Below are 54,244 nucleotides of genomic sequence, written 5' to 3'. Positions count from 1 at the left end.
CTTCTCCACCCACGAGAAGCACAACATCATCCAGATCTGCGACAAGATGGGCGCCCTGCGCATGTCCGACCGGATCGAGCGCGGCCCCGGCCGGCACGGCGTCTCCAACGCCTTCTACCTGTACATCCTGGACCCGGACGGCCACCGCGTGGAGATCTACACCCAGGACTACTACACCGGCGACCCGGACAACCCCGTCATCACCTGGGACGTCCACGACAACCAGCGCCGCGACTGGTGGGGCAACCCCGTCGTCCCCTCCTGGTACACCGAGGCATCCCTGGTCCTCGACCTGGACGGCAACCCGCAGGAAGTCCTCAAGCGCGAAGACACCTCCGAAATGGACGTGACCATCGGCGCCGACGGGTTCTCCTACACCCGCGCGGACGATGAGTCCGGCTCCTACCGCGGCGAGGCGGCCAAGGGCTTCAAGCTCGGCAACCTGGTCTAAAACCCGGCCCGGGGCCGGGGCCCGGCGCTCCAGGCAACCCGGACCCAAACGGTGACAAGTACGGCGGCGGCACCCACCGCCGTCGTACTTGTCACCTTCCGTGTTAACGGCCACGCGTGACACCTTCCGGGCCGGGGCGGACCGGTGTGCCGGGAACGGGCGGGACGACGGACCCGGAAGGCCCCACGCGGCGGCGCTCAGACGTGTCCGGCGCGGATACGTGCCCGCTGGTCCTTGACCGCGATGGCCAGCGTCGCGAGTACGATCACGGCGATCGCCGAGAATCCGATGGTGATCGCCACGGTCCAGTTGGTCTGCGCCAGGGTGGCGAAGGAAATGGCGGTGATGAGGGCAATGCCGACGGCCGTCCCGATCCGCTGGCCGGTCTGCTGGACGCCGCCGGCGCTGCCCGCATAGTCGATCGGAATCTCGGCGAGCGTCAGCGTCTGATTCGGACTGACGACCAGCCCCTGTGCGGCGCCGACGAAGGACAGGCTCAGCATCAGCCACCAGATGCTGGTCCCGTTCAGCTGGTTCAGGTGGACCACCAGCACGCTGGAGGCCAGGCCGATCAGGGCGCTGGCGATCCCCCAGATGACGACCTTGCGGCCGTATTCCGTGACCTTGCCACCCGCCCAGTGCGACCCGAAGGCCACCAGGACCGCCGCGGGCAGCCCCACGAGGCCGGCCTCGAGCGCCGTGCGGCCGAGCCCGTCCTGCAGGTACAGGGCGATCAGCACCCATACGCTGGTCATGCCCATCATGTAGAGCCCGGAGATCGCGGTCCCGTTGGCGAAGCTGGAGAGCCGGAAGAGCGCCAGGTCCACCATCGGGCTGCGGCCGATCCGCTTGTACCGGTTCTCCCACCACACCCAGGCCACGAGTCCGGCCAGCCCCACGGGCAGCAGCGCCCACACCCAGGCGGCTTCCCGCGCCTCGACGAACGGCAGCAGCACGACCAGCACCACGGCCCCCAGCAGCATGGAGCCCACCGGATCGAGGTCTCGCGGCTCGCGGCCGCCGGGAGCGCCGCGTGGGTCGGCAGAGGGGGCTGTCCTGGTCCGCATGGGCTTGGGGAACCAGAGGAAAGCCAGGAAGGTGGCCAGAACTCCGACCGGGACGTTGACCAGGAAGGTCCAGCGCCAGCCGTTCTCCTCGCCGGCCATCTCGACGAGGAGGCCACCGATGAGCGGACCGATGGCGGCCGAAACACCGATGACGCTGCCCAGCAGTCCGAAGGCCCGGGCCCGTTCCTCGCCGCGGAAGTACTGCTGGATCATCCCGATGGCCTGCGGGTTCAGGAGGCCCGCGCCAATGCCCTGGATGAAGCGGATGAAGTTGAGGCTGGCCGGGTCCTGGGCCAGCCCCGCAGCCACGGACGAGAGCGTGAACGTGATGAGGCCGGCGATGAAGATCGGCCCGCGGCCGAAGACGTCGCCGGCGCGTCCGGCCGCCACCAGCACCACGCCGAAAGTCAGCGCGTAGCCCGAGAGCACCCATTGGATGTCGGACTGGGTGGCCCCGAGGCCGATCTCGATCGAGGGCAGTACGACGTTGACGATGCTCACGCCCAGCAGGGCCATGAACACCGTCACGAGGAGGACCGTGAGGATGCGCCAGCGGCCGGGGTCCGGCACGAAATCCGGATCCGCCGGCGGGTGGTTCGGTGACGCGCTCACCCTCCATTCATACGCCGCGTGGCGGAAGCCACAAAACTTGCCGGGCCGTGTCCTGCGAAGCAGACTGCGAACCTATCAATCCAGGCCCGCGGGAGCTATAGTTGTGCGGCTGATCTCCTGATCCAGGTGGCAGCGGCCATCGCCCCCGCCAGTTCCAGGAAGATGACGGCCAGCATCGGACCGGCGCTGCCCGCTCCCCCGCCTGCCCCGGAGGACGCCTGCGCCGCGGCGGCCACCGCGCTGTGGTGCATGTGCGCTGGGTGTCCCCCGCCGGCCAGCGGCTGCACGACGAGCAGCAGGTGGAAACCAGCCATCGCCAGGGCCATGCCCATGAAGCTTCGGGCCGCTCCGGCGCATCCGGACCGCCAGAGCTGCACGACGCAGGACAGGCAGGCCGCGGCCATCAGGACCATGAGGCCGGACTCCCACCAGCTCCCGCGATGCAGCCACGCCATCCAGCCGTGGGCCGCGGCCGATGCCACTGCCGCCCCGGCGCAGAGCCTGGGGTGCAGCGGCACCGGCCGGCGGACCACCGCGTTGGCGCGTGCCGTCGCGGCGGGACCCGCCGTGGCAGTGCCAGCGACGGCGGGACCCGCCGTGGCAGGACCCGCCGTGGCAGCGCCGGCCACGGCCGGGTCCGTCATAGCCACGTCGGCCACGGCCGTGTCAGCCATGGCAGTGCCCGCCGGCGGGCTTGGTCGGCGGCACGTCCAGGACGGGGCTGCGGTCGAAGAAGCCTTCCGGCCGCAGCTTGAAGCCGGCGGTGTCCACCGGCATGATCGGCCAGTCCTCCACCCGCGGGTAATGCGTCAGGCCGAAGGTATGCCAGAGCACGATGTCCTCGCCGTCGATCCCCCGGTCCTGCGCCATGTAGGCCGGCAGACCGGCATCCCCGGCGTGCTGGTTGACGAAATCGCCCGTCGGGTAGCGCTCCTCTTCGGCGTGGCGGGTGACCCAGAGGTCCTTCGTGGCGAAGGCTGCGCGCCGCGCCACCGATGACGCGGGATCCGCGAGCAGCGTGGGCTGACCCTGCGGATGCAGCTTGTACCCGACCGGCTCGCCCAGGCGGTTCAGCGACTCCGGATTGGAAATGATCCAGGTGCGCCCGGCCGCCATGTCGGCTTCCCTGGCGCCCTCGGCCTCCGTCCGCAGCAGCGTACGACGACGGGTGAACGCGTTTCCGCGCTCGTTGCCTTCGCCGAGGGGGACCCGGACCGCTTCTTCCTCTTCCACCCGGTTCGTCAAACCGTCCAGCGCCATGTCCAGCCGGGCGCTGAACAGGTGCTGATGGAACGGGGCACCCAGTCCGGGAGCCATCTCGGAAGCGTAGGGGTAGCCCTTGCCGGGGTGGGCGCTGGTGAACACGATGCCGGTGGCCTTCGCCTCGAACTCGATCGTGCCGTCCAGGTAGAGGTACCAGTAGAAGCCGTAGTCGTAATTGCCGATGGTGGTGAAGAACGAAACGACCATCCGGCGGTTGCGCCTGGTGTAGTTGATGCCGGTCCACAGGTCGGAGTGCTTGGCCAGGATGGACCAGTCCTCCTCATGCATGCAGATGCCGTTGCGGATCTCGCGCGGGTTGCCGAAGCCGTCGGCGATCACCGGCGACAGGTAGGTGATGTCACCGAGGCAGTCGCAGCCCAGCTCCAAGGAGTTGGCATATTGGCCCACCAGGTACTCGCCGGTGTCGAAGTAGTTCTGCCAGGACCGCACGGGCGAGGGATCACCATAGGGCACCACCATTTCGGCGATCGATGCGCGCCGGACGATCGAGCGCTTCCGGTCCCCGTCCTGGAAGGCGATGTTGTGCAGGACCACGCCCTCGCGGACGTCGAAGCCGACGTCGAAGCTCCACTTCTCCCACTCGATGTGGTTGCCGCCGGACACGGTGAAGCTCGGGCCCTCCGGCTGCGTGATGCTGATCGGCTTCTGGGTCTCACGGAGAGGCCCCGTCAGCTCAGGATCGGTGTAGTTGCCGTGCTCGGCCGGGACCGCGACCGGTCCGAAGTCCAGCACCTGGTCCACCGTCTTGCTGACGATGTCGACGTAGGCGACCAGTCCGTCCACCGGATGCGCCCAGGCGCTGTCCTCGGGGAAATTCTGGTAGAAGGCGAGACCGCGCAGGATGCGCCGGCCCTTCTCCTCGGGGTACTCGAAGACACCTGCGGAGAGCGGGGCCACCCGCACCTTATCGACGTCGAGGTTGCGGTCGGCGAGCGCCTTCAGCCAGCGCTCATCCCCGGCGAGGATTTCCTCGACGACGGCGAACTCCTCCTCGAGTACCGGCAGCTCGCCGGTGACGGAGGTGTCCAGTTCGGTTGCCGATTCCACCGCGTTCCGGGTCACCGACACCACCACGTCCTTCGGCGCCGCCCCCGAGACATCGTGCAGGAAGGCGCGGAACCTCCGGTCCGCCCCGCGCGCGGCGCCGCGCGGCGGGTCGAGCAGGCCGAGGTAGGCGAAGCGGATGTTCTCTCCGGCGAGGCCTGCATCGGCCAGGATCCGGCGGACCTGCGTGATTTCGTCGGCGGACGCCAGCGCGTAGGCGGAGGAAAGTTCCGTAGAGGAGATGGTCATGGCTGCCCTTCCAGCGGTTTCGCGACGCCGATTGCGTCGTTTTTCTATGACTGTAGATAATAGTCGTCCGTAAGATAGCTCACAAGGGTTTTTCTACAATTGATGCAAAACAAGGAGCACCATGCCCAAGATCGTCGACCACGACCAGCGCCGGGTCGAGCTGGTCAACGCGACCTGGCGCATCATCGCGCGCCACGGCATGGAAGGCGCGACCATGCGGGAGATCGCCACCGAAGCGGGATTCGCCAACGGTGCACTGAAGCCGTACTTTCCCACCAAGGACGACCTGCTGACCTTCGCCTTCGGACACGTCTTCAACCAGACGAACCTTCGGATGGAGGCGAAGACGGCGCACCTGGCGGGCCTCGAAGCCCTGCGCGCGTTCTGCCACGAGATCCTCCCCCTCGACGAGGAAAGAATCAGCGAGGCGCGCATCGTCATTCCGTTCTGGCAGAAGGCCCTGACCGATCCCGCAAAAACGCGCCTACACGAGGAATCCATGGCGCAGTGGCAGGGATTTCTCCGCAAGTACCTCGGCCAGGCGCACAAGGCAGGGGAAGTTGCAGCCGGAACCCAGGACGACCAGGTCGCCGGATTCCTCATGAGCTTCGTCCTGGGCGCACAGATCACCGCAGCCCTCACCCCGGCGACACACTCACCGGAGCAGCTCATCGCGCAACTGGACGCCTATCTGGCGCTGCTCGCCGGAGCCTGACGAGTTTTTCGCCCGACGTCGAAAAAAGGTGACAATACTGCCCCTACCGGCTAAATTGGATGCATTGTGATTCACGCCACGCCGTTATTGCAGCCACCGTCCGCCGCGGAACACCCCGCGGCGGAAAGCGCCGCCGCCCTGGCACCTCAGTCAGAAGCAGCCCGCCCCGCACCCGCCCCGGAGCCCGAGTCAGCCGCGGTAACCGAAGCCGAGGCCGCCCGCGCCGCGCCGGCTCCGGGTGTCGAGACGGCTGACGCCGCCAGCTTTGCCGAATGGCGCAACCTGGTCAACCAGTCCTTCGTCCCGCTGGATGTGCAGACGGACACGACGGAGGGGTTCCGCGGGCGGATCCGCTCCCGCGTGCTGGACGAGCTCTCCATCGTCGAAGTCAGCGCCAACGGCCACCGGGTCCTGCGCACGCCGTCGCTGATCTCTTCCGCCGACCGCCTCTACTACAAGCTCAACCTCCAGCTCTCGGGCCACGGCCTGCTCATCCAGGACAACCGCGAAGCCAGCCTCCGTCCGGGGGACCTGGCTGTCTACGACACGCACAGGCCCTACACCCTGGGCTTCGAATCCGACTTCCGCACCCTCGTCCTGATGTTCCCGCACGAGGCGCTCGACCTGCCCGCCGACGCCGTTGGCCAGCTCACCGCCGTCCGGCTTCCCGGCGACGCCGGCCTGGGACGAATGATCAGTCCGTTCATGGCGCAGCTCGCCGAGAACCTGGACGCCCTCTCGGGCAACAGCGGCCAGCGGCTTGCCAACAACGCGGTGGACCTGATCGCGACCATGTTCGAGAGCGAACTCGACGCCCGGCGCGAAACGGATGCGGGGAGCCATCCCGAACTCCTTGCCAGGATCCGCCGCTACATCGAAGCCAACCTGGGCAATCCGGAGCTCTCCCCCGCCGAGATTGCCGCGGCCCACTACGTCTCGACCCGCCACCTGCACAATATTTTCGCCGCATCGGGCACGACGGTGGCGAGCTGGATCCGCGCCCGCAGGCTGGATCACTGCCGGAGGGACCTGCGCGATCCAATCCTGGCGGACAGGCCCGTCGGCAGCATCGCCGCCCGCTGGGGGTTTTTGGACGCCGCGCACTTCAGCCGCATTTTCCGCAGCAGCTTCGGCGTGCCGCCCAGCAGCTACCGCCGCCAGGACATCTGACCGGAGGCCGCGACGAGGCCCGCCGGGACGGATATCGATGTCCGGCCTGAGCGAGCACACGAGAGCGCCGTCGCCCGGCCTCCACGAGGACTCCGCCGTTGCGTCCCCGCCCCGTCGGTCCTGCCGCGTCTGCTGCTGCACTGCCCTATCCAAGCTAGCCCGAAGCAGCGCCCGCCTCCGGGGTTCCGTCTGGCACCGGCCGCCGTCGCCCACGGCCCGCACCCCTCACGCCGCCCCAAGCGCACAAGCCACCGGCCCCCGCCGTCCGTCCGGCTGCAGATTCGCACCTCGCCAAGCTGTGCACGATTCGACAAGTGCCGTACCGCCAAGGGCAAGCCCCGACCGGGCCGCCGTTGCCACAATCGAAGCATCTTTTTTATTCTCCCGTTGGAGGTTTTCATGTCACAGGAACGAACGGTGCCACAGCTCGAAGGCGGTTCGGGAACCGGCCTCGGCAAGCGCACGCTGGGTGTTCCGGCACTGGTCTTTATGATCATCGCCGCCTCCGCGCCGCTCACCGTCGTGGCCGGCGGCACGACGAGCAACTTCGCCGTGACAGAAGTACTGGGGATTCCACTCTCGTTCATCGTGCTCGGCGTCTGCCTGGCGCTGTTCACCGTCGGCTACGCCGCGATGAGCGCCCACATCACCAATGCCGGCGCCTTCTACGCCTATATCGCCCAGGGCCTCGGCCGGGCGGCGGGGGTCGGTGCGGCGTGGGTCGCGCTGGTTTCCTACAACGCCATGCAGGTCGGGATCTACGGCCTGTTCGGCTTCGCGTCGGCGTCGTTCGTGAGTGCGAAACTCGGCGTGGATGTGCCTTGGTGGGCCACCGCTCTGGTCGGCTTCCTGGCGGTGGGCTGGCTGGGCGTCAGGAAGGTCGACCTGTCGGCCAAGGTTATCGCGATCCTCGTCGGCCTCGAGTTCGTGGCCGTACTGGTCTTCGACATCATTGCCATCGCCGTCGCGCCGGAGGGGATTTCCGGCGCTTCCATGGATCCGGCCAACCTGTTCACGGCAGGGGTCGGGGCCGCGCTGGCCTTCAGCATCGCGGCCTTCATGGGCTTCGAATCGGCTGCCATTTACAGCGAAGAGGCCAAGGATCCCAAGCGCTCCATCGCCCGGGCCACCTACATCGCCGTCGCCGTCATCTCGCTCTTCTACGCCTTCTCCGGATGGGCCACGGCGACAGCCACCGGCCACAGCCAGATCATCGCGAAGTCCCAGGAGTTAGGCCCCGACCTCATCTTCGTGTTCCTGACCGAGCACGGCGGAATGGTGTTGGCCGACATCGCCCAGGTGCTGTTCGTGACCAGCCTGTTCGCGGCGCTGATGGCGTTCCACAACGCCGTGGCGCGTTACGTCTTCTCGCTGTCCCGGGAGGGCGTCCTCCCCCGCCGCCTGGCCTACGTAAATCCGGAGTCCTTCGCTCCGGTGGCGGGCTCGCTGTCGCAGTCCCTGCTAGCCCTGGTCATGCTCACGGTCTTCGCCATCGCCGGCATCGGATCGGAACTGGGTGCGCTTTATCCGGTCCTCACGTTCTTCACCTGGCTGACCAACACGGGGGCGTTCGGGCTGGTCCTGCTGCTGGTGCTGATCTCGGCCGCAGTGATCGGGTACTTCCGGAAGCACGGCGAGGGCTACTCGCTCTGGGTCAAACTCATTGCGCCGACCATGGCCGTCATCACTCTCGGCGCCGTGTTCATCCTGATCGTGGCCAACTTCAACGTCCTGATCGGGTCCGAAGGCTCGTCTACGCTTTCCTGGCTCCTGCCGGCGATTGCCGTGCTGCCCGGCGTGGCGGGGCTCTGCTGGGGCCTGTACCTGAGGTCGGCCCGCCCCGAGGTCTATGCCGGCATCGGCCATGGCGGAACCGACAGCTGACCGCTCACGCTCCAGCGGCGGCAAGGGCGCACCATCGTAGTCCGGGGCGCGCCGCTCCCGCGGCCGGCCGGTCCTCCCCTCGGGGCGGGCCGGCCGGTCCCGTTAAACAGAAAAGCCGGGGCTGCAGAGGTTGGGGGGCTGTGCAGCGCCGGCTTTTCCGGTTCCGGGCTCTCGTTCAGGACCCGGGCGGAGGGCCGGCTTCTTCCCAAGCACGGCCGTCGGAACCACCCTAGCCTTGCGGCCAGCGCGGGCGCGATGGGGAGAACTACCCATACCTGTAGCTTGACCTCGGCCTCCGCAGGATGCGGTGGCGCGCAAAGAACCTGCCACCGCCGTCGCACCCCGTACGAGGCAACACCGACGACGCGCAGACGCTGCCGGGCACCGCCGTCGCACCTTCACACACGTAACGGTCACGGTGAGGCGCATAGACTCCGCCAGGCGTCCCCCGCACCTTGGCCGGACAAAGCAGAAAGCCGGGCCGCCGCGTTGAGTTCGCGGCAGCCCGGCTGTGAGTATTGGAGGGTGACTGGTCAGCGTGCCTCGGGATGCGAGCGCAGGTATTCCTGGTGCGCCTCTTCCACCCGCAGGTTCTTCCCCTTGGTTTCCTTGACCATCGAGACCGCCACAAGCGAAATGACGCAGAGGACGGCGATGTAGATGCCAATGGAGATCGTTGTTCCAGTTGCGCCCAGCAGCAGCTCGGCGATCATCGGGGCGAAGGCGCCGCCAAGGATGGCACCAATGGCGTAGCCGATGGAAACACCCGAGTAGCGGACGTTCGCCGGGAACATCTCGGCGTAAAGGGCCGACTGCGGGCCGTAGGACAGGCCCAGGCCGATGGTCAGGACGAATGCGGCAACGGTGTACCAGACGATGCTCGCGGTATCGATGAGCAGGAACATCGGGATGGCCCACAGGAGCACCCAGACGTATCCGATCTGGAAAGTGCGGATGCGCCCGATCCGATCGGAGAGGATGCCGCCGTACATCGTGAAAATCAGCCAGCCGAACGCGGCGAGCGTGCTGGCCAGCAGAACCGCGGAGCGGTCCATGCCCAGGCCGCCTTCCTCGGGCGCCTTGGTGGCGTAGGAGGCAAAGAATGCGATGAGCAGGTAACCGGCGGCGTTGTTGGCGATGAAGATCAGCGCGGTGAGGATGACCTCTTTCAAGTTGTGCTTGAACAGCAGGCCCAAGGGGGCGGCCGATTCCTTCTTGCGCTCCTGCATTTCCTTGAAGACCGGGCTCTCATCTACCGAACGGCGGATCATGAAGCCAACGACAATCAGGACGATGGAGAACAGGAAGGGAATGCGCCAGCCCCAGGCGAGGAAGGCTTCGTCGCTCATGAGAGTGCTGAGCAGCCACATCACGCCGGTGGCCAGGATCATGCCGCAAGGGACGCCGATCTGCGGATAGGCGCCGAAGAAGCCCCGCTTGTCGACGGGCGCGTGCTCAACAGACATCAGCGCCGCGCCGCCCCACTCGCCGCCGGCCGAGAAGCCCTGCAGGATTCGCAGCAGCACCAGCAGGATCGGAGCCCAGATGCCGATCTGCGCGTAGGTGGGCAGCACACCGATGAGCGCGGTGGCGAGGCCCATCAGGACCAGGGTGAAGACGAGCATCATTTTGCGGCCGAGCCGGTCCCCCAGGTGTCCCGCCACGATGGCTCCGAGCGGACGGAACAGGAAGCTAATGCCCAGCGAGGCCCAGGAGATAACCTGGGCCAGCCCGGCATTCTCGGCGCCGAGCGGGGCGAAATAGAGCTGGGCCAGGACCAGGCCGGCGGCCTGCGCGTAGATAAAGAAGTCGTACCACTCGATGGTGGTGCCGACCAGCGTTCCGGCGAGCACCTTCCGCTCCTCTTTCCGCGTAGAGGGGCTAAGGTTGCCGGCCAGTTCTTCTGACGTTGACATGGAAACTCCGATACTCCCGGTCGAAGATTACCGACAGAACGGTCGGTATGTGACGGATGCCATATTACACGACGGTGAGGCGTATCTCACAGGAATTCGGGGCTCTTTGCGTGCCGCCGGCCCGCCCAGCGGGCAGCCCCGCCCCGGACCCGGCCCGAACTCGGAGGCCCACCCGCTCGCTGGCGCGGCGCACTGTTCGATAGTTGGACATTTCGTGCCGATATAGAACAATGGTCGTATTGTGAGGGCACACACAATCATCACAATCATAGGTGTGCGTCTCGACATTGACTGAAGGATGAACCGATGAGCCAGCCTGTTCCCCCGGCCGACCTGTCGCCCGCAGGCGTGGAGCGTGCAGCGCCGAAGGGGCCAGCACATTCCCAGACCCTCTCGCGTGGCATCCGGGCGCTGGAGATCCTGGCCGAGGCACGGGCCCCGATGACGATTGCCGAGCTGTCCCAGGCCCTTGGGGTCCATCGGTCCATTGCCTACCGGATCCTGCGCACCCTGGAGGACCATTCGCTGCTGATGCGCGATTCCGCCGGCAGGGTCCAGGCAGGCCCGGGGCTCGCCGCATTGGCGAGGGGCGTCTCCAGGGATCTTCAGTCGGCCGCCCTGCCGGAACTGACCACCCTCGCCAACGACTTGGCCATGACCGCGTTCATTGCCGTCTGGGACCAGCGGGATTGCGTGACTCTGGTGACGGTCGAGCCGCGGCACACCGCCGCGGCCCTCGTCCAGCACCCGGGCATGCGGCATTCATTCGCCAGCGGTGCCCCGGGCATCGCCATCCAGGCCGCCGTTGGACGCGAGCAGTGGGAGCGGCAAGCCCCTGGGCAGCCGTTCCGGCCGGAAGCGGAGCTGGCCCGGAAGGTCGGCTATGCCGTCAGCCACGATGAGGTCATTCCCGGCGTATCCTCCGTGGCGGTACCCGTTATCGTTCCGGGACAGCCGCCGGCGGCCATTTCCGTGGTGTACATCCGGACGACGACGTCCACGGAGGACATCGCCGCTTCGCTGCAGCGGGCAGCCTCCGCGATCGAAGCCGAACTCCGCTGAACTAGGCGTCCCCGTGGCCGCCGGGTGAGGTGCCGCGGGCGACGGCGGCGGCGAGGAAGCCGAGCACAAACAGCGCCGCAGCGGCGGCAATCGGGACAATGAAAGCGTCCGCGTAGCCGCCGCGCTCGGCCACGGCCCCGGCCGCGGCGGACCCGATGGCGCTGCCCAGCACGACGCCGCTGGCCAGTAATGTCATCACGGTACCCAGCCGGTCCTTCGGGGCGACCAGCGTGCCGATGCTGAAAATGGTCACCATGGTCGGGCCGACCGGCAGGCCGACCACGAGCAAGACGACGACCATCGTCCCGATGTCGGCGGGCAGCAGCAGCAAGGCGCTGAAGGCGGCCATCGCCCCGGCGCACACGATCCAGCGTGATGCCGGCTTCCACCGGGCCGGCCAGTAGGCCACGGAGAGGGCGCCGAACGCGGAAGTCAGGCCGAGCAGGGCGTACAGCAGCCCGGCCGCATCGGCCGCGCCGAACGTTCCCCCGAATGCGCTGAGCGCATTCTGGGACCCACCGAAGAAGGTTCCCATGGCTATCATGCCCAGGACAGGCACTGATGTACGCAGCCAGTTGACGGGCTGGCGGCTGCGGAGTGCTTCGGCAGCCGCCTCCGGATGCTGATGCGACAGGCTCCGCCGCACGGGAACGACGGCGAACGAAGTGCGGTGGAGGGCAAACGCGGGAACCAGCGTGGCAGTGATCAGCACTGCCAGGACGAAGGGCAGCCACGGCGCGATCGCAGCAGCCAACAGCCCGACCAGTGCCGGCCCCAGGACGAAGGTCAGTTCGTCCGCAGTGCTCTCGTAAGAGAGCGCGGTGTCCAGAACCTGCTTATCGTCGCGGGTCATGGCCATCCAGCGGACTCGGGCGAGCGGGCTGACCTGCGGAGATGTTGCGCCGACTGCAAAAGATGCCGCGAGGATCGCGCCCATTCCGGGCTCTGCTGCTGCGTAGACCACCAGCAGCAGGATTCCGATCGCCAGGGTGTGCGCCGCGGCGGCGAGGAGCAGAACGGGACGCTGGCCCTGGCGGTCCGCGAAGTATCCCAGGGCAGGGGCGCCGATGGCTGAGCCGATACCGACAGCACCGGCGGCGAACCCGCCCGAGGCGTATGAGCCGGTGCTGGCGGTCACCATGGTCAGCGTGCCGATGGTCAGCATGGCTAGGGGCAGACGGGCGGGGAAGCCGATGGCCAGGAAGGACGGGCCTGCCAGTTGCGACAGCCGCGCATAGCGGCCCCAAAGGTTGCGCTTTTGCCCGGCTACAGGGTCCGAAGGAGCCCGGCGGGTGGTAGGACGGCTAGGAAAGCCCGGCGCGGAGCGGCGATTCATTGATTTTCCGTACGCTAGCGTGGCGCATCGTCCCAACCTCCCGATGCGCAGAACCCGGATACGCGGACCATCATACCTGTCCGCGCATCCGCCCGGGCCGCGTCGAGGGCGCCGTCCGCGGGAGCGGCGGCCCCGGCCGGTGCCCGGCTCTATTGGACGGCGGCCAGCACCGTGCGCGCTGTCGACCCGTGGCGACCCTTCGTGACCCGCAGCTGCGCACCGATCCGCTGTTTCATCTCGGCGACGTGGCTGACCAGGCCGACGACCCGCCCGCCGTCCCGCAAGCCTTCGAGGGCGTCCATCACCTGCTCGAGCGATTGCTCATCCAGGCTGCCGAAACCCTCGTCAACGAACAGCGTTTCGATGTCGATGCCGCCGGATTCGGCCTGCACGACGTCGGCGAGCCCGAGGGCCAGGGCCAGGGATGCCATGAAGGATTCGCCGCCGGACAGCGTGGCCGTATCCCGGCGAAGCCCGGTCCATTCGTCGCTCACGTGCAGCCCCAGCCCGGACTTCTTGTTGCCGGACTTCGAGTCATCGTGCACCAGTGTGTAGCGGCCGTCCGTCATGGTGTTGAGCCGCTCCGATGCTGCCGCGGCAATTTGTTCGAGCCTGGCCGCCAGCACGTAGGTGGCCAGTGTCATCTTGCGGTCGTTGTCCCCCAGGCCGCGCACCGTGTCGGCGACCGACCGGACGAGTTCGAAACGTTCCTCGACCGGCCGTAGGCGGGCGAGTTGCTCCGCGAGCCTGGTTCGATAGCCTGCCAATTGCTCCTGCGCGGCCTTCACCATGCCCAGGCGCACCGCTTCCCGCCGGACCTCCTCTTCCAGGGCGCGCGCCTGGTACCGGGCCGCTTCGAGGTCTTCGGCCCTAGGAAGGCTCACACCGCTTTCGGCCGCCTCCCGGGCCCGGATGACGGCGGCCGATTCAGCAAGCAGCCGCAGCCGCTGGCCGGTTTCGTCGTAATCGTTCCTGCGGCGGGTCAGGTCGGCGAGCGCCGCCTGGTCCAGCAGCGCGACGCGGGCTTCTTCTTCCGTCCCGAACTCCGATCCCGCCACCGCCGCAGCGAGTCCCTCCTCCGCACGATCAAGTGCCTGGCTCGCGTGGTCATGCTGGACCAGCAGCTCCGCGCAAGCGGTGATCAGCCGCTCGAGGCGGACAAGTTCGGCCACCCGGTCCTGGAGCCGACCGCCTTCCGGCAGGACTTCGGTGAGCCGTCGTTCAAGCTCGGCGGTCCGGCTGCGCACGGCGCTCAGTTCGGATTCCGCCGTGGCCCGTTCCACGGCCGTCGCGGAAAGCTGCTGCTGCAGTGCCTGCAGCCGCCGGGCGTTGTCCTGGATCTTTTCCTGGAGGATCTCCAGCCGGCGGCGTTCGGCCAGGGCGGTCTCGAGCTGTTCCTCGGCGGCGCGCACGGCACCCTGCGCTTCGTGCGGGGGCGTCGTCCCGCCGCGCGAAGCCAGGATCGAGAGCTCCTGCTCCAGCGCGGAGCATGCTTGCTGTGCTGCCACATGCCGGGCTTCTGCTTCCGCGTGCCGGCTCCGCGCCTGCCCTTCCTGGTCGCGGGTGACCAGTCCATCGCGACCTGGCTGCGCCGGGGCGGGGTGTTCGGTTCCGCCACACACCGGGCAAGGGCCGCCGGCCGTAAGCGTCTCCGCCAATTCCGCAGCGGCCTGTTCCAGCCGGCGCTCCAACAGCTGCAGCCAGCTCTGTTTCAGATCCAGTTGCTCTGTCTGGGCCAGGTCGCGGCGGCGGCGGGCGTCCTCGGTTTTGCGGCAACAGTCGGCGTACGCCGCCACGGCTTCCCTAATGTTCTTCGCCTGGTCCACCCTTTCGGCGAGCAGGGCGGGATCCTGCGGGAGCCGTTCGACGGAATCAAGCTGCGACTGAAGCAACGCCTGTTCCTGCTCCGCCTCCCGCCGCCGCTTTTCCGCCGTTTCCAGCCCTGCCCGCAGGTCTGCGACGTGCCGGTCCTTGAGCAGCTGCGTTTCCTTGGCTTCTGCCAGCCGCTCCGCCTCGGGGAGCATGGCGCGGGCACGGCCGAGCTCGTCCGAAAGCTGCCGCGAAATACGGTCCAGCAGATCCTTGCCCCCGCGGTCCGGTTCCGGCCGGTCCGCCGCGAAGTGCGGATAGAGCCTGTGCGCCTGCGCGGCGTCCGAGCCCTCGAAGAAGTCCTTAGTGGCCTGCTCCACTGCCCGGGCTGCCTGGTCCCGGTGCCGGATCGGCGCCGCGAGCAGTTCCGCGGCCCGGTGCGCCTCCAGCGTTCCCAATAGCTCGGCGTGGGCCGGGGCCCCGGCCCGGTGCCCGGCAGCCTGCTGCTCCAGGCCGGCCACTTCGGCGGCGTCTGCCAGGGCGCGTTCCTGGACTAAAATGCCGTCCTGCAGCCGTTGGACCCGTTGGCGCCCGTCATCCGCTGCCGACTGGCCAGCTGCGGCCTTGTCCGCCAAGGCGCCTTCCAGGACCCTGAACAGGTCCTCGTCCGGCAGCGACTCCGCGGGCAGCATGTCCTCGGGCAGGTGGCGCTGCGCTTCTTCCAGCGCCCGGGCCCGGAGCTGGCCGATGCCCGCCCCGGCGGCCTCGTAGGCTGTCCGCGCTTTGGCCGCTTCGTCGGCGAGCAACTGCTCTACCGTTTCGAAGCGCTCAGTGTTGAACAGCCGCTGCAGCAGCGGCCGCCGCTCTTTGGCGTCGGCCCGCAGGAAGGCCGCGAAGTCGCCCTGCGGCAGCAGCACGACCTTCGTGAACTGCTCGAGGCTCATGCCGAGGATTGCCAGCAGCTCGGAACCGGCTTCATCATTGCGCCAGGTCTTCGGGATCCACACACCATCCGCCTTTTCGCGGAGCAGGGTCAGCGCCTTCTCCGTCACGGCCCCCTTGCGGGAACGGCTGGAGGGCCGTTCCCACTGTGGGCTGCGCGTCACTTCGAAACGCCGGTTGCGGGCGCTGAATTCGCAGACCACTTCCGGGACGGCGTCCGGGGCCGCGTGGTCGCTGCGCAGCCGCTTGCCCTGCTGGCGTGCGCCGGGCACCGACCCGTACAGCGCGAAACAGACGGCGTCCAGGATGCTGGTCTTTCCGGCCCCGGTGGGGCCGTTCAGCAGGAAGAGCCCTTGGCTGCCGAGCTCATCGAAGTCGATAACCTCGCGTCCGGCGAAAGGGCCGAACGCCTGGATCTCGAGGCGGTGGATCCTCATGCCGACACCTCCGCAGCCGCCGCGCCGGCCAGGGTTTCCCGTAGGAGGGCCCGCTCCGCGTCGCTGGCGTCGCGGGAACGGACATGGTCAAGGAAGCCGCAGCAGAGCTCAAGGTCATTCCGGGCCTCGGCGATCCTCCGGCTATAGCTCATCGCCGCCTTCTCCGGCGGGGACGCGGGCTCGAAGGACAGCACCAGCGTGTCGGCAAAACGCTGGCGGAGGCGTTCCATGGCCTTGGCCGGGCGCTCGTCGTCGGTCAGCGTGATCTGGCAGTAGGCATCCTCGGCCCAGGCATACTCGGGCGAGGCCAGCACCTCCTCCAAGGTTCCCTTCAACACGGCCAGGCGCCGGGCGGCGGGCCAGTTCACCGGCTCGACAGAAGTCAGTCCGTCTCCGGCGAACTCCAGGATGAAACCGCCCTTCTCATGCCCCGCTTCGGAAAACGAGTAGGGCAGCGGCGAACCGGAGTAGCGCACCGTGTCGCTCAATTTCTGGCGTCCGTGCAGATGGCCCAAGGCCACATAGTCCAGGCCGTCGAAGAGGTCGAGGGGAACTGCTCCGACGCCCCCGATGCTGAGGTCCCGTTCGCTGTCCGAGGTCAGTCCTCCGCTGGCGAAGGTGTGGGCCATGACGATGGAGTGCACACGCCCCTTCGAACGCCTGGCCTCCAGGTCTGCCCGCACCCGGTCGAGGGCGGCGCGCGTCACCGCGGCGTGGCTGGGAGCGGAGGCGCCGAGCTCTTCTGCCGTCAGCCGCGGCTCAAGATAGGGAATGCCGTACACCGCCAACGTGGCCGTCCCCAGGTCCAGCTCGACCGGGACGGCCAGCTGGTCCAGCCTGGTACGCAAATGCACGCCACCGTGGGCCAAGATCTCCGATCCGAACCCGAGCCGCGAGGCGGAGTCATGATTACCGCTGCTGAGGATGACGGCCGCGCCCGCCTCCCGGATCCGGGAGAGCGTTTCCGAAAAGAGGGTCACTGCGTCCACCCCGGGCAGCGCACGATCGTAGACATCCCCGGCGATCAGTACGACGTCGATGCCCCGGTTGCTGACCGTTTCGAGCAGCTGGTCAATGAAATGCCGTTGCGCGGCCAGCATGCCGACCCCGTGGAAAGAGCGGCCGAAATGCCAGTCGGAAGTGTGCAGTAACCTCATGCCTTCAACGCTATCCGCGCCCTCCGACAGTTTTGCGCAAGCAGGGGCGGCACGTCCGCATTTGGTCGTGCCGCCCCTGCCGAAGGCTGCCGGGTTACTTCCCCTGGTCCCGCTTGCTGCCTGCCCCGCCGTCGAAGAAGTCGCGCGCCTCTTCGGCTCCGCGGTCATCCTTCGCGGCGGCCGGTGCCTCCGCGGCCGCGGCGGAAGAAGCCCCAGCCGGCCGGCCGGCCTCATGGGTCTCCGCGTCAACCGGGGTTCCGGCGGGGGCCTGCACCTGTACCTCGTCCTCCGGCGCCTCGCCGGCTGCGCCGGCCTCGACCTTGGCCGGCGGGACCGTTTCCGCGCTGCGGTACAGCAGGCCGGCGATCACGGCGCCCAGCAGCGGGGCGACCCAGAAGAGCCACAGCTCGCCCAGCGCGGCCGGCTCGGCGAAGTACACACTGGCCGTGGAGCGGGCCGGGTTCATGCCCGCGTTGGAGATCGGAATGAGGACCGCGGTCAGGACTGCGAACGCCAGGCCGACGGCGTAAGGCGCGCCGCGCAGCCGCTCCTTCGAGGAAGTCGTGCCGAGAAAAACGGCGACGAGGACGGCTGTGGCAATGGTCTCGGCGAGGAACACACCGGCCATGCCGAAGCCCAGCTCGTCGCCGCTGGCATACTTGTTCGCCACCGAGCTGAACACTTGGGCGGCCTGGCTGCCCACGGGATGGCTGAGCATGACAACCCACAGCACCACGGCAGCCAGCGACGTGCCGGCCAGCTGCGCGATGACGTAGGGGAGGACGCTCTTCCAGCGGGTCCGTCCGGCGAGCGCGCTGCCCAGCGTAATGGCCGGATTGAAATGGCCGCCGGAGATGTGCCCGAAGGCCAGCATCCCCGCGACGACAGCGAAGCCGAAGCCGAAGGGAACGGCGAAACCGCCCTGGGGATTGAACATGCCGATGCCCATGGCGCCGAAGAACAACAGGAAAGCCCCGGCGGCCTCGGCTGCAATGCGGGCCGACAGCCCGTAGCCCTCACCTAGGCGGAGCGGGCGCGCAGCCGCCGGTCCTCCCGCCTCCGGTCGCGCGGTCTGGTCTGCCGACATGTAGTACGTACCTCCTCGGACCGGCCCGAGGCCGGCATTTTGAACACAAACGGTTACAGCGTTTCACCGCTGACTGGGAATTTACTGAACGCCCGCTGAATTATAGGCTCCGAAGCTCCCCCATAGACTGATCGGGTGAACGACGCCCAGCACCCCGTGGAATCAGGCCTCCCCCTCCCAAGCACCCCGAATTCGTCCGGCGCGGCCGGTCCCGCCGGTTTCGCGTCGCGCGTGCGCGGCTGCCTGCTTGGCGGGTCGCTCGGCGACCAGCTGGGCTATCCGGTCACCGCGAGCAGCTTGGAAGGCATCAGGATCCGTTTCGGAGCGGACGGCCTGCGCAGCTTCGACCAACTGGCCGAGGGCGCCCGTATTTCCGGCACGACGCAGCTGGCCCTCTACACGATGGATGCGCTCGTAGAAGCCCTCGAGTGGGCGAATTCCGGCACCGCCGCCGACGAGACCGCGTGCCTGTGGCTTTCCTATCTGCGCTGGTACGCCGGACTGGAAGGCCGGTTCCCGGAAACGGCACCGCAGCCCCTCCCTCGCTGGATCGACGAACAGCAGCTTCTGCATGAGCGTCGCTCCCCCAGCGCCGCCTGCCTGGCGGCTTTGGCAACGGGCGAGATGGGCAGCCGCGCCCGGCCGCTTAACACCGCGGCCGAGGGCGCCGAGAGCGTCGCCCGGTCCGCAGCCTTCGGGCTGCTGCCGCACGTGGCGGCGGAATTCACCGCCCGCCTCGCGGTTCACGGCGCCGCGTTGACCCACGGGCATCCCGTAGCGCAGCAGGGCGCGGCGGCCTTCAGCGGCATGATCCGGCTGCTCGCCCACGAGGATGCCTCACCGGCCCAGGCCGCGGCGGCGGTGCTGGCGGACATGGAATCCGACCCGGAGGCCTCGCGCCTGGCCGGCAGGCTGCGGGCCGCCCTGCGGCTGGGCGAGACGGGACAGGTGCCGGCGGAGGAACGCCGGGACGCACTCGGCGCCGGCCTGGCCGCCGACGAGGCCCTCGCCGTCGCACTGTACGCGGTCCTGGCCGGTTCGGACCCGGACCCGCAGGAGCACTTCCGTTCCGCACTTGCCCTGGCCATTAACGACGACGGCGACAGCTCCTCCATCGGCAGCATGGCCGGCAGCCTGCTCGGCGCCTACTACGGCGAGGCGGCGCTGCCGCCGGCATGGCTCGCCAGCGCCGAGGGGACCGAGGAGGTCACCGGAATGGCTGACCTCTTCCTGGCCCAGACCGCCTGAACCCGGGCCACCCGGGCCGCCTAGGAGTATCGCGTGAACGAACAGCACAACCCCGCAGACATTCAGCCGCTGCACGGACGGACCATCGTGGTGACCGGCGGCAATGCCGGACTCGGCTATTTCGCCTCGGAGCAGCTGGCCGCGGCCGGAGCGCATGTGGTCATCGCGGCCCGGGACCCGGCGAAGGCCGCCGCCGCGGCTTCCGCCATCACCGCACGCATTCCCGGCGCGCGGATCAGCTGCGAGCCGCTGGACCTGGCGAGCCTGGACTCGATCCACAAGGCAGTTGCGTCATTGGCCCGCCTCGATCGGATCGATGCGCTGCTGGCCAACGCCGGGGTCATCGGATCACCCACCCGGCGGGACACGGCCGACGGCTTCGAGCTGCAGTTCGGCACCAACCACCTGGGCCACTACGCGCTGATCTGCGGCCTCCTGCCGGAGCTTGAGCGGCACCGCGCGCGGATCGTCCATGTCGGCAGCATCAGCCACCGCTGGGTCCGGCCGGACTTCCGTTCCGCCGCCCATCCGGAGCGCTACTCCAGCTACCGTCAGTATGCGCTGTCCAAGCTCGCCGTGATGAGCTTCGGTTTCGAACTGGCCCGTCTCCTCCAGCTGTCCGGCTCCGGCGTCAGTTCGGTGGTGGCGCATCCCGGCTACGCCCGCAGCATGTTCACGCCGTCCCGGCAGGGAATCGAGGCCCGGCCGCATCCGGGCCGGGTGCAGCAGCTGCTGGCCCGCCCTTTGGCCCAGGGCAAGGACGACGGCGCGAGGCCACTGGTGCACGCGGCCGGCGGACCGGATGTGCGCAGCGGCGAGTACTGGGGGCCCGACGGTTTCTTCCAGCTCACCGGGCGCCCGGCGCCGGTCCGGCCGGGGCCGCACGCGCTCGAGCGCAATGCGGCGTCCCGCCTCATCGATCTTTCGCGCGACCTGACCGGGGCCCGGCTCCCGCTATAGGCCGGGCTGCCCCGGCGGCGTTGCCGGACGGGCGGTTCCCGGCGCCCTCCCGGGGCACGCTGCCTAGGCGCTGGCCGCCGGCCATTCGCCGCCGAGCATCTGAAGGAACTCGCCCTCGGAAAGGACTTCGATCTGCTGGCCCCGGCCGTGCAGCTGGAGGACCTTCTGCGCCTTGGCGGTGATCCGGCCGCGCTTGAGGTCCGCCGCGACGAAGCCGTCCCCCACCACCAGCACGGTGGTCTTCCGGGTGACGCTGCTGGCCGGCTGCGCGCCGAGGGCGGCGGCGCGGCTCTTGGCCTGCTGCCGCTCGATGCCCAGGTTGCCGGTGAAGACAACGGTCTGGCCGTACAGCGGATGCGTCCTGTCCGCGTCCGTGTTCGCGGGCGGGTTGGCCCCCTCCTGCGGCCAGTAGGTCCAGGCCGCCTGCGGCACCGGACCGCCGGCCTGAAGTTCCTGCCGCTCCCGGGCTGCCAGGGTCGGCTTAGAGAGGCCGTCCCGTCCCGGCGTGTACTCCTGCAGCCGGGATGCCGACAGCTTCAGGCCCAGGAGCAGTTCCGCCACGCTCGAGGCCCCGTGGCGTCCGGCGATGTCGATCATGATGCCGGCGCAGGCGCGCGCGTCCTCGACTGCGTCGTGGTGGTTGCGCAGCGGGACTCCGGCGGCCTCGGCCACGAAGGGCAGCGAGTACGACACCAGGGAGTAGCTCCGCCGCGAGAGGATCACCGTGCAGGCATAGTCGTACGCCGGGCCGGCCAGCTCCGATACCTCCAGCGCCGAACGGATGACGCCGAGGTCGAAGGCGGCGTTGTGCGCCACGACCAGGTCGCCGCCGATGAAACCGGCCATCTCGGGGAACACATCACCGAACCGCGGCTTGTACGCGACCATGTCCGCGGTGATGCCGTGGATCTGCACATTCCGGGGGTCGAAGCGGTCGAATCCTTCCGGCGGACGCATCAGCCACGAGGCTTCCTCGACGACCTTGCCGTCCCTGACCTTGCTCAGCCCTACCGAACATGGGGAGCCCCGGAATCCGTTTGCTGTCTCGAAGTCAATGGCCGTGAACTCAATTCCCACGTCGCCAAGACTACCCAACGCCTCCGACAGTCACGGGGAGGCGCGACGGCGGCGACCGGCGCTGAGGGAAACCCTCGGCTCCCAGGCCCGGCCGCCGCCGTCGTACTCTCACCGGGGCATCAGGGTGTGGCCCGGCGCAGCGTCAGGTAGGAACCGCAGGCCAACGCGGCACAGAACACCGTAGCCCAAGCCGAAACACTCAGCGGGGTCTGTGCAACGAACCACGCGCCGACTTCCGGCCACAAGCCCTGCCACGTGGCCAACGCCACAAGCCCCAGCAGCACTACCGCCACCGCGATCCACACCACCAGCATGCCGGTTGCCTGCCAGCGCTTGTAGATCGTGGCGAACCAGAATCCGATCATGAACAGGGCCACCATGGCGATGAAGTAGAAGTAGATCTGCACCAGCGCCGGCTGGTCGGCCAGCCATCCCAGCGCATACAACTGGCCGTTCACTCCCCAGCCGCCCGTGGCCTCCTCGATCAGGCCGAGCACGTAGTAGAGGACGCTGATGGCCAGCGCCACGACCGCGAACAGGCCCACCGTGCCGATGTAGAACGTCCGACGGCTGACGCTCATTGCCTGGGAGAACGGGAACGTCTGCGTCATCGACATGATGCCGAGCGCGAGGAAGTACCACATCACGGACTGCGCGGCCCCCGAATACATGGCCCCGCCGTCGCTGGGAACGAGCGCCCAGATGGCGTAGGTGATGAGGAACGCGCTGGCCAGGATGATCGCCGGGATGCCCAGGTACGTCCACTTGTTGATCAGCTGCATGCGCGCCACATTGACCACGCGGTTCATTTCGTTGCCTCCAGTTCAGCGTCGCTGTCCCGCTCCCCCACGGAGAGGTCCGTTCCGGTCGCGGCCATGGTCTTCCGCACAATCAACTGCTGCAGGGTGACGGGCGCCAGTTCAAGCCCCAGCTCGCCGGCCTCGGCACGTTCCCGCGCACTCAGCCGGGCTTCGATGGTGACGGAGGCCAGCGAGGCGAATGTCTCGCGGTGGAGCACGGAGCGGCCCGCCGTGAACTCCCCGACCAGCGCGGCCGGCCCCACCACGGTGACGGCCGAGCCGCGGATGGATTCGGCGTCCTCGTCAACCAGGATGCGGCCCTTGTCGATCAGGATGACGTGTTCCAGCAGGTTTGCCACCTCGTCGATCAGGTGCGAGGAGAGGACGATGGTCCGCGGGTGCTCGGCGAAATCCTGCACGAGCCGGTCGTAGAAGATCTGCCGGGCGACCGCGTCGAGGCCCAGGTACGGCTCATCGAAGAACGTAATTTCGGCCCGCGATGCCAGTCCGATGATGACTCCGACCGCGGAGAGCTGCCCGCGGGAGAGCTTCTTGATCCGCCGCTTGGCCGGCAGCTGGAACTCCTCGACCATGCGGTCCGCAAAGGCCTGGTCCCAGCCGGCGAAGAACATCGAGGCCGCCTTGAATGCCTGGGCGGCAGTGAAGTCATCCGGGTACTTCTGGGATTCCCGGATGAAGCAGATCCGGCCCAGGACGCGGTCGCTCTCGTAGGGGCGGTGGCCGAAGACCCGCACCTCGCCCGAGGTCTGGAATCCCTGCGCCGTCAGCACGGACATGAGGGTGGTCTTGCCGGCCCCATTGCGGCCCAGCAGTCCGTAGATCTTGCCGCCCTCAAGGGTCAGATCGACGTTGTCCAGCGCGAGCGAGTCCTTGTACTTCTTGCTGACGTTCCGCACGCTGATGACTTCAGGTGTGGCTGTGCCGGTCACTGTGCAACGCTCCCCTCGGGTAGTTGTGTACCGCTATCACTGCGGCCGAGCATCAGCGTCAGCTGCTCGGATGTAATGCCCAGTTTTCGCGCCTCCCGGGTCAGCGGCTGCACGTACTGGCGGAAAAACTCTTCCCGCCGCCGTTCCAGCAGCTTCGCCCGGGCGCCGGCTGCGACGAACATGCCGATCCCCCTCTTCTTGTACAGCAGGCCCTCATCCACCAGCCTGCTCACTCCCTTGGCGGCCGTCGCCGGATTGATCCGGTAGAAGGCAGCGAATTCATTGGTCGACGGGACCTGGCTTTCCTCGGCCAGCACCCCGTCGACGATGTCGTTTTCGATCCGTTCAGCGATCTGCACGAAGATCGGACGCGAGTCGTCAATCAGCACCTCCGTCCTCCTTCCGTCCCCCCCTGCCCCTAGTTCATTGGTTCAGTGGTTCATTACTTGTGTAACTAACCATAGCACCGGGAGGACCTGCGGCGTCAAGAGTGGCGTCCGGCGGGCCTGCCAAGAGCGGGAAAGCACGACGACGGCGGATGGGGTGAAGGGGCCGGATCGCCGCGGCGGTGTGGGCGGGGCGGCCGGGGCGGAATGTCCCGCGCGGGGGGGGGAAAGCTTCACAGAGTGTTTACTCCGGGCCCTGCGCGGCCATGCAGCCCGAGGTCTACGCTGGTCCCATGGACAACCGACCTGACCCTCATTGGTATGTCTTCGACTACGGCATGGTCATCTCGACCGCGCCGGAAGATGCGGATTGGCTGGCGATGGAAGATGCCGCGGGACTGGAACTGCGGCACCAGGCCAGCACCTACTGGCGGCACCGGCGCGACTACGACGAGGGACGCTTGTCCTCGGTTGAGTACTGGAGCCAGGTGCTGGGCGTTCCGGCGTCCTTGGGAAAGGCCGCCGAGCTGGACTCCCTCGACGCGTTCCAGTGGTCCCACTTGAACCTGGACACGCTGGACGTGCTGGAACTGCTTAGCTCGCGTTCCGCAGGCCTGGCCATCCTGTCCAACATGCCTGCGGCGATGGCCGACGAGTTCGACGGCGCCAGCTGGACCAGGTATTTCGCGCAGTCCTTCTACAGCTCCCGGATCGGCATGACCAAGCCTGATCCCGGCGTCTTCCGGCACGTGGCGGCGGAATTGGGCGCCGAGCCCTCGTCGATCGTCTTCATCGATGACAAGGCTGAGAACATCGCCGCCGCGGCGGCGCTGGGCTTCACTACCGTGCACCACGTTCCGGGCACGGACCTGCTGCGCGAACTGCGGCTCTAGGTTAGGCCGCGCGGAGCGCACCCGAACCTCGGCACCAGCTTCCGGACTTCAGGCCCTGGGCGTCTGCCGTTATTCGGGGTGGAGCCTGCCGTCAGGAGGCGGACTTCTTCCGGTTGCGCGTCTTGATGATTTTCGACGTGACCCAGTACGCGGCAAGGAGTACGACGACGGCGATCACGATCTTCTGGAAGATGCCGGCATACTGCTCGACGACGTGCCAGTTCTCGCCCAGGTAGAAGCCGGCCAGGACGAATATCGTGTTCCAGACCAGGCTGCCGGCGGCCGTCAGGCCGAGGAACTTCCAGATCGGCATGCGCTCGATGCCGGCCGGGATCGAGATCAGCGAACGGAAAATCGGGATCATCCGGCCGAAGAAGACCGCGCTGTAACCGTGCCGGCTGAACCACCCTTCCGTCCGCTCCACGTCCTCGACGTCCACCAGCGGCAGCTTGTCGGCGATGGCCAGCATGCGCCGGCGGCCCAGCAACGCGCCGAGGCCGTAGAGCGCCAGGGCGCCGACGACCGAGCCCAAGGTGGTCCACAGGAGGGCCTCAAACAGGCTGAAGTTTCCGCGGCTGGCGGTGAATCCGGCCAGCGGCAGGATGACCTCGCTCGGCAGCGGCGGGAAGAGGTTCTCCAGCGCAATGGCCAGGCCCGCTCCGGGGGCACCGATCGTTTCCATCACGTCGACGGCCCACTGGGCGATCCCGGTCAGGTTGGCGGATTCGGCGGACTGGGCGGCTACAGACGCGACGATACTCATAGTGCCTTCAAGTCTGCACTATGCTTCTGCCCCGCTGCGAACCGGCCCGGGCATTCGGTGACGAAGGCCACTCCGGGTGCGGGTGCCGCCCCGGCGGGACGGCGAACGCGGCCTGCGGTCAGGAGAGGGCCTTGACCAGGTGCGGCAGGAGCGCCCGGAACGCCTGGCCGCGGTGGCTGATGGCGTTCTTCTCCTCGGAGCTGAGTTCGGCGCAGCTGCGCTCCATCCCCGCGGGCTGCAGGATCGGATCGTAGCCGAACCCGTTGGTCCCCCGCGGTTCAGTCAGCAGCGTGCCCGCCAGGCGGCCTTCCTCGACTGCCTCCAGCACCGGGGACACCACGCTGGCCGCGCACACGAACGCCGCCGTGCGATGCGGCTCGGAGATGTCCGAAAGCTGGTCCAGCAGCAGTCGCAGGTTGGCGGCGTCGTCGCCGTGGGCGCCGGCCCAGCGCGCCGAGAAGATCCCGGGGGCGCCCCCGAGGATGTCCACGGCCAAGCCGGAATCGTCCGCCACGGACACCAGGCCGGTGGCCTCGAAGACCGTCCGGGCCTTGAGCAGCGAGTTCTCGGCGAACGTCACGCCGGTCTCGGGCACGTCCGGTACCCCGGCGGCGGCGGCGTCGATGACCTGGGTATCCACATCCAGCCCGGGGACCTGCCCGCGCAGCAGCTCGCGCAGTTCCCGCAGCTTGCCTTGGTTCCGGGTAGCCAGGACCAGCCTGGGTGCCTCAGCCACGGATGACCTCCGTCAGGGTCCCGGTGAGGGTGTCGCGCTGGATCTGTGCCAGCTGCGCCGTACCGGCCAGGGCGAGGTCCAGCAGGGCGTCCAGCTCCGCACGGTCGAACGGTGCGCCTTCAGCGGTGCCCTGGACTTCGACGAACTGCCCGGACCCGGTCACGACGACGTTCATGTCGGTCTCGGCGCGGACATCCTCGACGTACGGCAGGTCCAGCATGGGGACGCCGTCGATGATGCCGACGCTCACCGCGGCGACCGTGTCCGTCAGCGGGGTCGCGCTGCGCGCCACCAGCTTGTTGTCCTTGGCCCAGCGCAGGGCGTCGGCCAAGGCCACGTAGGCGCCGGTGATCGCCGCGGTGCGGGTGCCGCCGTCCGCCTGCAGGACATCGCAGTCGAGCACGATCGTGTTCTCGCCCAGCGCCTTCAGGTCGATGATGGAGCGCAGGGACCGGCCGATCAGCCGTGAGATCTCGTGGGTGCGGCCGCCGATTTTGCCCTTCACGGACTCCCGGTCGGAGCGGGTGTTGGTGGCCCGAGGCAGCATCGCGTACTCGGCAGTGACCCAGCCGCGGCCCTCGCCCTTGAGCCAGCGCGGCACGCCGGCGGTCAGGGAGGCGGTGCAGAGGACCCGGGTGTTGCCGAACTCGATCAGCGCCGAGCCTTCGGCCTGGTTGGACCAGCCGCGGGTGATGCTGATCGGCCGCAGCTGGTCCGGATTGCGTCCGTCGGCACGGACGATGGCGGGCGCGGAAGAGCTGCGTTCTACTGAAGTCATGGCTCTACCTTATCGGCAGACGCTAGATGACGTAGCTGACGCCTGCCACGGCCACCGCGAGGTCGCCCGTATAGCTCTCGCGAGCTTCCTCGACCGTCCGCACCGAATCGTTCCAGGGCGGCAGGTGCGTCAGCAGCAGGCGCTGCACCGCGGCTTCGGTGGCGGTCTCACCGGCGCGTTTGCCGGTGAGGTGGACGCCTTCGATCGCGTCGTCGCGTCCCTCATGGAACGCGGCTTCGCACAGGAACATGTCCGAGCCGCGCGCCGCCTCGACCAGTGCGTCGCATGTATCTGTATCGCCGGAGTAGGTCAGCACGCGGGTCACCGGGCCGTCGGAGCCCGGCTCGGTCGCCTCTATGCGCATGGCGTAGGCCTCATCCACCGGGTGCCGGACGGGGTACGGGGTGATCGCGAACGGACCGAGCTTGACGCTTTCGCGGTCGGCCCAGTGGTGGAACTCGAACTCCTCGGTCATCCCCGGATCGGGGTCGAGCCCGTAGGCGGTGGCCATGCGCAGCGCGGTATCGGCGGGGCCCCACACCGGAATGCGGCCCTTCGTCCAGCCGTCCGGGTTCCAGCGCACCGCAACGTGCAGGCCGCACAGGTCCATGCAGTGGTCCGGGTGCAGGTGGCTCAGGAAGATTGCGTCGATGTCCTCCAGATCCATGTACCGCTGGGCGGTGCCGAGGGCGCCGTTGCCGAGGTCCAGCAGAATCCGCCAGGTCCGCTCGCCGTCGTAGGCTGTGACCAAATAGCATGACGCAGGAGACAGCGGTCCCGGGAAGGAACCGCTGCAGCCGATCACGGTGAGATTCATCCGCGCTCCCCTGCCGGGCCCTCACCGGCCGCTCGGCCGCTGCCGGCGAGGGCTGAGTCGGCGCGGGCGGCGGCGATCATCTCGTCCGTGATGCGCGCGATGGCCCCGGTGGGGTACTGGGCGGAAACGTGGTCCACGTGCTCGACGGTCCGCACCTCGGGCCCGAGGAAGCGGCGGGCGAGCACCTCGAACTGGCCCGCGTCGCCGGTGGCGATGAAGTGGTGCTGCGGCGGGACCCCGTCCTGCTGGAGCAGCCCGTGGCGGACCAGCGCACGGTACACGTCCTTCGCGGTCTCTTCGGCGCTGGAGACGAGCGTGACGTCGTCCCCCATGACGTAGGAGATCACTCCGGTCAATAGCGGGTAGTGCGTGCAGCCGAGGACCAGGGTGTCGACGCCGGCGTCCTGCAGCGGCGCGAGGTATTCCTGTGCCGTGCTCAGCAGCTCGTCCCCGGCGGTCACGCCGGCCTCGACGTACTCGACGAACCGAGGACACGCGACCGAGGTCACGTCGAGGTGCGGCGCCGCGGCGAAGGTGTCTTCGTAGGCCCTCGATCCCACCGTGGCCGAGGTGCCGATGACGCCGATCCGGCCGCTGCGGGTGGAGGCGACGGCGCGCCGGACCGCGGGCTGGATGACCTCAATCACCGGGATGCCGTAGCGGGCGGTGTACCGCTCCCGGGCATCGCGGAGCACGGCGGCCGAGGCCGAGTTGCAGGCGATCACGAGCAGCTTGACGCCGGAATCCACGAGTTCGTCCATCACGCCGAGCGCGTTCGCCCTGACCTCGGCGATGGGCAGGGGTCCGTAGGGGCCGTTCGCGGTGTCCCCGACGTACAGGATCGACTCGTGCGGCAGCTGGTCTATGACCGCGCGGGCAACGGTCAGGCCTCCCACGCCCGAGTCGAAAATGCCGATGGGGGCAGAAGGTTGAATCGTTCGCGAAGCTGCACTGACATCCGGACTCATGATCTATCGAGAATAGTTCCTGCGTCCGGAGTTGCAGAACCCGTAGGCGTTCCGTGTAAGCCAATTCACATGGTTGTTTCCCGGGATAACGGGGATGGCGCTGCCCCGCGGCGGCACAAAGAGCACCTTAGGCCCGCGATCCCGGGTGGTGCAGGCCGGCCAGCAGCGACTGCATCAGCGACTCCTGCAGCCAGGTCAGGAAGTTGTAGACCAGGGCCAGGTAGGTCTGCAGGTCTTCGGCCTGGGACCAGTCGTCGATCTCGTGCAGCGCCTGGGCGTCTTCGTCCGTCTCGATGTCGAGCCGGTCGGCCAGCACCAGGCGGACGTCGTTGATGGCCCGGCCCAGCAGCTGCGCCTGTTCCGGAGTCAGCTGGAGGGGGTTCTGCTCCAGCAGCAGCGAGCCGGCCCGCAGGGCGGCCACCTTGTCCTCGCGCAGCGAGCGCTCGGTGAAGCGGCGGAACTCCAGGGATTCGTCGTCGTTATCCTTGATTCCGTCCGGAAGGAGCCGCAGCAACGCACTGTCCTCGGGCCTCGACGCCGTGGCGTCCAGCCCGACGAGTGCCGCCAGCGGGTCCTCATCGGCCCGGTCCGCGGGCTCGAGCATGCTAATGACGTCGTCGAAGAGCCGCCGGATCAAGTCCCGTTCGGCCCGCTCAAGCTCGCCGGTGATTCCCTTGCGCGTGTTCCTGAATGCCTTCGCCATGCCTATGCCTGGTTCGCCTTCTGGAACGTGGCCCAGAGCCCGAACGAGTGCATGGCCTGCGTGTCCCGTTCCGCCTTTTCGCGCGTGCCGGTGGCGACCACGGACTTGCCCTCCTGGTGCACCTGCAGCATCAGCGTGTTCGCCTTGGACTCCGGATAGCCGAAGTAGCTCTGGAAGACGTAGCTGACGTAGCTCATGAGGTTGACCGGATCGTTCCAGACGAGGACAACCCACGGCACGTCCGTGGCGGTGTCCTCGCGGAGGAAGGTATTCCGTTCGGTTTCCGCTTCGACGTCAACAACCGTGTTTCCCACTACCCCGGACAGCGCTGGAACCAGCTCAATTGTTGATGACATGAATTCCATTGTAGGCGCAGGACCTGCGCCGCCGCCCGTTCGGCGCCCGGGTACTCAGAGCGCTGCAGCTTGATTAGAGTTTGATCTGTGAGTACCGAAACAGGCTGGGTTCCGCCCGCGACGTCCCTCTACACCGACCATTACGAGCTGACTATGCTGCAGGCCGCGCTGCGTTCGGGCGCTGCCCACCGGCGTTCGGTTTTCGAGGCTTTCGCCCGGCGGCTGCCGGACGGCCGGCGGTACGGCGTGGTGGCCGGCACCGGCCGCATCCTGGAGGGGATCCGCAACTTCACGTTCAGCGAGGACCAGCTGGACTTCCTCGCCAGGACCAAGGTCGTGGACGCGCCGACTATCGACTGGCTGGCCAACTTCCGGTTCAGCGGCGATATCTACGGTTACGCCGAGGGCGAGGCATACTTCCCTTACTCCCCCATCCTCACCGTCGAGTCCAGCTTCGCCGAAGCATGCGTGCTCGAAACATACATCCTCTCGATCCTCAACCACGACTGTGCCATCGCCTCGGCCGCCTCCCGGATGACGACCGCGGCCGGCGAGCGGCCCTGCATCGAAATGGGCTCGCGCCGCACGCAGGAGGAATCGGCCGTGGCGGCAGCCCGAGCCGCGATGATCGGCGGCTTCACCAGCACGTCCAACTTGGAGGCCGGGTACCGCTACGGGATCAAGACCGTGGGCACGGCCGCCCACTCCTTCACCCTGCTGCATGACAGCGAGCGGGATGCCTTCGCCGCCCAGCTCGCGTCGCTGGGGCACGGCACCACCCTCCTGGTGGATACGTACGACGTCGAAGCCGCGGTGCGCACCGCCGTCGAACTCGCCGGGCCGGACCTAGGCGGAGTCCGGCTGGATTCGGGCGACCTCGTGACCCAGGCCCAATGGGTGCGCCGGCTGCTCGACGACCTGGGCAACCACAACACGCACATCACGGTCACCTCGGATCTGGACGAATACGCCATCGCCGCGCTGGCCTCAGCGCCGGTGGACTCCTACGGCGTCGGCACCGAGCTCGTCACCGGGTCCGGTGCCCCGACCGCGAGCATGGTGTACAAACTGGTGAGCCGGGAGAACGACGACGGCGTCCAGGTCCCGGTGGCGAAGGCGGCCAAGAACAAGATTTCCAAGGGCGGCCGCAAGTACGCCCTGCGCCGGCTGGACGAGCGCGGCGTGGCCACCGCGGAAGTCATCGGCATCGGCCACCGTCCCGACAGCGACAGCAATGACCGGCCGCTGCTGGAACAGTTCGTCAAGAACGGCGAGCTGCTGCCGGGCTTCACCGGGGCGGAGGCCGTCCAGCGCGCCGCCGAGCGGCATCGGCTCTCGCTCGCGGAGCTGCCCGGGACCCACCGCCGGCTGCAGCGCGGCGAAGCAGTTATTCCCACGGAATTCGAGGAGCAGGCATGACACGGGCACTGGTCATAGTTGATGTGCAGAACGACTTCTGCGAGGGAGGGCCGCTGGGCGTCGAGGGCGGGGCGCAGGTCGCCGCGGACCTCAGCGAGCATCTGGAAAACAACGCAGCAGGCTACGACTTCGTGGTCGCCACCCAGGACTGGCACGTGGATCCGGGCAGCCACTTCTCCGACAGCCCGGACTTCGTCGACAGCTGGCCGAAGCACTGCGTGGCCGGGTCCAAGGGAGCCCAGCTGCACCCCGAGCTGGATACCGAGCCGATCGACGCGTACTTCCGCAAGGGCGCGTTCGAGGCCGCCTACTCCGGCTTCGAGGGCGTGCTGGCGCCGGAGGACGAAGTGGCCACGGGGGACCTTGATGACGAGGATGCCGGCACGGCCGAGGACGTCATCTCCCTGGACGACTGGCTGCGGCAGAACGACGTCGACGAAGTGGTCATCACCGGAATCGCGACGGACTACTGCGTCCGGGCCACGGCGCTGGACGCGGTGCAGGCCGGCTACACCACCTCGGTGCTGCTGCCGCTGACGGCGGGCATCAACGCCGAACGCGTGACCGCTACCATCGCCGAACTGGAGGACAACGGGGTCGAGGTGCTCCAGGACTGACGTATCGGCCGTGCTACTTGCGGCCGATAAACCAGTCCTGGAGCTTCTTCAGGCGCTTGTTCAGCTGCTCCTCGTTCGCTTGGGCCACCGCCGGACCGCCACAGATCCGGCGCAGTTCCGAATGCACCATGCCGTGCGGCATGCCTGAGCGGGCCGACCAGGCAGACACGTTCTTGGCCAGCTGGTTGCGCAGTTCGGTTAGCTGGCGGTGGTCGACGACGTGGGGTTCGGGTGCGGGAGCGCCTGTGCCTTGGCGGCGCTTGCGCGACTGCTGCTCCTGCTGGCGCTGCCGCAGCAGCTGGCCGACCTGTTCGGCATCCAGGAGGCCCGGAATGCCGAGGAAATCGAGTTCGTCTTCCGAGCCGAGCTCGCCGCCGGTGCCGAATTCGCCGCCGTCGAAAAGGACGCGGTCAAAGGACGCCTGGGATTCGAGGGCCTCGAACTTCTGCCGGGTGAGCTCGTCGGAGGCCTTCTCCTCTCGGTTGGCCTGCTCCATCAGGGCCTCTTCGGGGATGAAGTCCTCGTCGTTGTCCTTGTCCGGCCGGTCCAGCGCGTGGTCGCGCTCCAGCTCCATCTGGTTGGCCAGCTCCATCAGGTTCGGTACCGACGGCAGGAACACGGACGCGGTCTCGCCGCGCTTCCGGGCCCGCACGAAGCGGCCGATCGCCTGGGCGAAGAACAGGGGCGTCGCCGTCGACGTCGCATAGACGCCCACGGAAAGACGCGGAACGTCCACGCCTTCGGAGACCATGCGCACTGCGACCATCCAGCGCGTTTCCCCGGCGGAGAACTCCTCGATCTTTTCGGAGGCGCCGGCATCGTCGGAGAGGATCACCGTGGGCGATTCGCCCGTGATCCTCTTCAGCTGGCCGGCGTAGGCACGCGCGTCCTCATGGTCCGTGGCGATGACCAGGCCGCCGGCGTCCGGAACGGCGCGGCGCACCTCCGTCAGGCGCTTGTCCGCGGCCGCCAGCACCGACGGAATCCACTGTCCCTGCGGGTTCAGGGCGGTCCGCCATGCCTGGGCGGTGATGTCCTTGGTGACGGCGGCCTCGCCCAACGAGGCCGAGAACTCGTCTCCGGCACTGGTCCGCCAGCGCATCTGGCCGGAATAGGCCATGAAGATCACGGGCCGCACCACGTGGTCCTTCAGCGCGTTGCCGTAGCCGTAGGTGTAGTCCGCCTTGGAGCGGCGGATGCCGTCCCGGTCCTCGGCATACTCCACGAAGGGGATGGCGGCCGTGTCCGAACGGAACGGCGTGCCGGTGAGCGCCAGCCGCCGCGCGGCCGGATCGAACGCCTCCCGAATGCCGTCGCCCCAGCTGAGCGCGTCGCCGCCGTGGTGGATCTCGTCGAGGATCACCAGCGTCCTGGCCGCCTCCGTCTTGGCCCGATGCAGCATCGGCTTCATGGCCACTTGGGCATATGTGACAGCGACGCCGATGAAATCCTTGCCGTGCTGGCCGTCGGAGTTCTTGAAGTTCGGGTCAATGGACAGTCCCACGCGGGCGGCCGCATCGGCCCACTGGCGTTTGAGGTGGTCCGTGGGGGCAACGACGACGATCCGGTTAACCGTGCCGCGCTCCACCAGCTCGGTGGCAACGCGAAGGGCGAACGTGGTCTTGCCGGCGCCCGGCGTAGCGACGGCGAGGAAGTCCCGGGGTGCCAGGGTGAAGTATTTTTCCAGCGCTTCGGCCTGCCACTGGCGCAGTTTGGGTGCGGTCCCCCACGCCGCCCGTTCCGGGTACGCCGGAGGCAGCGCCGGGCCGGAACCGAAAAGAGTCGTCTCCTGGCTCATCTGGGCGAAAAGCTCCTTGCAGTGCGTTGATTGATCGTTTGCGGCATGCGGGCACGGCAAAAACACGGCCAGCCGGCGGGTCAGCCGGCTGGCCGGAGGCGTGTCAGATGCTACTTGTCTTTACCGGAGTCATCCTTGCCCGGGCGGAGGCCTTCGTAGATCTCCTTGCATTCCGGGCAGACGGGGAACTTGTTGGGGTCCCGGCCGGGAACCCATACCTTACCGCAGAGCGCGATCACGGGCTCCCCCGAGAGCGCGGACTCCATGATCTTTTCCTTGCGCACGTAATGGGCAAACCGCTCCCGATCGCCCGGCTCGAGCTCTTCGCGCTGCTCTTCCCGTTCAATCGTCGCGGTCGAACCGCCCGGTCCCTGGGGCTGGCGGTACGGGTCGTTTTCGAAAGGATCAGGGGGCAAAGTCATGGAACCATCTTAGCGGCTCGTCCCCCTGCGCGGCTCACCGGTTGATCGCGACGGCCTGCAGCAGTTCCGGCGCACGCCTGTCGTACCACGCACCGCCGACCCGCACGCCGATCACCAGCAGGGCCGTGCCGAGCACCAAGCCCATCGCCAGCGCGAGCCAGCTGAACAGCGGGGCGCCGGTGATCAGGGCTGCCAGGGCCAGGGCGGCTTCCGGCAGCGCGATCAGGACCAGCACCAGCATGCCAAGCATCTGGACAATCATCATCCGCGCGGCGGACCCCGGGGGCGTCTTGAAGGGGCTCTCCCCCGGCAGCGGCACGTTGTAGGTGTACCGGGCGGACACCACGCTGGACAGGCCCAGGCCGCTGAGCAGCACCCCCAGCGACAGCCCCAGCGTTGCCGGAAGGAGCTGCCAGGAGCCGAGGAAGAAGAACGGCGCCACGGCGAAGACCACGGTCACGGGCAGCGCGAACGCCGCGCAGGCAATGACCCGGCCGGCCCGGTCCGCTCTTCCGTTGACGCCGGAGATGACATGGAGGGCAAAGGCGGTGTTGTCGTAGGAAATGTCCGCCGAGATCGCGAAGGACAGCAGGAACGCCATAATGGGCCCGAGCCACAGCATGAAGCCGAAGTCTCCCGCGGGCGCGAACGCGAAGGCCATCACCACGGGAATCAGCGGGATGGAGATCAGGGAGGCTCCGTAGCGCGGATCCTTGAACCAGTAGGTCAGCGCCCGCGCCGCCACTGCCCCCGTCGGCGTGGCGGGGAAGCGGGAGAACCAGCCGAGCCTGCCAGCCCCGCGGCGCGTTACGGCGTTGTAGGGCGGTGTGACCAGCGCCCGGGCGAGGCTGAGTTTCCACAGCCAGGCAATGACCGCCAGGAAGGCGACGCCGATGCCGAATCGCGCCGCCGCCGTGCCCCATTGGCCGAGGGCGATGTCCCCGGGGGCCGCCCAGATGCTGCCCAGCGGAGTCCACGCGAGCGTTTCGGCCAGGGCCGGCAGGAAGTCCTGCGAGCTCTCCAGCCCCTCCGTGATTCCGATGATGATCGGGCCCAGCAGCATCAGGGGAATGATGCCGATCACGCCGCTCAGGTCCTTGAACCGGCGCGAGCTCGCCAGCGTGGTCGAGGCCGAGGTGGTCAGCCGGGAAAGCACGACGGCGGTCACAGCCGCTACGGCGGCGCAGACCACCGCGGCAATCATCGCCGCCGGGTGCTGCCACCACGCCGCGGCCTGCGCCAGCGAGGCGAGCAATGTGACGGCGCCGGGAATGCCGATCAGCCCGCCCAGGGCCAGCCCCGCAAGCAACTGCGGCATCGGGACCGCGAACGACACGAACCGGGCCGGGTCCAGGGTCATGTCCACGCCGGTGGCGACCATCGGAATCAGCGCCCAGCCCAGGAAGACCGCGGATCCGGCGAGGATGATGGCCGTCCTGGCGACGTCCGGTTCGCCGCTGCCCAGGAAGACCAGCCCCACCAGCAGCATGCCGAGCACGCCCACGGCGTACAACGCGCCAAGGATGACGCCGACCAGCTGCCAGGGGCTGCGCTTGAATCCGTTGCGCAGCAGAGTGAGTTTGAGCCTTAGGAGGTGCGCAACCACGACAGTCCTTCCGACTGGCCGCGGCCGCCGACCAGCTGGACAAAGCGGTCCTCCAGGCTGGCGCCGTCGCGGACCTCGTCCACTGTGCCGGCCGCCAGGACGTTGCCCTGGGCGATGACGGCCACGTGGTCGCACATGCGCTGCACCAGGTCCATCACGTGGCTGGAGACGATGACGGTGCCGCCGGAGGCAACATAGTCATGGAGGATGTCGCGGATGTTCGCGGCGGAGACCGGGTCCACCGCTTCGAAGGGCTCGTCCAGGACCAGCAGCCTGGGCGCATGGATCAGGGCGGAGGCCAGCGCGATCTTCTTCGTCATGCCGGCCGAGTAGTCGACGACCAGTGTCCCCGCGTCGTTGGCGAGGTCCAGGGCGCGCAGCAGATCCGCGACGCGGGAAGCCACGGTGCCGCGGTCCATCCCCCGCAGCAGGCCGGCGTAGGTCACCAGCTGTTCGCCGGTGAGCCGGTCGAAGAGCCGCACTCCGTCCGGCAGGACGCCCATCAGTTTCTTGGCGGCCAGCGGCTGCGCCCAGACGTCGGTGCCGTGGACCCACACCTGCCCGTAGTCCGGACGCAGCATGCCCGTCGCCATGGACAATGTGGTGGTCTTTCCGGCGCCGTTCGGGCCGACGAGGCCGTAGAAGGAACCCGCCGGCACGTCAAGGTTGATGCCGTTGACCGCGACCTTCGCGCCGAAACGCTTGGCCAGGCCGCGCAGGGCCAGCGCGGGGGCCGCGGGCTGCGGATGGTGCGGGCCGGCGTCGCCGGTGCTGCCGGCCAGGCCAACGCTGGTCCGTGCGCCGTCGCGCTGGCCGGCGTCGGGCAAGGGTTCCCGCGGCCCGGGGCCGGCGGGCTGGACAAAATCGGGCGAAGTCATGAGGCCAAACTAGCAATCGGCCGCCCGCGGCCACATCATCCGCTAGGACTAAATCCGTACGACTAAAAATTCTCCGTTACTGCGGCACGTTCATACTGCGGGACCCATGGCAAGTCCACCCCGAGGTCGACGGCGGCGCGCAGCCACCAATGCGGATCGCGGAGGGCTGCGCGGGCCAGCAGGACCGCATCGGCATCACCGTCGGCGACAATCTGTTCGGCATGGCTGGTCTTCGAAATCAGTCCCACGGCGCCCACCGGCAGCCCGGTTGCACGGCGGATCCGGGCGGCGAAAGGCACCTGGTAGCCGGGTGCCAGCGGGATCTGCACGCCGGGTACCGCCCCGCCGCTGGAGACATCGACCAGGTCCACGCCGCGTTCACCCGCCGCCAGCGCGACGGCCGCGACCTCGTCCGGTTCCAGCCCTCCCCGGGCCCAGTCCGAGGCCGAAATCCGCAGCAGCAGCGGCATCCGGTCCGGGATGACGGTGCGCACGGCCTCCACCACGGCCAGCAGCAAGCGGCTCCGGTTGGCCGCGGAACCGCCCCACGCGTCACCCCGGGTGTTCACGAGCGGACTCAGGAACTGGTGGAGCAGGTAGCCGTGGGCCGCGTGCAGCTCGATCGTGTCGAACCCGGCCCAGACGGCCCGGGCGGCGGCGGCACGGAAATCATGGATGACGCCGGCGATGCCCGCCTCGTCGAGCTCCTGCGGGGCGGCCAGGGGGCCGAAGGGTTCCGCGGTGGCCCCCACGGTCTGCCAGCCGCCCAGGGCCGCCGGGACGCTGCCGCTTTCCGCCGCGAAGGGCCAGTACGTCGACGCCTTGCGGCCGGCATGGGCGAGCTGGATGCCGATCTTGGTTCCGCCGGGACCGTTGCGGTGCACGAAATCCGTGATCCTGCTCCAGCACTCGGCCTGCTCGTCCGTCCAGATGCCCGTGTCGCGCGGGCTGATCCGGCCCGCGGCGTTGACCGCAGTCGCCTCCGTCAGGATGAGGGCAGCTCCCCCTGCTGCGAACTGGCCCAGATGCACCAGATGCCAGTCGTTCGGCGTCCCGGGCTCGTCGGCGCCGCGCACCGAGTACTGGCACATGGGCGCGACCCAGCCCCGGTGGGCCAGCGTGAGGCCGCGCAGCGTGAGGGGGCTGAACAGCTGCGAGGGCATTTAGAAGAGGGCTCGGGCCAGCGCCTGGCGTGCCTTCGAGACGCGCGGGTCCGCAGTGCCGACCACTTCGAACAGCTCCACCAGCCGGGCCCGGGCGGCCTCCCGTTCCTCGCCGGAATGCAGGCCGACGAACTTCACCAGCCGGGCAAACGCGTCTTCGACATGGCCGCCGGCTACGTCAAGGTCCGCGACCGCCAGCTGCGCCTCCACGTCGTCCGACGCCGAGGCCGCGGCTTCGCGGATCGCGCTGGCGTCCGCTTTCTCCAGCCGCTGCATCAGCTCCACCTGCGCGAGGCCGCTGCGGGCGTCATTGTCCGCGGGTGACTCGGCCAGGGCCTTGCGGTAGGCCGCCGCTGCGGCCGCGTAGTCACCGGCCTCGATGGCGTCGAAGGCCTCCTGATGCAGCGGCGGCAGCGGCGGTTCTTCCTGGGGTTCACCCTCGGCCGACGGCGCGGAGCCGGTGACGCCGTTCGCCTCGGCGACCTTGAGCAGTTCGGCGATAAAGGACCGCAGTTCCTCCTCGCCGGCGGCGCCCTGGAAGAGCGGAATCGGCTGCCCCTTGAGCAGGGCTACCGCCGCCGGGACGCTTTGCAGCTGGAACGCCTGGCCGATCTGCGGGTTGGCATCCACGTCAACGCGGCCCAGCACGAACCGGCCGGCGTATTCCGTGGCCACCTTCTCCGTGACAGCCGAAAGCTGCTGGGCTTGGTCGCTCCACGGCGCCGTCAATTCAACGACGACGGGGACCTGCGCCGAGAGCTGGACCAGGGCCGAAAAGCTCTCCTGGTTGACGTCGACGATGTAGGCCGGGCGCTCTCCGGCCGATCCCTCCGGCTGGCCCGGACCGCCCTGTCCCGGAGCCGCAGCCTGGGCCTGCGGCCGCTTGAGCGACGACAGATCCACGGCCCCGCGGAGGTTGACAGATGCTGGCGCAGGGCCCTGCCCTGAAGCTGGAGTGGTCATGACATCACCCTAGTACGATCGCGGGCGGCGGAAGGAATCCGCCGCCCGCCTAGGCTTTACTTGAGTTTGGCGTCCACGAGGTCCTGTGCCACGCCGATGACCGAGATGGGGTCCTTGGCGCCGGCCGGCGGGACGTAGACCGCCACCGACTCGCCGTAGGTGACATCCACGCCCGACGCCGTGGAGCTCTTCCCCGCCAGCGCGGCGAACTCGTCGGAGAGCTCGACGGTGGCGCCGGGCTCGGCAGGAACGCTGCTCATCACGTTGCGGATGTAGCCGAAAACCATCGCACCGCCGTCGGCCGTTTTCAGTGCCCGCACCGATTCCGGCTCCACCTTGCGGCTGAAGGTGATGTCCGCGTTCTTGTTTGCCTTGACCTGCGAGTCCTGGAAGGCACGGATCTGCTCGGCGAAGGTGTTCTTGCCGACCTTGTCCTGGTTCTTGCCGTTGTTGAGGTTGGCGGCCAGCACTTCGAGCGCCTGCTGCGGCACATGGAGCAGGCCCTCCGCGGAATCCGCGGCAACGGCCGGGGTTCCCCCGCCTTCGCTCGCGACCTGCGGGAAGGTGGTGCCGGGCAGCATCTGCACGGCCTCGACCATCTTGTAGTTCTCCCGCGGCCCGGCCTGCGAGAGCACGATGACCTGCGGCACCGGGTTCTCCTTGCCCTGGGTGACGGCGACGGCGGTGCGCGGCCAGGCCGCAGTGGTTCCCACCATGGCGGTCTTCAACGGCTCGGCCGACACCGGGGCGGGCGCTGCCAAGTCCGGGTTTTCGGCCCGCACCGTGTAGTTCGCCTTGCGCAGCGTCAGCGCGGAACCGCCGACCCGCGGGGCCAGTTCCTTGGCGTCCCGGGCGGAGTCGCCGGCAGTCACCGCGGCCTCCACCGAGTCCAGGATCCGGTTGAGCTGCCCTTCCAGGAGCACGGGGTACGAATCGCCGGCTTCCTTCGGCGCGGCTGTCTCGCCCGCATGGGCCGGCACGGCGGTGGCGGCAAGGAGGCCGGCGGCAGCGACGGCCAGCACCGGACGGACCGACTCTGCTGCGCGGAGCCGGAGGCCGCCGCGCGCCGGCTGGCCCTCCCCCGTGCCGGAAGCCGTCGAGCCGGAGGCTTCAGCAGCCGCACGCCGGCCGGCCGGTTCGCCCGCTCCGGAGTCGGGCCCGCCCCGCCGCGCGAGGGCCGCGAGCGCCAGGCCCAGCACCGCCAGCAGAGCGCCGACGATGACCAGGACGATTCCCCAGGGTGCGCTGTTGTCGTTCGGCCAGCTGACCGTGACGGCGGTCGGGGCAGGCTGCTTGCCGTCTGCCGCCAGCAGGATGGACCACTCGCCGTCCCCAGGCGCGATCCAACGGTGGTCGGCCTGGCCATCGGCCGTTTCCTCGCTGACCCACAGGTCCGATCCGGCGGGGTTGGGCACCTCGGCATCGCCCTTGACGGTCTCGGCCTGCAGCTGGCCGCCGTCGACGCCGCTGATCGAGGTGTGGGCGGCCTTGCCGACCCAGGCATCGACGTCGCCCGCGCGTCCCACGGCAAGGAGGAATTCGCCGTCGGACTCCACCGAAATGTCCACACGTTCATCGTGGACGCCGAAGACTGCCGGTTCGATCACCGTCACCGGGGCCGTCGAATCTCCGGCCGAGTAGCTGGCCGAGAGCGTCTCCGGCGGGGCCCAGATGGTGCGGAACCCGATGCCCAGCAAGATGGCCACGAGGCCGGCTGCGATCAGGGCGATGGCAGTCTTCGAACGCACAAAAAAACCTAACGTTTGTCACGGGAAGCGGACCTGACCACCAACTCAGCCGCAGGCAATGCCGCGCGCCGGCCGGCTGCTGCAGGCCGGGAGGCCAGGGTTTATAACCCAATGGTAACGAATCGCCTGTTAGAGTGCGTTGTCGGCTGTACCGTCCACCGGGAGCGATGGGCACGCCGATAGTCTCATCCACAACGATCTTCCCGCAGCCGCGGGGCCGACTGAACAGGGCATTCGCTTGACGGAGCACGAGGAACGACCTGCCGAACCGCAGGAGCCAGGCGACGGCGGTACGCCCGCAGGTGCCGCCGGGCCGGAGGCTTCCGCAGCGCCGGGCCCGGGCGGCCACCGGTCCGTCCTGCACGCCCTCGGCCGGCTCGGTGCGTCCTTCCCGCGGGCCCAGCCGCGCGTCCGGTTCGAGATGCCACCCGAAGCACTGACCCTGGAGGACGAAAAGGCCGTGGCGGCCATGGTCGGAACCCAGGGCGCCGCCCGCCACCCCATCCACTTCGGCTTCATGGGCACCGTCGGCGTAGGCCTGGCACTGCTGCTGTATTTCATCCTCTCCAATATCGGCCAGCTGCTGGGCTGGATCGCGGCTGCGCTCTTCATCGCGCTGGGCCTCGATCCGATCGTCCGCTGGCTGGAAAACAAGGGCCTGCCGCGGCCGGCGGGCGTCGTCGCCGTCGTTCTGGCCCTCGCGGGCGCGCTGGCCGCATTCTTTGCCACCCTGATCCCCACGATCGTGAACCAGACGGCCCAGATCGTGGCCAACGGTCCGGAGTACGCCGACAACTTCCTCAATTCCGCCTTCTTCCAGTCCATCGACCAGCAGTTCCAGGTACGCAGCCGCGTTGAAGAGGAAGTAGCCAAGTTCTTCGCCAACTCCGAGGCCGTGACCGGCATCTTCGGCGGAGTCCTCGGCGTCGGCAGCGCCGTCCTGCAGGGGGCCTTCGGGGTCCTGATTGTCCTGGTGCTGACCTTGTACTTCCTGGCCTCGCTGCCGGCCCTGAAGATCTGGGCGTACCGGCTCGCGCCGCGCTCCCGCCGCAAGCGGGTACAGGTGCTCGCCGAGGAGATCACCGGCAGCGTCGGCAGCTACGTAATCGGGCAGGCCTGCGTCGCGCTGATCAATGCCACCGTGGCCTTCATCGCCATGAACATCGCAGGTGTCCCCTTCGCGGTACTGCTGGCGTTCCTGGTCGCGCTGCTGGCTTTCATCCCCCTGGTCGGCGCAATGATCGCAGGTGTGATGGTCTCGCTGGTGGCACTGACCGTAAGCTGGCAGACCGCCACGCTGTTCGCCGTGATCTACTTCGCCTACCTGCAGTTCGAGGCCTACTTCGTTTCGCCGCGGATTATGCAGCGCGCGGTGGCCGTTCCCGGGGCCGTGGCGGTCATCGCCGTCATTGCCGGCGGCACTCTGATGGGCGTGCTCGGCGCGCTGATGGCGATTCCGGCCGCCGCCGCAGTCATGCTCCTGCTGAAGGAAGTGGTGATTGTCCGGCAGGACCGGCGCTGAGTCCGCGGCCGGCGGCGTTCAGCCCCGGTAGCGGAAGCTGCGGGTCTTCCAGCAGTGGTGGTGCCAGTGCCGCCGCTCGGACAGCGCCGCCTCGGCGCCGAACAGGGAATCCTCCCGCCAGGCCACGACGTGCTCCACACCGGGCGCAATGGTGAGGCCGCAGCCCGGGCAGCTGTAGTCCTTCACGGCGTTGCGCTGGGTGATACGCCGCACATTCCACTCGCCGTCGGGTGCGCTCTGACGCTCCGGGATGCCGAAGCGGGCCCGCTCCAGATCCAGCTCATCGCCGCGACTCCACTTGCCCGAAGGCTGGGCCGGCCGTCGGCGCGGGCGATTGGAGCGGGGCATAGGCCCATTCTGCCCGCGTCCGGCGAGGCTCGACAAACTGACGGTAAGGTGGCCTACTGTGCGTCTCGTTATTGCCCGTTGCTCTGTTGATTACATCGGCCGTCTCCGCGCCCATTTGCCCCTGGCCACGCGCCTGCTCATGGTGAAGGCGGACGGCTCGGTCCTGATCCATTCCGACGGCGGCTCCTACAAGCCGCTCAACTGGATGAGCCCTCCCGCCACGCTCCGCGTGAACGAGCCGGTCGAGGGCGACACCCCCGAGGGCGTCACCGAGGTGTGGAACGTCCAGCACGCGAAGAGCGACGACCGCCTCGTTATCCACATCCACGAACAGCTGCACGAGTTCAGCCATGACCTCGGCGTGGACCCCGGGCTGGTCAAGGACGGCGTCGAAGCGGACCTGCAGCGGCTGCTCGCGGAGCAGATCCACACCCTGGGCGACGGCTACTCGCTGATCCGCCGCGAATACATGACGGCCATCGGCCCGGTCGACATTCTTGCCCGGGACGCCGACGGCGGCACAGTCGCCGTGGAGCTCAAGCGGCGGGGAGACATCGACGGCGTGGAGCAGCTGACCCGTTACCTCGAGCTGCTGAACCGCGACCCGCTCCTGGCCCCCGTGAAGGGCGTCTTCGCCGCCCAGCAGATCAAGCCGCAGGCACGGGTCCTCGCCGAAGACCGCGGCATCGACTGCCTGACGCTGGACTATGACGCCATGCGCGGCGTCGACGATATCGAGTCCCGGCTCTTCTGAGGCCGGCTCGCCGGCGTTTAGACTGTCGGCTATGGAAGCCAGCGGCCACACCGGAACGGGCGGCGCCTTCCTCCGCGGGCGGATCGTCAGCGACGGCACGGTCGTCGAGGACGGGGTCGTGGCGTACGACGGCGACCGCCTGGTTTTCGCGGGCCCGTATCCGCAGTTTTCGCCCCAGGGGCGCCAGGAACATGAACTGCCGGCCGGCAGCATCCTGGTGCCCGGACTCGTGGACATGCACTGCCACGGCGGGTACGGAGCCGATTTCTCTTCCGCGGACGACGCCGCCGCCCGCCGGGCCGCCGCGTTCCTGCACCAAAGCGGGACAACCACGCTGCTGGCGAGCGTGGTTCCGGCCCCGCCGGCCCAGGCGCTGGCCGCCCTGCAGGTCCTCGCCGGACTCTGCTCCGACGGGCTGCTGGCCGGCATCCATGCCGAGGGGCCTTTCCTCTCGACCGAGTGCTCCGGCGCCCTGGAGCCCGCCCACCTCAGCGACCCGGACCTGGAGCTGCTGGCCCGGCTGATCGAGGCGGGCCAGGGCCAGCTCCGGACCATGACCTACGCCCCCGAACTGCCCGGCGCCGGCGAACTGGCCGATCACCTGACGGCCCACGGTGTCATCCCGTCCATCGGCCATACCGCCTGCGATTCCGCCACCGCCGCCACCTCGCTGGCACGCGCGTCCGAGGGGCTCGCGTCCGCCGGCTTCGACGGCTACAGTGCCCGCCCGACCGTGACGCATCTGTTCAACGGCATGCCGCCGCTGCACCACCGGTCCCCCGGGCCGGCCGCTGCCTGCCTGCGCGCCGCCGCCGCGGGGGCCGCAGCGGTGGAACTGATTGCCGACGGCACGCACCTGGACCCGCAGACTATCCTCACCGTTTTCGAACTCGTCGGTGCCGCCAACATCATGCTGGTCTCCGATGCCATGGCCGCCGCAGGGCTCGACGACGGCGAGTACGGACTCGGCGGGCGCCTGGTCACGGTGTCCGGGGGCCGCGCGACCCTGGCCGGCACAGGAACGCTTGCCGGCAGCACCTCGACCCTGCTCGATGTCGTCCGCACTGCCGTCGGATCCGGCGTGCCGTTCGCCGAGGCGCTGAGATCCGCCACGAGCGTGCCGGCAGCCGTCCTCGGCCTGGCGGACGAGGTGGGCAGCCTCCATGCGGGCTTGCGCGCCGACGTCATTGTGCTGAGCCCGGAACTGCGACTGAATGCCGTTCTCCGGAAGGGCCGCTGGCTGCAGTGACGGCCGCAGGGAACTTTGGCTTAACAAAAGGTTGAATCTCGCAAATGAGCGTTGACCTGCCCAAATGCCTATGTGATGCTTAACTCAGTCTTTGTGTAGGTGAGTTTTTCATGCTCGCAAGACATGTAGTTGCGAGCGTGAAGCTCCTCATACGCTTCGGCGGCCTGCCGGAACCTGAGGTCTTCCGTGGAGTGACCAGGACCGGCGCAAAGGGCACCGGTCTAAGAAGTACCGTATTGAGGAGAAATACATGGCACAGGGGACCGTGAAGTGGTTCAACGCTGAAAAGGGCTTCGGCTTCATCACTCCGGATGATTCCGAGGGAGACGTGTTCGTCCACTACTCCGAAATCCAGACCGGCGGATTCAAGACCTTGGACGAGAACCAGCGCGTAAGCTTCGAGATCGGCCAGGGCGCCAAGGGCCCCCAGGCGACCGGCGTTACCGTTATCTAGTCTCGCTTTGGCTTCCCGGCGCAGGCCGGACAGCAAGGAAGCCTCCCGGTTTTCCGGGAGGCTTCCTCGCTTTAACGCAGCAGCCTGGCCGCGGCCAACGGATCCGCTTCGTTGCCCCGCCGTTCGACGACCGCCCCTAAGGCGCGCAGTTTCGCGTCGAAATTCTCGTAGCCGCGGTCGATGTGGTCCACTCCCCTGACCTCCGTCATCCCGTCGGCGACCAGTCCGGCGATCACGAGGGCCGCGCCCGCACGGATGTCGTTGGCGTCGACCGGCGCCCCGGAAAGCTGCGGGACCCCTTTGATGAGCGCGTGATGCCCGTCCAGCCGCACGATGGCGCCGAGGCGCGCCAGCTCGTTGGTGAATCCCCAGCGCGCCTCGAAAACGTTCTCCGTCACCATGCCGTTTCCTGTGGCGACGGCGTTCAGCGCGACCACGAAGGGCTGCAGGTCAGTGGGAAACCCGGGATAGGGCAGCGTGGAAACGTTGATCGGCGACGGCCTGCCGGAACCCTCCACCACGAAACCGTCGGTGCGGCGCTCCACCGTGCACCCGGCCTGCTCCAGCTTGTCCAGGACCACCCCCAGATGGGACGGATCGGCATGCCGGATGTCGACCCGGCCGCCCGTGATCGCGGCCGCGAAGGCCCAGGTGCCGGCCACAATGCGGTCCGGCACGGTGCGGTGCGTAACCGGCTGGAGGCGTTCGACGCCGGTAATCACCAGCGTGGGCGACCCGATCCCTTCGATCCGGGCGCCCATGGCAACCAGGAGCCGGGCGATGTCGGAAATCTCCGGCTCCCGCGCGGCATTGTCGATCGTCGTCACGCCCTCGGCCAGGGTCGCGGCCATCATCAGGTTCTCCGTGGCGCCGACCGAAGGGAATGAAAGGCGGTGGTGCGCCGCCTTCAGCCCGTCGGGGGCCTTCGCCACCAGGTACCCGTGGTCGATGACGATCTCCGCGCCCATCAGCTCGAGTCCGCTCCGGTGCATGTCCAGGCCGCGGGATCCGATGGCATCGCCGCCCGGAAGCGCCACCTCGGCCTGCCGGCACCGGGCCACCAGCGGACCCAGGACGGAGATGGACGCCCGCATGGCCCGGACCAGGTCGTAGTCAGCCTGGTGCGCCGGCGCGGACGGAACGTCGATGTGCACAGCCGCCCGCTCGACGTCGTACTCCACGCCGCAGCCCAGCCGGCGGAGGAGTTCGGCCATGATCCAGACGTCCTGGATGTTGGGCACATTCGTGATCGTGGACCGGCCCTCGGCCAACAGCACAGCGGCCATCAGCTTCAGGACACTGTTCTTGGCTCCGGCCACGTCGACCTGCCCGGAAAGCCGGGTGGGTCCGGTGACGACAATGACGTCTTCCATGTTGCTCATCCTAATAGGGGGTCAGATGGGTAAAACGAAAGCGGCCCCCATCGGGAGCCGCTGTATCCGGTCCATGTACGCCGCGTTCCGCTCAGCGCCAAGTTCCGATGCCGATCACGGGACCGGCTTCGAGCCAGGAGGACAATCCGGCGTAGACATCGTAGTTCATCGCCAGCAGCAGTTCCTGCTTGTCGTGGGTCAGCATCACGACGATAGCCCCCGGCTGGATCCTCAGCCGTTCGTCCTCGGTTGGCTGGCGCCAGCCTTTCAGCTCGAGCGCGCTGCGCCGGAACCGATGGCGCGGGCGGGGGCTTAGCGAGAACAGCCGCAGCCATTCCAAGTGCTTGTCCGCATAACGACAAACCCCCATTTGCCAGCTGCCGGGCAGCAGGCTAATGGAGGCGTCGAAGGTTCCCAGGGCGCGCCGCAGTTGATAGCGGCGCACCCCGAAAGCCAGCAGCGCCAGGACGAGCAGCACGAACAATGCCGCAAGGACAACGAACGCGACGGATAGCTCGTTCACTGGCGCCGCCAGTTGGGCCTAAGCCGTGGCCAAGTCGTTGACCGTGGCGTTGTCCGCCACGATCACAACCCGGTTGCTGTCAACGGAGAAGAACCCGCCGTCGACGGTGACAGTGATGCGGTCGCCGTTGACGGGCTGGATGGCCAGTTCTCCGGGCGCAAGGATGGCCAGGACCGGAGTGTGGCCGGGCAGGATCCCAATCTCGCCGTCGGCGGTACGGGCCTTGACCAAGGACGCCGCGCCGGACCACACGAAGTGGTCCGCTGCGACAATCTCAACTTCCAGATCAGCTGTTTCGTTAGCCATGGGCTTTACTTACCGGTCTGTTCCTGGATCTTGGCCCAGTTCCGCTCGACATCGTCGAGGCCGCCGACGTTGAAGAAGGCCTGCTCTGCGATGTGGTCCAGCTCGCCGTCGCAGATGGCCTTGAAGCCCTCGACGGTGTCCTTGATGGAGACGGTCGAGCCCTCGACGCCGGTGAACTGCTTGGCGGTGTAGGTGTTCTGCGACAGGAACTGCTGGATGCGGCGCGCGCGGGAGACGACGATCTTGTCTTCTTCGGACAGTTCGTCGACACCCAGGATCGCGATGATGTCCTGGAGTTCCTTGTTCTTCTGCAGGATCTGCTTCACGCGGATCGCCACGTCGTAGTGCGCCTGGCCGATGTACTGCGGGTCCAGGATTCGCGACGTGGAGGTCAGCGGGTCCACGGCCGGGTAGAGACCACGGGACGCGATTTCGCGCGAGAGTTCCGTGGTCGCATCCAGGTGGGCGAAGGTCGTTGCCGGAGCCGGGTCGGTGTAGTCGTCAGCAGGCACGTAGATGGCCTGCATGGACGTGATCGAGTGGCCCTTGGTCGAGGTGATGCGCTCCTGCAGGAGGCCCATTTCGTCGGCCAGGTTCGGCTGGTAGCCCACGGCGGACGGCATGCGGCCCAGCAGGGTCGACACCTCGGAACCGGCCTGGGTGAAGCGGAAGATGTTGTCGATGAAGAGCAGCACGTCCTGGTTCTGCACATCACGGAAGTACTCCGCCATGGTCAGGGCCGACAGTGCCACGCGCAGGCGCGTTCCCGGCGGCTCATCCATCTGGCCGAAGACAAGGGCGGTGTCCTTCAGGACGCCGGCCTCTTCCATTTCCACCCAGAGGTCGTTGCCCTCACGGGTACGCTCGCCGACGCCGGCGAACACGGAGGTGCCGCCGAAGTTACGGGCCACACGGGTGATCATTTCCTGGATGAGCACGGTCTTGCCAACGCCGGCGCCGCCGAACAGGCCGATCTTGCCGCCCTTGATGTACGGGGTCAGCAGGTCGATGACCTTGATGCCGGTCTCGAGGATCTCAGTGGAGCTTTCGAGGTCCGCGAAGCGGGGAGCCTTGCGGTGGATGGGCCAGCGCTCGGTGATTTCCAGCTGGGTCTCTTCGACGTCCAGCGGCTTGCCCAGCACGTTGAAGATGTGGCCCTTGACGCCGTCGCCGACCGGAACCGAGATAGGCGCGCCGGTGTCCTGCACCGTGGTGCCGCGGACAAGGCCGTCGGTCGCCTGCAGCGAGATCGCGCGGACCAGGTTGTCGCCCAGGTGCTGCGAGGTCTCGAAGGTGATGGTGTGGGTCTCGCCGTTGAGGGTGATCTCGGCGGTCAGGGCGTTGTACATCTCGGGGATTGCGTCGGCCGGGAATTCGACGTCGACAACCGGGCCGATCACACGGGCGATACGGCCAGTGGCGCCCGAGGCGACGGAACCGGTTCCGTGCTCGATGGTTTGGGCAGTCATCTCTCTCACTTCTCAGTTAGATGCGTGGTTAAGTTTACGGTCTTGATGGAGTGCTTCGAGCTCAGCGGTCAGGACGCACTCAGTGCGTCGGCACCGCCGACAATCTCGGTGAGCTCCTGGGTGATCTCGGCCTGGCGTGCGTTGTTGCGCAAACGGGTGTACTTCTTGATCAGCTCGTTTGCGTTGTCGCCTGCCGACTTCATGGCGCGCTGGCGGGCGGCGAGCTCGCTCGCAGCAGCCTGGAGCAGCGCTGCGAAGATGCGCGACTCGATATAGCGCGGCAGCAGGGCGTCCAGGACCTGTTCGGACTCGGGCTCGTACTCGTACAGCGGCAGCAGCTCCGACTCGGACGTTGCCTCCTGCTCCACGACCTCCAGCGGGAGCAGGCGGATGACCGTCGGCTCCTGGGAGACCATGGACTTGAACCGCGTGTAGACGACGTGGATCTCGTCGACGCCGCCGTCTTCGTACGGCGTGCTGAACGCGCCGAGGACGGCATCGCCGATCTCACGTGCAATGTCGAAGGACGGCGAATCGGTTCCGCCGGTCCAGACCTGCTGGTAGTCAAGACCGCGGAAGTCGAAGTAAGCCTGCGCCTTACGGCCGACGAGGTAGTGCTGGACTTCTTTGCCCTCTCCGCGCAGCAGCTCGGTCAGGGACTGTGCCTGCTTCAGGACCGAAGCCGAGTAAGACCCTGCCAGGCCGCGGTCCGAAGTCAGCACCAGCACGGCCGCCCGCCGGATCTGCTCCGGTTCGGTGGTCAGCGGATGGTCGATCTCGGACTGCGATGCCACAGCAGAAACGGCACGGGTGATCGCATTGGCGTAAGGCAGCGATGCAGCCACCCGGCTGCGCGCCTTGCCAATACGAGAGGCAGCGATCAGTTCCATCGCCTTGAACATCTTGCGCATCGAACTCGTCGAGGCGATCTTCTGGCGGTAGACCCGAATCTGGGCTCCCATACTTTTCCTTTCCTAATCCCCCCTGGCTGAGCGGGGCCGGGTTCTTCGCGCGGAGGGACGAACCCGGCCCCCGCTCAGCCAGCGAAAACGAATTAGCGCTTCTGCCGGACGATCTGTTCCTGGTCGACGGCGTCCTGGGCCAGAGCGTCATACTCCTCATGGCCTGCGCCGACGAGCTGGTTGTCGCCTTCACCGAAGAAGCCCTTCTTGAATTCGGTGATCTGCGCGGTCAGCTCCTCGACCGTGGAATCCTCGAGCACGTTGGTCTGCGCGATGGTCGTCAGTGCCTGCGACCGGTGGCGAAGGTGCTCCAGGAACTCCGACTCGAAGCGGTTGACGTCCTCAACCGGGACATCGTCAAGGAAGCCCTTGGTGCCGGCCCAGATCGAGACGACCTGCTCCTCGACGGGGAACGGCGAGTACTGGCCCTGCTTGAGCAGTTCCGTCAGGCGTGCGCCGCGCTCGAGCTGCTGCTTGGAAGCGGCGTCGAGGTCCGAGGCGAACATCGCGAAGGCCTGCATGTCGCGGTACTGCGCCAGCTCCAGCTTCAAGGTACCGGAGACCTTCTTCATGGCCTTGACCTGGGCGGAACCGCCGACGCGGGACACCGAGATGCCGACGTCCACAGCGGGACGCTGGTTGGCGTTGAAGAGGTCCGACTGCAGGAAGATCTGGCCGTCGGTGATGGAGATGACGTTGGTCGGGATGTAGGCCGAAACGTCGTTGGCCTTGGTCTCGATCAGCGGCAGGCCGGTCATCGAACCGGCGCCCAGCTCGTCGGAGAGCTTGGCGCAACGCTCGAGGAGGCGGGAGTGCAAGTAGAAGACATCGCCCGGGTAGGCTTCGCGTCCCGGCGGACGGCGAAGGAGGAGGGAGACGGCACGGTAGGCCTCGGCCTGCTTGGAGAGGTCATCGAACACGATCAGGACGTGCTTGCCGCCGTACATCCAGTGCTGGCCGATGGCCGAGCCGGCGTAAGGAGCCAGGTACTTGAAGCCTGCCGGGTCGGATGCCGGAGAGGCCACGATGGTCGTGTACTCGAGCGCACCCTTCTCTTCCAGGGTCTTGCGGACGGCCGCAATGGTGGATGCCTTCTGGCCGATGGCAACGTAGATGCAGCGGACCTGCTTGTTGACGTCGCCCGACTCCCAGTTGGCCTTCTGGTTGATGATCGTGTCGATCGCGATGGCGGACTTGCCGGTCTGGCGGTCGCCAATGATCAGCTGGCGCTGGCCGCGGCCGATCGGGATCATGGCGTCGATGGCCTTGAGGCCGGTCTGCATCGGCTCGTGGACCGACTTACGCTGGGTCACGCCCGGCGCCTGAAGTTCCAGGGCACGACGGCCTTCGGCCTCGATCGGTCCCATGTCGTCGAGCGGTTCGCCGAGGGGATCGACGACGCGGCCGAGGAAGTTGTCACCGACGGGCACGGAGAGGACTTCACCGGTGCGGTGGACTTCCATGCCTTCTTCGATGCCGGTGAACTCACCGAGGATAACGACACCGATTTCGCGGGTGTCGAGGTTCTGGGCCAGGCCCAGGATGCCGTTTTCGAAACGCAGCAGCTCGTTCGACATGGCGGAGGGAAGGCCCTCCACACGTGCGATGCCATCGCTGGCGGTGGTTACGCGGCCAACTTCAACGCGCTCGGCCGTTCCGGGTTCGTAGGATGCCGCGAACTCGTTCAGTGCATTACGGACGTCGTCGGCGTTGATGGTCAATTCGGCCATCTGCAGTCCCTGCTCTCCTATGTTGCGATCGCCGCCTGCGGCGACCTGTGTGTAATTCAGTCTGTGATGAGGCCGTGGCCAGCTTGTCCCTGCGGGACCAGCTAGACCGCGAGCTTCCGTTGAAGTTCCGCCAGGCGGGCGATGACCGACGAATCGACCACTTCGTCCCCGACCTGGACACGGACTCCGCCAACCAGCGATGGGTCAACGTTGACGTTGATCTTCAGCTCGCGGCCGTACAGCTTGTCCAGCCCTGCCTGCAGTCGCGTGATCTGACTCGGGGCCAGCGGACGGGCGACGCTGACCTCGGCGATCCAGCGCCGCTGGCGCTGGGCGACAAGCTCCACGAAACGCTGGACGAGGGCAGTCGGCTTGAGTCCGCGCGGGGCGGACACGGCCTGGCTGATCAGGACCTGCGCTTCCGAACCGGCGTGCGGAACCAGCTTGAGGGCCAGCCGCACCTTGGCCTCGGACGATGCCTGAGGCTCCGACAGGGCCCGCTGCAGACCATGGTCCGCATTGACTGCCCTGATGAAGCTGAACAGGTCGTTCTCCAGACCTTCGAGTCCGTCAAGGCCGGTGCCTTTGCTCTCCGCGACTGCGATCGCCGTAGTCGCCGCGAGGGTCTCCAAGGCATCACCAATGTCACGTGCTGAGGCCCACCGCGAAGCGGCCAGGCCCTCGACGACGGTCCGGGCGTCGGCAGAAACATTTCCGCCGAGCAGCTCCGAAACGAGCCGGGCTTTGTCCTTGCCTTCACGCGAGGGGTCAGTCAGGCTCCGGCGCAGTCCAGCATTGCTGTCCAGCAGGCTAAGGATTGCAAAGAGTTCCTCTGCCAGGGACAGTGGAGCCGTCGGCAGCTTGGCCTCAAGTTCCCGCTGTGCCGCTTTCAGTGACTCGCTCGATACACCTGCCATTAGTTCGCAGCACCTGCACTCTGGGACGCCGGCGCGGCCGTCTCGAGGTCGGCCAGGAAGCGGTCGACGACGCGAGCGGCGCGTGCGTCATCGTTCAGGGACTCCCCGACGATCTTGCCTGCGAGCTCGGTGGCGAGGATGCCGACTTCGCTGCGCAGCGTAGTCACTGCGGTCTGGCGCTCGGCAGCGATCTGCACCTGTGCCTGCTCGCTGATGCGCGCTGCCTCGGCAGCAGCCTTCTCCTTCAGATCCGCCAGGATCTGGGCGCCCTCTGCACGTGCTTCCTCGCGGATGCGGTTGGCTTCGGTGCGGGCATCCATCAGCTGCTGCTTGTACTCGTCAAGGGCGGCGCTTGCCTCGGCCTGCGCGGCCTCGGCCTTGGCGATTCCGCCTTCGATTGCCTCGGCCCGCTCTGCATAGGTCTTCTCGAACGCCGGAACGACGTACTTGACGACAATGAACATGAGCACGGCGAAGCCAAGCAGCGTTACCAGGATTTCCCAGATGTTAGGGACCAGAGGGTTGACGCCCTCCGCGGCGGCGAGGATTACTGTCTCATTCATATCTCACCCGTCCTATCTACTCGGTTTGAAAAGTGCGCGATGCCGACTAGAGGACGAACGCGAACACCAGGCCGAGGATAGCCAGAGCTTCGGTCAGTGCCAGACCCAAAAAGGCGATCGGCTGCAGCACACGCTGGGCCTCGGGCTGACGGGCAACTCCATTGATGTAAGCAGCGAATACCAGGCCCACACCGATGGCACCGCCGATGGCGGAGAGACCGTAACCTACGAGGTTGAGATTGCCTTCCATTATTTTCCTTTCAAGATGCCGCTAAGGGCAGGTTGTTTGGTTCAGGAGCTTCCCCAGCGGGGAAATTTAGTGTTCCTCGGCCAGGGAGCCTTGGATGTAGATCGCGGTCAGCAGCGTAAACACGTAGGCCTGCAGGACCTGGATCAGGATTTCGAAGAGGTACATGCCCACACCGCCGGCGAGCGTCAGGATGCCCAGCGGCTTGAGCAGGAGCTGGTCCTGGGTGAGCAGGAACTCGGAGCCTGCGGCTGCCAGCATGATGATCAGGTGGCCCGCCAGCATGGTGGCGAAAAGACGGAGGCTGTGGGTTACCGGGCGGACCAGGAAGGTCGAGATGATTTCGATCAGGACAACCAGGGGCAGGATCGCCTTCGGGACGCCGGAGGGGACCACGGCCAGCTTGAAGTAGCCGATGCCGTGCTTTTGGATGCCCAGGATGATCCAGGTGAAGTACACGATGCCGGCCAGCGCGTAGGCGGTGCCCACGTGCGACGTCGTGGGCATCTGGATCAGCGGGACCGACCCGAAGAGGTTGTTGACCAGGATGAAGAAGAACAGTGCGAACAGCAGCGGCACGAACGGCCGGTAGTCGCGTTCGCCGATGATGTCCTTGCCCACGGAGTTGCGGACGAAGTTGTAGCTCATTTCGCCGAGGAACTGCATCTTGCCGGGAACGAGCTTGCCGCGGCGGGCAGCCGCAACGAAGAACCAGGAAATCAGGACCACGGAAAGGAGAACCAGCAGCATCTGCTTTCCGAATCCTGTGCCGTATTCCGCGGCCCAAGGAAGGACTTCGGGAAGATGCATATCTTCGAGGGTTGGTGGGACGAAGCCACCTTCATCAGCGGCCGCCGGAAGCGCAAGCGCGATCAACGCGTTTCCTCTCTGCAGTGTCCATCATTGGGCGTTTCGGGGTGGCCTGCCGCCAAGGGCATGCCACCGTATGAAGTTATTGGCATTTAGTTGTTGGTTCCCCGGTCCCCACGCCTGCGCTGGGGGCTGCGGGTGAGGTTGTGCTTTCGGGCCAGATAGTAGCCGCCGCCGGCGCCCAGAACGGCTCCGGCGATGAACAGCCAGCGGGTATTCAACAGAAAGTCCAGCCCCCACCCTATCAAACCCCAGGCGATGATCCCGCCAATAATGTAGGTGGCCAACGTGTTGCCGCCCGGGTAATCCCGGCCGCCATTCGAGTTATCCGGGGAGGGCTCAGCCGGCATGCCGCTCGTCCTTTCCGGCGCTGCCGGGGGCAGCCTCGGGAGAGTCGGCATAGATCTGGTACCGGACCCGCGAAAAAGCGAAGACTTCGGCACCCTGCCATACGACCACCGCGACCACGGCCGCGATGAAGAACCAGGTGGTGTCCAGCCAGTCCGGCGTGCCTACCACGAAGAGCACCGCGCCAAAGCCGACGACCTTGAGCACATATGTGGCGATGAACGCGCCGATGGCGCCCGACGGATTGTTCCTGCCGACGAAATGTCCGACGAGCAGGCTGATGGCGAAGAACAGCACGACCAGGGCCGCGCCAAGCAGGGCGCCGAGGGCCGCATTGC

General features: G+C 67.7%; 52 protein-coding genes and 1 pseudogene (1 of these 53 cut by a window edge). 14 read left to right on the top strand and 39 right to left on the bottom strand.

The window, feature by feature from the left end:
- A pseudogene (locus tag WFH44_RS07325) lies at positions 1 to 451 on the top strand (3,4-dihydroxyphenylacetate 2,3-dioxygenase); the annotation flags it as partial.
- Between the two features lie 197 nt (positions 452 to 648).
- On the opposite strand, the gene WFH44_RS07320 reads toward WFH44_RS07325, so the two are convergent.
- From WFH44_RS07320 to WFH44_RS07310, 3 genes are all read right to left on the bottom strand, one after another.
- Positions 649 to 2,130, bottom strand: coding sequence for an MFS transporter (locus tag WFH44_RS07320; RefSeq protein WP_336712878.1), 1,482 nt, complete (start codon positions 2,128 to 2,130; stop codon positions 649 to 651).
- A gap of 95 nt (positions 2,131 to 2,225) precedes the next feature.
- Entirely contained in the window at positions 2,226 to 2,804 is a 579-nt protein-coding gene (locus tag WFH44_RS07315; protein WP_336712875.1) for a hypothetical protein, read from the bottom strand.
- Entirely contained in the window at positions 2,797 to 4,707 is a 1,911-nt protein-coding gene (locus tag WFH44_RS07310) for a primary-amine oxidase (RefSeq protein WP_336712874.1), read from the bottom strand. The genes WFH44_RS07315 and WFH44_RS07310 overlap by 8 nt, the downstream gene beginning before the upstream one ends.
- A 121-nt stretch (positions 4,708 to 4,828) precedes the next feature.
- Here WFH44_RS07310 and WFH44_RS07305 point away from each other — a divergent pair, with 121 nt between their 5' ends.
- From WFH44_RS07305 to WFH44_RS07295, 3 genes are all read left to right on the top strand, one after another.
- Positions 4,829 to 5,422, top strand: coding sequence for a TetR/AcrR family transcriptional regulator (locus tag WFH44_RS07305; protein WP_336712872.1), 594 nt, complete (start codon positions 4,829 to 4,831; stop codon positions 5,420 to 5,422).
- Positions 5,423 to 5,704: 282 nt separating this feature from the next.
- Positions 5,705 to 6,592, top strand: a complete 888-nt coding sequence (locus WFH44_RS07300; protein ID WP_336712944.1) for a helix-turn-helix domain-containing protein — start codon at positions 5,705 to 5,707, stop codon at positions 6,590 to 6,592.
- Positions 6,593 to 6,991: 399 nt separating this feature from the next.
- The gene (locus WFH44_RS07295; protein ID WP_336712870.1) at positions 6,992 to 8,476 is read left to right on the top strand and encodes an APC family permease; all 1,485 of its coding nucleotides are present in this window, start codon (positions 6,992 to 6,994) and stop codon (positions 8,474 to 8,476) included.
- A 533-nt stretch (positions 8,477 to 9,009) separates the two neighbouring features.
- Here the strand turns inward: WFH44_RS07295 and WFH44_RS07290 are convergent.
- Complete coding sequence (locus tag WFH44_RS07290) at positions 9,010 to 10,392, bottom strand: MFS transporter (protein ID WP_336712869.1); 1,383 nt, start codon at positions 10,390 to 10,392, stop codon at positions 9,010 to 9,012.
- 306 nt (positions 10,393 to 10,698) lie between these two features.
- Between WFH44_RS07290 and WFH44_RS07285 the strand changes: the two genes are divergently transcribed.
- Positions 10,699 to 11,454, top strand: a complete 756-nt coding sequence (locus WFH44_RS07285; protein ID WP_336712867.1) for an IclR family transcriptional regulator — start codon at positions 10,699 to 10,701, stop codon at positions 11,452 to 11,454.
- 1 nt (position 11,455) lies between these two features.
- Here the strand turns inward: WFH44_RS07285 and WFH44_RS07280 are convergent, their stop codons facing one another.
- The 4 genes from WFH44_RS07280 to WFH44_RS07265 all read right to left on the bottom strand — a co-directional run bounded on the left by WFH44_RS07280 (position 11,456) and on the right by WFH44_RS07265 (position 18,222).
- Positions 11,456 to 12,619: an MFS transporter gene (locus WFH44_RS07280; RefSeq protein ID WP_336712865.1), complete on the bottom strand. Its 1,164-nt coding sequence runs from the start codon at positions 12,617 to 12,619 to the stop codon at positions 11,456 to 11,458.
- Between the two features lie 320 nt (positions 12,620 to 12,939).
- Complete coding sequence (locus WFH44_RS07275) at positions 12,940 to 15,978, bottom strand: SMC family ATPase (RefSeq protein ID WP_336712863.1); 3,039 nt, start codon at positions 15,976 to 15,978, stop codon at positions 12,940 to 12,942.
- Positions 15,975 to 17,135 (bottom strand): exonuclease SbcCD subunit D, encoded by a 1,161-nt coding sequence (locus tag WFH44_RS07270; protein ID WP_336712862.1) that lies wholly within the window; start codon positions 17,133 to 17,135, stop codon positions 15,975 to 15,977. The genes WFH44_RS07275 and WFH44_RS07270 overlap by 4 nt, the downstream gene beginning before the upstream one ends.
- Positions 17,136 to 17,229: 94 nt before the next feature.
- Positions 17,230 to 18,222: an MIP/aquaporin family protein gene (locus WFH44_RS07265; protein ID WP_336712860.1), complete on the bottom strand. Its 993-nt coding sequence runs from the start codon at positions 18,220 to 18,222 to the stop codon at positions 17,230 to 17,232.
- A gap of 135 nt (positions 18,223 to 18,357) precedes the next feature.
- Here WFH44_RS07265 and WFH44_RS07260 point away from each other — a divergent pair, with 135 nt between their 5' ends.
- Both WFH44_RS07260 and WFH44_RS07255 read left to right on the top strand, forming a co-directional pair.
- Positions 18,358 to 19,470: an ADP-ribosylglycohydrolase family protein gene (locus tag WFH44_RS07260; RefSeq protein WP_442892881.1), complete on the top strand. Its 1,113-nt coding sequence runs from the start codon at positions 18,358 to 18,360 to the stop codon at positions 19,468 to 19,470.
- A gap of 33 nt (positions 19,471 to 19,503) precedes the next feature.
- Positions 19,504 to 20,430 carry an SDR family NAD(P)-dependent oxidoreductase gene (locus WFH44_RS07255; protein WP_336712857.1) on the top strand — a complete coding sequence of 309 codons (927 nt, stop codon included), beginning with the start codon at positions 19,504 to 19,506 and terminating at the stop codon, positions 20,428 to 20,430.
- Between the two features lie 63 nt (positions 20,431 to 20,493).
- Here WFH44_RS07255 and WFH44_RS07250 read toward each other — a convergent pair whose 3' ends face one another.
- The 4 genes from WFH44_RS07250 to WFH44_RS07235 form a co-directional block, all read right to left on the bottom strand.
- On the bottom strand, positions 20,494 to 21,507 hold the full coding sequence (locus WFH44_RS07250; RefSeq protein ID WP_336712855.1) for an exonuclease domain-containing protein: 1,014 nt from the start codon (positions 21,505 to 21,507) through the stop codon (positions 20,494 to 20,496).
- A 119-nt stretch (positions 21,508 to 21,626) separates the two neighbouring features.
- A complete protein-coding gene (locus WFH44_RS07245; RefSeq protein WP_336712853.1) occupies positions 21,627 to 22,316 on the bottom strand; it encodes a hypothetical protein in 690 nt (229 codons plus the stop codon).
- On the bottom strand, positions 22,313 to 23,257 hold the full coding sequence (locus WFH44_RS07240; protein ID WP_336712852.1) for an ABC transporter ATP-binding protein: 945 nt from the start codon (positions 23,255 to 23,257) through the stop codon (positions 22,313 to 22,315). Before WFH44_RS07240 ends, WFH44_RS07245 begins: the two co-directional genes overlap by 4 nt.
- The gene (locus tag WFH44_RS07235) at positions 23,254 to 23,643 is read right to left on the bottom strand and encodes a GntR family transcriptional regulator (RefSeq protein WP_336712942.1); all 390 of its coding nucleotides are present in this window, start codon (positions 23,641 to 23,643) and stop codon (positions 23,254 to 23,256) included. The genes WFH44_RS07240 and WFH44_RS07235 overlap by 4 nt, the downstream gene beginning before the upstream one ends.
- 293 nt (positions 23,644 to 23,936) lie before the next feature.
- On the opposite strand from WFH44_RS07235, the gene WFH44_RS07230 reads away from it, so the two are divergent.
- Positions 23,937 to 24,536: an HAD family hydrolase gene (locus WFH44_RS07230; RefSeq protein ID WP_336712850.1), complete on the top strand. Its 600-nt coding sequence runs from the start codon at positions 23,937 to 23,939 to the stop codon at positions 24,534 to 24,536.
- 91 nt (positions 24,537 to 24,627) lie between these two features.
- On the opposite strand, the gene WFH44_RS07225 is transcribed toward WFH44_RS07230, so the two are convergent.
- From WFH44_RS07225 to clpS, 7 genes are all read right to left on the bottom strand, one after another.
- A complete protein-coding gene (locus tag WFH44_RS07225) occupies positions 24,628 to 25,299 on the bottom strand; it encodes a DedA family protein (RefSeq protein WP_336712847.1) in 672 nt (223 codons plus the stop codon).
- 118 nt (positions 25,300 to 25,417) lie between these two features.
- Complete coding sequence (gene rdgB, locus WFH44_RS07220; protein WP_336712845.1) at positions 25,418 to 26,035, bottom strand: RdgB/HAM1 family non-canonical purine NTP pyrophosphatase; 618 nt, start codon at positions 26,033 to 26,035, stop codon at positions 25,418 to 25,420.
- Positions 26,028 to 26,813, bottom strand: a complete 786-nt coding sequence (gene rph / locus WFH44_RS07215) for a ribonuclease PH (protein WP_336712843.1) — start codon at positions 26,811 to 26,813, stop codon at positions 26,028 to 26,030. Before rph ends, rdgB begins: the two co-directional genes overlap by 8 nt.
- A 22-nt stretch (positions 26,814 to 26,835) precedes the next feature.
- The gene (locus tag WFH44_RS07210; protein ID WP_336712841.1) at positions 26,836 to 27,630 is read right to left on the bottom strand and encodes an MBL fold metallo-hydrolase; all 795 of its coding nucleotides are present in this window, start codon (positions 27,628 to 27,630) and stop codon (positions 26,836 to 26,838) included.
- The gene (murI, locus tag WFH44_RS07205) at positions 27,627 to 28,598 is read right to left on the bottom strand and encodes a glutamate racemase (RefSeq protein ID WP_336712838.1); all 972 of its coding nucleotides are present in this window, start codon (positions 28,596 to 28,598) and stop codon (positions 27,627 to 27,629) included. Before murI ends, WFH44_RS07210 begins: the two co-directional genes overlap by 4 nt.
- Before the next feature lie 127 nt (positions 28,599 to 28,725).
- On the bottom strand, positions 28,726 to 29,301 hold the full coding sequence (locus WFH44_RS07200; protein ID WP_336712836.1) for a DUF2017 domain-containing protein: 576 nt from the start codon (positions 29,299 to 29,301) through the stop codon (positions 28,726 to 28,728).
- Between the two features lie 2 nt (positions 29,302 to 29,303).
- Entirely contained in the window at positions 29,304 to 29,657 is a 354-nt protein-coding gene (clpS, locus tag WFH44_RS07195) for an ATP-dependent Clp protease adapter ClpS (RefSeq protein ID WP_336712834.1), read from the bottom strand.
- Between the two features lie 87 nt (positions 29,658 to 29,744).
- On the opposite strand from clpS, the gene WFH44_RS07190 reads away from it, so the two are divergent.
- A complete protein-coding gene (locus WFH44_RS07190; protein ID WP_336712832.1) occupies positions 29,745 to 31,076 on the top strand; it encodes a nicotinate phosphoribosyltransferase in 1,332 nt (443 codons plus the stop codon).
- The gene (locus WFH44_RS07185; RefSeq protein ID WP_336712831.1) at positions 31,073 to 31,693 is read left to right on the top strand and encodes an isochorismatase family protein; all 621 of its coding nucleotides are present in this window, start codon (positions 31,073 to 31,075) and stop codon (positions 31,691 to 31,693) included. The genes WFH44_RS07190 and WFH44_RS07185 overlap by 4 nt, the downstream gene beginning before the upstream one ends.
- Positions 31,694 to 31,706: 13 nt before the next feature.
- Here WFH44_RS07185 and WFH44_RS07180 read toward each other — a convergent pair whose 3' ends face one another.
- The 7 genes from WFH44_RS07180 to WFH44_RS07150 all read right to left on the bottom strand — a co-directional run bounded on the left by WFH44_RS07180 (position 31,707) and on the right by WFH44_RS07150 (position 40,271).
- A complete protein-coding gene (locus WFH44_RS07180; RefSeq protein WP_336712830.1) occupies positions 31,707 to 33,491 on the bottom strand; it encodes a DEAD/DEAH box helicase in 1,785 nt (594 codons plus the stop codon).
- A 110-nt stretch (positions 33,492 to 33,601) separates the two neighbouring features.
- Positions 33,602 to 33,913, bottom strand: coding sequence for a DUF3039 domain-containing protein (locus WFH44_RS07175; RefSeq protein ID WP_336712828.1), 312 nt, complete (start codon positions 33,911 to 33,913; stop codon positions 33,602 to 33,604).
- A 34-nt stretch (positions 33,914 to 33,947) separates the two neighbouring features.
- Complete coding sequence (locus WFH44_RS07170; protein ID WP_336712826.1) at positions 33,948 to 35,519, bottom strand: transporter; 1,572 nt, start codon at positions 35,517 to 35,519, stop codon at positions 33,948 to 33,950.
- Entirely contained in the window at positions 35,501 to 36,397 is an 897-nt protein-coding gene (locus WFH44_RS07165; protein ID WP_336712823.1) for an ABC transporter ATP-binding protein, read from the bottom strand. The genes WFH44_RS07170 and WFH44_RS07165 overlap by 19 nt, the downstream gene beginning before the upstream one ends.
- A gap of 62 nt (positions 36,398 to 36,459) precedes the next feature.
- Positions 36,460 to 37,560, bottom strand: coding sequence for an NADH:flavin oxidoreductase/NADH oxidase (locus WFH44_RS07160; protein ID WP_336712820.1), 1,101 nt, complete (start codon positions 37,558 to 37,560; stop codon positions 36,460 to 36,462).
- Positions 37,561 to 38,523 (bottom strand): tetratricopeptide repeat protein, encoded by a 963-nt coding sequence (locus WFH44_RS07155; RefSeq protein WP_336712819.1) that lies wholly within the window; start codon positions 38,521 to 38,523, stop codon positions 37,561 to 37,563. It lies immediately after the preceding gene.
- 56 nt (positions 38,524 to 38,579) lie between these two features.
- Complete coding sequence (locus WFH44_RS07150) at positions 38,580 to 40,271, bottom strand: hypothetical protein (RefSeq protein ID WP_336712817.1); 1,692 nt, start codon at positions 40,269 to 40,271, stop codon at positions 38,580 to 38,582.
- Positions 40,272 to 40,509: 238 nt separating this feature from the next.
- On the opposite strand from WFH44_RS07150, the gene WFH44_RS07145 reads away from it, so the two are divergent.
- Positions 40,510 to 41,793: an AI-2E family transporter gene (locus tag WFH44_RS07145; RefSeq protein WP_336712815.1), complete on the top strand. Its 1,284-nt coding sequence runs from the start codon at positions 40,510 to 40,512 to the stop codon at positions 41,791 to 41,793.
- A gap of 18 nt (positions 41,794 to 41,811) precedes the next feature.
- Here WFH44_RS07145 and WFH44_RS07140 read toward each other — a convergent pair whose 3' ends face one another.
- Positions 41,812 to 42,141, bottom strand: a complete 330-nt coding sequence (locus WFH44_RS07140) for a hypothetical protein (RefSeq protein ID WP_336712813.1) — start codon at positions 42,139 to 42,141, stop codon at positions 41,812 to 41,814.
- 58 nt (positions 42,142 to 42,199) lie between these two features.
- Here WFH44_RS07140 and nucS point away from each other — a divergent pair, with 58 nt between their 5' ends.
- The 3 genes from nucS (at position 42,200) to WFH44_RS07125 (ending at position 44,598) form a co-directional block, all read left to right on the top strand.
- Positions 42,200 to 42,895 carry an endonuclease NucS gene (gene nucS, locus WFH44_RS07135; RefSeq protein WP_264794958.1) on the top strand — a complete coding sequence of 232 codons (696 nt, stop codon included), beginning with the start codon at positions 42,200 to 42,202 and terminating at the stop codon, positions 42,893 to 42,895.
- Positions 42,896 to 42,926: 31 nt separating this feature from the next.
- On the top strand, positions 42,927 to 44,144 hold the full coding sequence (locus WFH44_RS07130) for an N-acetylglucosamine-6-phosphate deacetylase (RefSeq protein ID WP_336712811.1): 1,218 nt from the start codon (positions 42,927 to 42,929) through the stop codon (positions 44,142 to 44,144).
- Positions 44,145 to 44,394: 250 nt separating this feature from the next.
- Positions 44,395 to 44,598: a cold-shock protein gene (locus WFH44_RS07125; protein ID WP_005268536.1), complete on the top strand. Its 204-nt coding sequence runs from the start codon at positions 44,395 to 44,397 to the stop codon at positions 44,596 to 44,598.
- Positions 44,599 to 44,669: 71 nt separating this feature from the next.
- On the opposite strand, the gene murA is transcribed toward WFH44_RS07125, so the two are convergent.
- The 12 genes from murA to WFH44_RS07065 form a co-directional block, all read right to left on the bottom strand.
- Positions 44,670 to 45,971 (bottom strand): UDP-N-acetylglucosamine 1-carboxyvinyltransferase, encoded by a 1,302-nt coding sequence (gene murA / locus WFH44_RS07120; RefSeq protein WP_336712807.1) that lies wholly within the window; start codon positions 45,969 to 45,971, stop codon positions 44,670 to 44,672.
- Positions 45,972 to 46,062: 91 nt separating this feature from the next.
- Positions 46,063 to 46,494 (bottom strand): DUF2550 domain-containing protein, encoded by a 432-nt coding sequence (locus WFH44_RS07115; RefSeq protein ID WP_336712805.1) that lies wholly within the window; start codon positions 46,492 to 46,494, stop codon positions 46,063 to 46,065.
- 18 nt (positions 46,495 to 46,512) lie between these two features.
- Entirely contained in the window at positions 46,513 to 46,800 is a 288-nt protein-coding gene (locus WFH44_RS07110) for a F0F1 ATP synthase subunit epsilon (protein ID WP_264794962.1), read from the bottom strand.
- 5 nt (positions 46,801 to 46,805) lie between these two features.
- Entirely contained in the window at positions 46,806 to 48,269 is a 1,464-nt protein-coding gene (atpD, locus tag WFH44_RS07105; RefSeq protein ID WP_264794963.1) for a F0F1 ATP synthase subunit beta, read from the bottom strand.
- Positions 48,270 to 48,337: 68 nt separating this feature from the next.
- Positions 48,338 to 49,231: a F0F1 ATP synthase subunit gamma gene (locus WFH44_RS07100; protein WP_336712803.1), complete on the bottom strand. Its 894-nt coding sequence runs from the start codon at positions 49,229 to 49,231 to the stop codon at positions 48,338 to 48,340.
- Between the two features lie 92 nt (positions 49,232 to 49,323).
- Entirely contained in the window at positions 49,324 to 50,961 is a 1,638-nt protein-coding gene (gene atpA / locus WFH44_RS07095) for a F0F1 ATP synthase subunit alpha (RefSeq protein WP_264794965.1), read from the bottom strand.
- Between the two features lie 101 nt (positions 50,962 to 51,062).
- On the bottom strand, positions 51,063 to 51,878 hold the full coding sequence (locus tag WFH44_RS07090; protein ID WP_336712800.1) for a F0F1 ATP synthase subunit delta: 816 nt from the start codon (positions 51,876 to 51,878) through the stop codon (positions 51,063 to 51,065).
- A complete protein-coding gene (locus WFH44_RS07085; protein ID WP_336712798.1) occupies positions 51,878 to 52,441 on the bottom strand; it encodes a F0F1 ATP synthase subunit B in 564 nt (187 codons plus the stop codon). Before WFH44_RS07085 ends, WFH44_RS07090 begins: the two co-directional genes overlap by 1 nt.
- Positions 52,442 to 52,487: 46 nt before the next feature.
- On the bottom strand, positions 52,488 to 52,691 hold the full coding sequence (atpE, locus tag WFH44_RS07080) for an ATP synthase F0 subunit C (RefSeq protein ID WP_005268527.1): 204 nt from the start codon (positions 52,689 to 52,691) through the stop codon (positions 52,488 to 52,490).
- Positions 52,692 to 52,757: 66 nt separating this feature from the next.
- On the bottom strand, positions 52,758 to 53,564 hold the full coding sequence (gene atpB, locus WFH44_RS07075) for a F0F1 ATP synthase subunit A (protein WP_336712796.1): 807 nt from the start codon (positions 53,562 to 53,564) through the stop codon (positions 52,758 to 52,760).
- An 86-nt stretch (positions 53,565 to 53,650) separates the two neighbouring features.
- Positions 53,651 to 53,908 (bottom strand): hypothetical protein, encoded by a 258-nt coding sequence (locus WFH44_RS07070; protein WP_336712794.1) that lies wholly within the window; start codon positions 53,906 to 53,908, stop codon positions 53,651 to 53,653.
- A protein-coding gene (locus WFH44_RS07065) for a hypothetical protein (protein WP_336712792.1) crosses the window boundary here: on the bottom strand, positions 53,898 to 54,244 show its 3' portion. The gene runs 163 nt beyond the window's last position; only the last 347 of its 510 coding nucleotides appear in the window; its start codon lies off the right edge, out of view — the gene reads right to left on this strand; the stop codon is at positions 53,898 to 53,900. The genes WFH44_RS07070 and WFH44_RS07065 overlap by 11 nt, the downstream gene beginning before the upstream one ends.

This window comes from Arthrobacter sp. USHLN218 (assembly GCF_037144715.1).
Taxonomy (GTDB): Bacteria; Actinomycetota; Actinomycetes; order Actinomycetales; family Micrococcaceae; genus Crystallibacter.
Note: the sequence above shows the minus strand (reverse complement) of the source record. Positions and strands in the feature narration are given on the sequence as shown.

Excerpts from the sequence above, each read along its gene's own strand:
- WFH44_RS07315 (WP_336712875.1), bottom strand. The coding sequence starts at position 2,804 with ATGGCTGACACGGCCGTGGCCGACGTGGCTATGACGGACCCGGCCGTG.
- WFH44_RS07310 (WP_336712874.1), bottom strand. The coding sequence starts at position 4,707 with ATGACCATCTCCTCTACGGAACTTTCCTCCGCCTACGCGCTGGCGTCC.
- WFH44_RS07305 (WP_336712872.1), top strand. The coding sequence starts at position 4,829 with ATGCCCAAGATCGTCGACCACGACCAGCGCCGGGTCGAGCTGGTCAAC.
- WFH44_RS07295 (WP_336712870.1), top strand. The coding sequence starts at position 6,992 with ATGTCACAGGAACGAACGGTGCCACAGCTCGAAGGCGGTTCGGGAACC.
- WFH44_RS07290 (WP_336712869.1), bottom strand. The coding sequence starts at position 10,392 with ATGTCAACGTCAGAAGAACTGGCCGGCAACCTTAGCCCCTCTACGCGG.
- WFH44_RS07285 (WP_336712867.1), top strand. The coding sequence starts at position 10,699 with ATGAGCCAGCCTGTTCCCCCGGCCGACCTGTCGCCCGCAGGCGTGGAG.
- WFH44_RS07280 (WP_336712865.1), bottom strand. The coding sequence starts at position 12,619 with ATGCTGACCATCGGCACGCTGACCATGGTGACCGCCAGCACCGGCTCA.
- WFH44_RS07275 (WP_336712863.1), bottom strand. The coding sequence starts at position 15,978 with ATGAGGATCCACCGCCTCGAGATCCAGGCGTTCGGCCCTTTCGCCGGA.
- WFH44_RS07270 (WP_336712862.1), bottom strand. The coding sequence starts at position 17,135 with ATGAGGTTACTGCACACTTCCGACTGGCATTTCGGCCGCTCTTTCCAC.
- WFH44_RS07265 (WP_336712860.1), bottom strand. The coding sequence starts at position 18,222 with ATGTCGGCAGACCAGACCGCGCGACCGGAGGCGGGAGGACCGGCGGCT.
- WFH44_RS07245 (WP_336712853.1), bottom strand. The coding sequence starts at position 22,316 with ATGAACCGCGTGGTCAATGTGGCGCGCATGCAGCTGATCAACAAGTGG.
- WFH44_RS07230 (WP_336712850.1), top strand. The coding sequence starts at position 23,937 with ATGGACAACCGACCTGACCCTCATTGGTATGTCTTCGACTACGGCATG.
- WFH44_RS07225 (WP_336712847.1), bottom strand. The coding sequence starts at position 25,299 with ATGAGTATCGTCGCGTCTGTAGCCGCCCAGTCCGCCGAATCCGCCAAC.
- rph (WP_336712843.1), bottom strand. The coding sequence starts at position 26,813 with ATGACTTCAGTAGAACGCAGCTCTTCCGCGCCCGCCATCGTCCGTGCC.
- WFH44_RS07210 (WP_336712841.1), bottom strand. The coding sequence starts at position 27,630 with ATGAATCTCACCGTGATCGGCTGCAGCGGTTCCTTCCCGGGACCGCTG.
- murI (WP_336712838.1), bottom strand. The coding sequence starts at position 28,598 with ATGAGTCCGGATGTCAGTGCAGCTTCGCGAACGATTCAACCTTCTGCC.
- WFH44_RS07200 (WP_336712836.1), bottom strand. The coding sequence starts at position 29,301 with ATGGCGAAGGCATTCAGGAACACGCGCAAGGGAATCACCGGCGAGCTT.
- clpS (WP_336712834.1), bottom strand. The coding sequence starts at position 29,657 with ATGTCATCAACAATTGAGCTGGTTCCAGCGCTGTCCGGGGTAGTGGGA.
- WFH44_RS07185 (WP_336712831.1), top strand. The coding sequence starts at position 31,073 with ATGACACGGGCACTGGTCATAGTTGATGTGCAGAACGACTTCTGCGAG.
- WFH44_RS07180 (WP_336712830.1), bottom strand. The coding sequence starts at position 33,491 with ATGAGCCAGGAGACGACTCTTTTCGGTTCCGGCCCGGCGCTGCCTCCG.
- WFH44_RS07175 (WP_336712828.1), bottom strand. The coding sequence starts at position 33,913 with ATGACTTTGCCCCCTGATCCTTTCGAAAACGACCCGTACCGCCAGCCC.
- WFH44_RS07165 (WP_336712823.1), bottom strand. The coding sequence starts at position 36,397 with ATGACTTCGCCCGATTTTGTCCAGCCCGCCGGCCCCGGGCCGCGGGAA.
- WFH44_RS07160 (WP_336712820.1), bottom strand. The coding sequence starts at position 37,560 with ATGCCCTCGCAGCTGTTCAGCCCCCTCACGCTGCGCGGCCTCACGCTG.
- WFH44_RS07155 (WP_336712819.1), bottom strand. The coding sequence starts at position 38,523 with ATGACCACTCCAGCTTCAGGGCAGGGCCCTGCGCCAGCATCTGTCAAC.
- WFH44_RS07140 (WP_336712813.1), bottom strand. The coding sequence starts at position 42,141 with ATGCCCCGCTCCAATCGCCCGCGCCGACGGCCGGCCCAGCCTTCGGGC.
- WFH44_RS07130 (WP_336712811.1), top strand. The coding sequence starts at position 42,927 with ATGGAAGCCAGCGGCCACACCGGAACGGGCGGCGCCTTCCTCCGCGGG.
- WFH44_RS07125 (WP_005268536.1), top strand. The coding sequence starts at position 44,395 with ATGGCACAGGGGACCGTGAAGTGGTTCAACGCTGAAAAGGGCTTCGGC.
- murA (WP_336712807.1), bottom strand. The coding sequence starts at position 45,971 with ATGGAAGACGTCATTGTCGTCACCGGACCCACCCGGCTTTCCGGGCAG.
- WFH44_RS07110 (WP_264794962.1), bottom strand. The coding sequence starts at position 46,800 with ATGGCTAACGAAACAGCTGATCTGGAAGTTGAGATTGTCGCAGCGGAC.
- atpD (WP_264794963.1), bottom strand. The coding sequence starts at position 48,269 with ATGACTGCCCAAACCATCGAGCACGGAACCGGTTCCGTCGCCTCGGGC.
- WFH44_RS07100 (WP_336712803.1), bottom strand. The coding sequence starts at position 49,231 with ATGGGAGCCCAGATTCGGGTCTACCGCCAGAAGATCGCCTCGACGAGT.
- atpA (WP_264794965.1), bottom strand. The coding sequence starts at position 50,961 with ATGGCCGAATTGACCATCAACGCCGACGACGTCCGTAATGCACTGAAC.
- WFH44_RS07090 (WP_336712800.1), bottom strand. The coding sequence starts at position 51,878 with ATGGCAGGTGTATCGAGCGAGTCACTGAAAGCGGCACAGCGGGAACTT.
- WFH44_RS07085 (WP_336712798.1), bottom strand. The coding sequence starts at position 52,441 with ATGAATGAGACAGTAATCCTCGCCGCCGCGGAGGGCGTCAACCCTCTG.
- atpE (WP_005268527.1), bottom strand. The coding sequence starts at position 52,691 with ATGGAAGGCAATCTCAACCTCGTAGGTTACGGTCTCTCCGCCATCGGC.
- WFH44_RS07070 (WP_336712794.1), bottom strand. The coding sequence starts at position 53,908 with ATGCCGGCTGAGCCCTCCCCGGATAACTCGAATGGCGGCCGGGATTAC.